Genomic DNA, 55,411 nt, shown 5'->3' with positions numbered 1-55,411 from the left:
CCGTTTCGGTTGTTTATCCCGATTTATCGTCAAGAGGGGGGGAGAGATCTCATTAATTAAAAAAATCTAGGATAAAAGTGTGTATATAAAGAAAAAAATAAGAAAAGTCCTTGCGAAAGATAAATTTATATAAAAAAGGATATTTCAAAATACTTTATACTTTGAAATATCCTTTTTAAATTTAAGATTTTGCATGATTTAAATTTCCTTGGCATACTTGCCAGGCTGGAATTTCCATTTTTAATTCGAATTGTCCTATCAAAAATGATGAGATAATTGTTGTCAAAAATGAATATATTAGGTGGTTCATTGGGATGTATATTAAAGAAAGGGCAAGAACTACGTAATCTGTAAACAAGTAGGCTCTTGATATTGGCCATTTTGTTTTTTTGGAAATTGTCATTGCCAAGGCGTCGTCGCCTCCTGCACATCCGCCAGCTGTAACTGCTATTCCGCAGCCACATCCTATAAATATTCCACCAAATATTGCTGCCATTAATGGCATATCGTAAAGACTTGGAATTATTGGTCCAATAAAATCAAATATCCAATAAAATACTGCAAACATTATTGTTGCCACAATGGATTTTTTTAAAAATATTCTTCCAAGCATTGAAAAGCCTAAAAGATAGCATAAGCCATCCAAAATCGGCGTGGTGTAGGCAAGATTCATATTTAATGCTTTTTTCAAAAATAAGCCAAGTCCCAAAACTCCCCCTTCGGTTATTTGTGCTTGTTCGTGGACATTTATTACTCCAAATGCCATAATTAAACAACCAAGGGAAATAATCAAAAATTCTTTTTTCGTAACTTCTAAACTTCTCAGAAATTTTCTGAGCATAAATTTTCACTCCTAATCTGGCGATTAGCAAAACAAAAAAGACTGCTGTCTTAGTTAAAACTAATCGCGCAATCTTCGGCTGGTGTTGATGCTTTTTTGTTTAGATTATTTTTTCTTGTAAAAACTCTGAGCTTATAGAAGAATTTAAGGTCAAATAAATCCCACATCAGGCACTTATTTGGCAAGGTTCAACTTCCACGAATCAGATAAAAACTACCGACAAAAAATCGGCAACCACCGTTTTACAACAGTTTTTCATATATTATAATACCTTCTTTTTGCAAATTGTAAAGTTTTAGGTTTTTGCTTAGAATTTAAAATAAAATAATAAACAAAATGATATAATAATTTTGTTATCGTACCCAAACTGGTAACAGTTGGGAGGTGAGGTTATGGAAAAATTCGGTACCATTTTAATATCTGTCGCAGGTAATGTAATAGCTCATTATATTATCAAGTGGCTAGACAGATATATAAAAAACGATAATTAGCACAAAAAAGACAGGAGTGGCTGCTCCTGTCTTTTTGTTTGGTCATGGATATAACTCGGTACCATGCTCAATATTATTATATAAGTTTTTATAATATTTTCAATTTAATAGTTTAAGAATTTTCAAAATGATATAATAAAAATGCTATCGTACCCAAACTGGTAACAGTTGGGAGGTGAGGTTATGAAAAAATTCGACTCTATGATTATATCTATCGTAGCAGGTATAATAGCAAATTATATCAGCAAGCGGCTAGATAGGTATATTAAAAACGATAATTAGCACATAAAAAGACAGGAGCCGTCACTCCTGTCTTTTTAATTGGTCATGGTATATTCGACTCCATGTTTAATATTATTTTACATCTTTTAATTTTATTTTCAATATGCTTTCATTATATATTTGAAAATCTGATTTATTTAATTTGATTTTTCACTATTACATTAAATCATTTAAAAAATATTTTACGCCCAATTCCCATCAACAAATACGTCAAATTCTTCCCCGTCTTTGTAGGCTTTTATATTTAAATCTTTTGCTCCTACCATAAAATCTTCGTGGATTAGGGAATCATTTAGACCGATTTTGTGAAGGTCCTTGTCTTCAACTTCTGTTCCGCCTTTTATAGTTGTTGGGTAGGCTTTTCCAAGGGCGAAGTGGCATGATGCGTTTTCGTCAAATAGGGTGTTAAAAAATAGGATATTTGATTTTGAAATTGGAGATTCGTAAGGAACTAGGGCAATTTCTCCTAAATATTTTGCATTTTCGTCTGATTCTAGCATTTCTTTTAGGGTATCGTAGCCTTCTTCTGCCTTAAAATCTACAACTTTTCCATTTTCAAATGTAAATTCAAAATTATTTATTATAACTCCATTGTAAACAAGGGGTTTTACTGCAACGAGCCTTCCGTCAACTCCGTCAAATTGAGGGGAAGTGAAAACTTCTTCTGTTGGAATGTTTGGCAAAAACAAGTCGCCTTTTTCATTTTTTGATGAAGCTGACATCCAAATGTGATTTTTTGGCAATTTTACTCTCAAATCTGTTCCATTTTTTGATGAGTAATGAACTTCATCAAATTGGTGAGAATTTAAAAACTCTGCCTTTTCATTTAATAAACTAACATGATCATTCCAATTTTTCTTTGTTTTTTCCCAATCTTCATCAACACGGCTCACATCAAAAATTACTTCCCATAATTTGTCGATTGCTTTTTTTTCATCAAGGTCTGGGAAAATTTTCTTTGCCCATTTTTTTGTTGGATAGGCAATTACAAGCCATGAAACCATATCGTTCATGGTATATTTTACAAAATCTTTTAATTTCAAAGAATTTTCTCTAACAGCTTCTGCTATCTTTTTTTGGTCCAAATCTTTTAATAAATCTGGGTCATCGCCAATTATTGAAATCCTATTTGACCTGTGTTTTTCAAGTTGGTAGATATTTTTTTCTATTATATAATCAGGAACTTCATTCAATGTTTCTTGATCTTCGTAGGTGTATTTTAATTTTGTTAGCTCTTCGTCCTTCCAATTGATACTTACAAGTCTTGCACCTTTTTCGTAGGCATATTTTGCAATAAGTCTTGCAAGAGTAGGATCTTCCAAGGAAGAATTAATTAAAACATCTTCATTTTTTTGTACATTTACACCAAATTCTACTGCAAGTTTGGCATAATTTTCTAATTTATTTTTGTTTACTGTCATATTTTCCTCCGTTTTTTTCATTATACTATATTGTGATGGTATAATAAAATTTAGAAATGGAGGATATTATGGTAAAAAGAAATGAAGTTGATATAAAAGAAACATGGAAATTAGAAGATTTATTTGAAAATGATGAGAAATTTTATGAGGAACTTGATAAAACAGTCAAAAAAAGTGAGAATTTCAAAAAAACTTACAGTCAAATAGATTCTTCCGATAAATTATATAAGGGATTAAAAGATTTGTCAGAAATTTATGGGGCCATGCACAGGTTGGGATCTTTTGCAGGAATTTCTACAGAAGTTGATGCCAATGACCCATATCCACAAAAAAGATATGCAAATTTTGGGGCAAAGGCAAGTGGAATTTATGCAAATTTAGCTTTTTTTGATGGGTTTTTGACAAAAATTGATGAAAAAATCATAAATGAAGTGAGAGAAAACCACAAAGATTATGATTATTTTCTAAAAAGAGCCTTGGACAAAAAAGATCATATTTTGGATGATGCAGCTGAAGAAGTGATTTCAAAATTATCTCCGACTTTTGATGCACCATACGGCGAATATGCTTCTTTGCGTTACGGGGATATAAAAGTTGATGATATTAAAATTGATGGGAAAAATATTCCATTAAATCACAATACTTTTGAAGAATATTACGAAACTGATAAAAATACAGAAATTAGAAGAGAAGCTTTTAAAAATTATCACAAGGCACTTGGTAACTACGAATCAGGAAACGGGGCAATTTATAATACCCACATAAATAATGAAAAAATCCTTGCAAATTTAAGAGGGTTTGATTCAGTAATTGATATGCTTTTGTCCTACCAAGATATTCCAAGAGAAATTTATGACAATCATATCAATACAATAATGGAAAAACTTCCAAAGCACATGAGAAAATATGCAAATATTTTGAAAAAAGTTTACAAACTTGACGAGATGACCTATGCTGATTTGAAACTTTCAATTGATTCTGGTTTTTCAAAAGAAATTGAAATCGAAGAGGCTAGAGATTATATAATCGATGGGCTTAAAGTTTTGGGAGACGATTATGTAGAAATGCTCAAAAAAGCCTTCAGCGATAGGTGGATTGACTATGCACAAAACGAGGGAAAAAGAACCGGAGCATTTTGCGATACACCTTACGGCTGCCATTCATATATAATGACGACTTATAACAAGGATATGAGCCAAGTTATGACCCTTGCTCACGAATTGGGACACGCTGGACATTTTGAAAATACAAACAAAAATCAAGATGCAATAAACACAGATGTTTCAATGTATTTTGTAGAAAGTCCATCAACAGCAAATGAAATAACTATGGAAAGATATTTACTAAAAAATGCCAAGAATGACAGGGAAAAATTGTGGGTGCTTGACACAATGATTTCAAAAACCTACTATCATAATTTCGTAACCCATTTTCTAGAGGCAGCTTTCCAAAGAGAAGTTTATGAAAGAATCGATAAGGGAGAAAGCCTTACAGCAGGAGATTTCAAGGAAATTTTTAATAAAAAATTAAAAGAATTTTGGGGAGAAGACGTAAAACTTGTAGAAGGAGCTGATCTAACATGGATGCGCCAACCACATTATTACATGGGACTTTATCCATACACCTATTCAGCAGGACTTACAATAGGAACAAAAGTTTCTGACAAAATAATAAATGGAAATGAAGAAGACATCAAAAATTGGAGAGAAGTTTTAAACCTAGGCTCAACCCTAAGCCCAATGGATCTTGCAAAAAAAGCTGGAGTAGATATGACAAATACAAAAGCCTTAGAAGAAACCATTGAATTTATAGGAGAAATAATTGACCAAATAGATGAGCTTTGTGAGAAGCTTGGTTTGTATAAATAAAATAATTTAAAAATAAAAAGTATTAAAAAACAAAGGAAGGAGATAATTCTTCCTTTTTTTGATTTTTTGGGGTAGAAATAGAATAAGAAAAAATTGGAGGGAATTATGGAAAATAAAGACATAAATGATATTTTAAATGATAGTTTAACAAATTTTTCAGAGACTAAGCTTGATAAGAAGAATCCTTATAAAAAAATAAAATTAGAAGAAGTTTTCGATGAATTTTTTGAAAGCTTAGAAAAAAATGATTCTGATTTTTCTTGGGTAGAAAAATTAAATGTTATAGATAAAAAGAAAAATGTTGAAGATAAGGATAAAATTGCTAATATCCATTACGGATTACCTTCTCATGTTCATGGAAATTACAAAGATGGCTCTATATATTTATGTTTATTTAATCCAAATGTTATAGGTATAACGGATAATAATTTGATTTATAAAAGTGAATCTTCAAAAAAGGAAAGTGCTAAAATATGTAGCTTAGAAGATTATTATACAAAACCACCACTATTAGAAGATAAAAAAGACCCTATAGATGATGAATTTTGGAGAATTATCAATTCTTATAAAGAGTGGAAAAATGATGATAAAAAAAGAAAAATTAATATAGAAAAACTTAAAAACTTAATAATAAGTAATGAATCTACATTAACAAAAGAATTGAAAAATCCTGGATTAGGGACATACTATATTGATAATTATTTTGATAAATTAATTGATAAGACAGTTAAAAATAAATTAGAATATACCGATAAAATTGTAAATATGGAATTATGTCCATTTAGATCTAAAAATGCTAGCACAATAAGTAATGATATTTTAAAATCAGAAATTTCTTTATTTGCTTGTTATATCATATGGTACAGAATAGGAAAATATAAAAATAATAAAAATTCCAATAAACCTATTTTTATATTTAGAAGCTATAGTAATTGGGAAAAAAGATTAATTTATTCTTTATATGAATTAAACAATAAGAAGATAACACAGGAAGCCATTGGAGAATACATGACAACAATTAGAAATGAGTTTTTCTATCATTTTCCAAATCAAAGTGGAATGATAAGTTCAAAAAATTTAAGAAAATTTGTGAGTGAAGAAGAATTTGATCATATAAGGAAAAATATAAAAAAGTCTGAAAATAAGTAAAATTTAAGGATTCAGCAATTAAATAAAACAGCTATTCCCCATCCCGACCAAAGTGGAGGGATCTCTTTAGATTGGTACGCATAGAGAAATATTTCTCACTTGATGGGTTTTTATTTCTTCCTTATTGTTAATTTTAAATTCTTATTATTTTTGGGTAAAAATATTCATATATCGAAAAAGAAAGGAATTTTATGAAATATTTATCTAAAAGATTTACTGGAAATTATGGGATAATTAAATTTGTTTTTTTGTTATTATTGACTTTGTTTGGAGCTTTGCCTGCAAGTTATAGTATTTTGATTAGGGGCGTGGACAAGTCTTTGCTTTATATTATGACTGGGGCTTATCTTCTTGTGGCTTTTTTATTTTTTCTTATTTTTTATAGGAAATTTGAATTGTCTGGGGGATTTTTTGCAAATTTAAAAGTGATTTTAATTTCTCTTGTGGCAATTTATGCTTTGTCTTTTTTGATTGAATTAGCTTTTGGGGAAAATATTTCAAATCCTCAAAATCAAGAGGCGATTGAGTCTATGCTTAGGAGAAATTTTTCTCCGGCTCTTCTTGCTCATATAGTTTTTTTGGGACCTCTTGTTGAAGAATATACTTTTAGGGAATATCTTCCTGGTGTTTTTAGAAATATTTTCAAAAGACGTGATCAGGATTTTAAGGATTTTTTCGCTCTTATTTTGGCGAATGTTTGTTTTTCTCTTGCCCATCTTCCAACTGATATTTATAGTTTTTTGGTATATTTTTCAATTGGTTTTGTCCTTGTTATGGTAAGATTTTTGACAAATAATTTGAAGTTATCGGCTTTTGTTCATATTTGTTGGAATTTATTGTCAAGTGTGATTTTATATTATGCAATTTAATTTTTAAAATATTAAATAAAAAAGGCTGTTGCAAGATTGAATGATTTTTCCATTGTGCAACAGTCCTTTTTTGTAAATTTTTATTTATTATTTTCTTGTGGATTTTCTTGTTTTTATTCTTCGATATTATTTTTTTTGAAACCAGAAGAAAAATCGTAAGCGCCACGTTTGATTATTATGTCATCATTTTTTGATTTTGTATTTTTGTCTTTGTCTTCTTTTTCTTTTGTGGATTTATTTTTTACTTCTTTTTTATTTTCTTTATATTTTGCATCTTCGGCTAAATCAGATTTTTCAGAAATTTTTTCTTTTTTATTCTCATTTTCTTTTTCTTCTTTTATATTTTCGTTTGTTTTTTCACATTTAACTTCTGCTTTTAATTCTTCGCTTGGTTTTGTTTGGTTTTGTTCGTCATTTTCTAAAGAATTTTCAGGTGCATTTTTTGCGTCTGTATTTAAATCTGAAAGATTATCATATTCTTTATTTTTAATTGCAAGAGCAAAGGATACTATTGAAATAACAAATAAAATTATTGCCAAAATTACCAAAAATTTAGCAAATTTTGCTTTTTGTGGTCCAAAATCATTGGCTAAATTTTGTAAAGCTTGACTAATATTTGCAAAGCTTCCTTCGATTGCTCCCAAGTCTGGATTTGAAAAATTAATTGCCATAATATTTGCTTTAACTACTTTAACAAATTCCATCAATGGAGAAATTGTAATAAAAGATATTAATAAAACACAAGTTCCAGCAGCTGAGAAAATATATTTTTTAATTTGTTCTTTAAAAATAAAAATTCCAGCAATTAACAAAACTAGATTTACAAAAAATAAAAATTTGATAAATCCTATGTATTGAATGATATTTTTGAATTTTCCAAGATATTCAAAAATAGCAAATTCCATTTGGCTTAAAAAATCTTCAATATTACCTGCGCCGTTTTCAATGGATTTGTAAATATCTGAAAATGATTTCATCTTTGCCAAAATCATTCCCAAATAAAGTACCAATAATGAATTAGTAATAATTTGTCCAATATAGACAGCAAGTTTTCCCTGTTTTTTTGTCATAACTTCCTCCTTAATAATAAAATATAACGGGAAAATATCCACATAATTTATACAAAATATTATATCATATTTCAATAAAATTTTCTGGATTTTTTATCTTGTAATTTATTGAAAGAAATTCTTGCTTAAAACAATCAAATAATCATATAAAATAAATATTGGAATTTAAAAGAAAAATGAGGTAAAATAAATTTCGGAAAATTTAAAATAATTTTGAAAAATTTTAAATTGTTTGAAATGAGCGATTTTAAAATAATTTTCAAAGCTTAAATAATTCTATAATAATTGTGAATATTTATATTGATATTTGCAAGAATTTTCTATATAATAGTAATGAGTGAAATTATTACAAATTAACGTGATAATATTTAAAAGTTAGGAGATCTTATGAAAATTGCATCGATGGAATACAAAAATGGGATTTCTAACTTGCTCAACTCTAAATTTGATGAGAATGAAGTTGTTGTAAAAAAATATGAGAATTTTGAAGACATTATTCTTGAAGATGATTTGTCGGAATTTGATTTAATTTTAGTGGATATGACTCATACTAGGTGTATTGAGCTTATCCAGTACATAAAACAAACTACAAATATTCCGGTAATTTATCTTACAGATAGGTACAAAAAAAGTCCCTATGAAGCAAAAATTGACGACAAGGATTTTGTAATTCATTCTTATTCAAGAGATGAATTTATAAAATATACTTTGAAAAAGGTCGAAGAAATTAACAATTCCAAAATTATTTCTTTTGGTTTTTGTTCAATTGAAGTGGACAATGGGATTTTTAGGATAGGAAATGAAATTTTAGATCTTACAAAATCTGAAATTAGTCTTTGTACAATCCTAATAAAAAATATGAACAGACCAGTTTCAAAAGAAATTATTGTAAAAGAAATGTCAAAAATGGGAATTGAAACAACAGACAGATCAGTTAGAGAGCATGTTAGAAAAATCAGAAAAGAATTTAAAAAAGCAAAACTTGAACCAATTAAAACAGTAAGAGGACAAGGATACGAATGGATTTTAGAATCTTGTGAAATAGGAAATTAGCCCGATTTATACAATGATTTTTATAATATAGAATATGAATAATTTAAATAACCCAAATCTAACTAGCGGGAGAGGTATAAAAATTTTAAAATTAGAAAATTTAAATTTTGAAATTTTTATACTTTGTTAGATGGGTTATTTTTTTGAAAAAATTTAGAGATTTTCAAATGCAAATAAAAAAATAAAATTGATATTGATTATCTTGTGCCACAAATTATTTTGTGATATTATATAAATATCTTCAGGGTGAGGTTGGATTCCTAACCGGCAGTTAAAGTCTGCGAGTTTTTTACTGAATGGGCGAAATTCCCATACCGACAGTTATAGTCTGGATGAGAGAAGATATTCTTTTTTATGAGAAATTATTTAGCCCTGAAAGGGCATTTTTTTATGCCAAATTTTAGGAGGATTTTATGAGTCATGATCAAAAAAAATTAAGAAATTTAGTAAAAGTTGGAATACTTTCAGCCATGAGTTTTATACTTATGTTTATTCAATTTCCAATTCCAGTTGCACCACCTTTTATGAAAGTTGACCTTGCAGATGTGCCAGCTCTTATTGGTGGATTTTCCATGGGGCCTTTGTATGGAGTCTTAATTCAACTTATCAAAAATATTTTGAATTTGAGCAAAACAAGCACAGGTGGCGTTGGAGAAATTTCCAATTTTATAGTTGGAGGACTTTTTGTATTTGTATCAGCAAGTATATATAAAAGGAAAAAAACTAAAAAAAATGCAACTATAGCTATGATTTGCGGAATGTTAATTATGACACTTACAGCAACCTTATCAAATGCTTTTGTAATTTTTCCACTTTACGGAAAAGCAATGGGAGTAGAAATGAGCGCCTTTGTAGCTATGGCACACAAAACAAATACTTTAGTAAATTCTTATTTTACTATGATGCTTTTCGCTATTGTTCCATTTAATTTGATAAAAGGTTCAATAGAAATTTTGGTAACAAAATTATTATACAAACACGTTTCAGGAATTTTGCACGATAGAAAATAATATTTTAAATTTTAAAAACAGACTTTGTGGTCTGTTTTTTGTTTTTTTCTGGAAGCTGAAATTTATTACTTTATAAATTTAATAAAAGAGATCTCTATTATTATTTTTGGAGATAGATAGAATTTTATTTTTACCTTAAAAATCATTGGAATTTTTTTATTTTAGACTATAATATATCTTACAAAAAGCTTCAAATTAAACTTTTGTAGTATAATAGATTAGAAGGAGTTTTTATGAGAATTAATTCTTTAAAGGAAATGGAAGATTTTGCTTTTGATTTTTCTAAAAAATTGAAAAAGGGCCAAGTTATAAATTTGATTGGAGAAATGGGTAGTGGGAAGACTACTTTTACTTCTTTTGTTTGCAAATATTTTGGGATTTCTAATACTTCATCTCCAACTTTTGCTCTTGTAAATATTTATAATGGAGAAAAGCAAGGGGAAGATTTTCCGATTTATCATCTAGACCTTTACAGGTTTGAAAGTCCTGATGAAATTTTAGACATAGATTTTGAAAATTATCTTTACCCAGAGGATGCTGTAACATTTTTAGAATGGGCAGAAAAGGCAGAAGGCTATCTTCCAGATGATATGATTGAAGTTAATATAGAAAAAATTGATGAAAACGCTAGGGAAATTAGCGTGAAATTTATAGATTAGGAGATTTTAATGAGAGTTTTAGGAATTGATACATCAACTATGATTTCTACTGTAACTGTTGTAGAAGATGAAAAAATCATTGGGGATTTTAATGTAAATCAAGAAAAAACTCATTCGGAATCGCTTGTGCCAATGATTGAAACTTTATTAAATCTATTGGGACTAAAGCTTTCTGATATTGATATTTTTGCCATTAGCCAAGGACCGGGATCTTTTACGGGTTTAAGAATTGGAATGACAATTGCAAAGACTTTTGCCCAAGTTGGAAATAAAAAATTAATTCCAGTTTCAACTTTAAAGGCTCTTGCCTTAAATTCTTCTTCGAATTCTTTTAAGGCTTCTATGCTTGATGCAAGGGGAAAAAGAGTTTATGGGGCAATGTATGATGAAAATATGAATGAAATTGTTAAGGAAGATTTATATAATATAGATGATTTTTCAAAACTCTGTAATGAAAAAAATGTAGATTTTGATTTAGTTTCGGAAGTTGGTGAAAAATATAAGGACAAATTTCCTAGGGCAAGAATTTTGGATTTTTCTTATAATTCTTGTATTGGAAAAAATTTGTGTAAGCTTGCTCTTTTGAAAAAAGATGAGGACTATGATCTTTATAAGCTTGTGCCAAATTATTTGAGAAAATCGCAAGCGGAAAGGGATAGAGAAAAGAAAAATGATTAGGACAATGACTGTAGGAGATACGGATAAGGTTTATAAAATCGAATCTAGTGCTTTTTATAGACCCATGCCTAAAAAGGATCTTATAAATGATATTGAAAAAAATAAGCACAAAGAGTGTTTTGTATATGAAAAAAATGGAGAAACTCTAGGATTTTATATAATTTCAAAAATTTTGGATGAAATTGAAATTTATACAATAGCAGTTGATGAATTGTATCGTGGGCAAAATATCGGCTCATTTATGCTTGAACACATGATAAATTTTGCAAAGAGTTTAAAAGTTTCAAAAATTTGGCTAGAAGTTTCTACAAAAAATTTTCCAGCTATAAATCTTTACCAAAAATTTGGTTTTGAAAAAATTAGACTTAGGGAAAATTATTATGCCAGAGTTCACGAAGATGCTTATATAATGTTAAAGGAATTGGATTAGATGAAAGATTTTTATACAATGGGAATAGAAACTTCCTGTGACGATTCTTCAGTTGCTATTTTGAAAAACGACAGGGAAGTTTTGATTAATTTAATATCATCACAAATTGATATACATAAAATATTTGGAGGAGTTGTGCCAGAAATCGCATCAAGAAAACACCTTGAGGCAATCAATCCTTTGATTGAAAAGGCGCTTTTGGATACAAATTTATCTTATAGCGATATTGATTTAATTTCTGTTACCAAAGGTCCTGGACTTATTGGCTCACTTTTGGTAGGAATTTCTGCGGCAAAAGCTCTTTCTTTGTCAGCAAATATTCCAATGATTGGAACAAATCACATGCAAGGCCATATTTGTGCAAATTATTTGTCAAATAAAGACCTAGAGCCACCATTTATTTCTTTGGTTGTAAGTGGAGGTCATACTTATCTTGTAAAAGTAAATGATTATACAGATTATGAAATAATTGGAACAACAAGAGATGATGCTGCTGGCGAATCTTACGATAAAATTGCAAGATCAATCGGACTTGGCTATCCAGGTGGACCAAAAATTGATAAACTTTCAAAAGAAGGAAGAAAGGATGCCATAGATTTTCCAAGAATTATGCTTGAAAAAGATTCTTACGATTTTTCATTTTCAGGTTTAAAAACTTCAGTTTTAAATTATATGAACCACCAAAACCAAAAAAATTTAGAAATAAACAAGGCAGATTTGGCAGCAAGTTTTCAAGAAGCCGTTGTAGATGTTTTGGTGGAAAAATCTATGCGATTGATAGATGAAACAGGATTAAATACATTTGCAGTATCAGGAGGAGTTGCTGCAAATTCTAGATTAAAAGAAAGATTAAAAGAAGAATGTGAAAAAAGGGGAGTCAAATTTTATTATCCAGATATAATTTTGTGCACAGATAATGCGGCAATGATTGCTATGGCAGGATATTTAAATTACAAAGCTGGAGCAAGGTCTGATAATTATTTGAAAGTGTATCCAAATTTAGGACTTTAATTTGATATAATAGACTTATGAGTAGAGAAATTACAAAATTAAAAACATACAATACAAAAAATAAAATAGCATACTTTCTTTACTTTTTGTCTGCAATTTGCGTTTTCGCTTTTGGCATATACTATAAAGAAGGTTTTGAAATTGCTGGTGGAATATTTTTGCTTTTAAGAGGAATATATTTAATAAAAACCAACAACAAAAGCACAGCTTCTATTTTGAGAAATGAAAAAAAAGGACTTTACTTTAAACTTTTGATGATAATGGCTTTTTCATTAATAAATCCAATAGGAATTCTTCCCTTTTTATACGAAATAAAAAAAAGAGATTGGGTTATAAATGGAGGACTTGATGAAGAAAAAAAGTAAAATAAGTATTTTATTTTTGGCGATTATTATTTTATTTTCATCATGCGCTCAAAGAAGAATTAACTATCTAGAAAAAAGAAGAGATAGTTTGATTTCAGAAAAAAAGCCAAAAGAGAAGAAAATAATAAAAATAAACCCAGATAAAATTGATGAATTTAAATCAATAGAAGCCTATATGGCATGGTATAAAAAATTAGATGGGCCATGCAAATTAGTTTTTGAAAATAAGGTAGAAAAAAAACAATTAAGCCAAGAAGAAATGGTAGAAGATTTCAATTATCTTTTTAATGAAATTAGAGATAATTATCCATTTTTTGGAGTTTTGAAAAGGCAATACGGAGTTGACTTTTTGGCAAATTATTCAAAATATTTAAGCGAAATAAAATTTTGCAAAAACGACCAAGAATTTACAAACACCATGGAAAAAATAATGGAAGATTTGCACAATGACCACGCAACAATTGCACAAAAAGATTACGTAGAAGAAACCTTAGAATATTATTCACATTTTTGGACAGATCCGTCAATGTATTATGAATTTTTAACACTGAACAAAGAAAGCGTAAGAGATAGATACGGAGTTGATGGAGTCCAATCAAATAAAGCTGATAGGAAAAAAATCAGGAGAAGATCTCTATACACAGAAAATTCCGGCGAAAATATGGAAGTAAAAAAGCTAGCACCAAGTTTGGGACTAATAAAAATAAAAGAAATGCTAGCAGAATATGAACTTTCAGAAGATATGAAAAAATTAGACAAATTTTTAGAAGAAAATCAAGATTTAAAAACAATAATAATAGACATCAGAGAAAATTCCGGTGGGAATATAGAATATTGGCAAGAATATCTTTTGCCAAGACTCATAGACAAAAAAATTTCCGTAAACAACCACATGTTTTTTAAAGATGGAATGAGAACAAAACTATTATTAGAAAGCGAAGAGCTTGGCTTTGAAGATATTTCAAATGTAAATATAGAAAAAATGGATCTTGAACACAAAGAAGATTTAAAAGATTTTTCATATTATAGCAAAGACAAAATAGAAATCACTCCAATGAAAAAAAATAAATTTAAAGGAGATTTGTATTTATTAGTTGACGAAGGAGTATATTCAGCAGCCGAAGGAATGGCAAATTTTTGCAAAAACGCAAAAATTGCAAAATTAGTAGGCAAAAAAACCGGAGGCGATGGAGTAACACTTGGCTTAATAAATGACGTATGCCCAAATTCCGGCTTAGTTTTCACCTACACAAACACCCTAGGTTACGCCCCAGACGGCATGATAAACGAAGAAGAAAAAACAAACCCAGACATAAACACAGAAAGTTTAAACGAATCAATAGATACAATAAAAAAATTGGAAAAAATTGAGGAATAAATAAAAAATAGATAAAATAAAGTAAACCCCAAAGTCCAAAAATGGATAGAGGGGTTTTTGCGTTTAGATATAAAATAATAGATAGATTTTTATGAAGAAGAAATGATTAAAAATATGCTTGTATTTATATATTAACGGCAATTAAATCTTTGGCTGTTTTGGTATTTTTAAAAGCCTAATTTAGATTATATCCATATTTATGAAAAATATCTTTTGTATCTTTCACGGATTCACTTATCTTATCAAAATCTTTCAAAGCTAGGGAAAGAAAAATTGTTTCTATAATTAAATTTTGAACAATAAATGATGCTTGAGTTGCAAGTCTTAGATTATTTTCTATTGCGGAAGTATATATAACTATATCTGATGACTTATTTATTTTATTTACTCCAAATTGAGTAATAAGAATTACCTTTACTCCTTTGTCTTTAGCTAAATTTATAAAATCATGATTTTCTTTAGATTTTCCAAGGGTAGTAAAGCATATTAGTAAATCATCTTTTTTTAAGTTTGAGCAAGCTTCTAATCTTAAATGGATATCTGAATAAAATATTGAATCTATATCTAATCTCATTAATTTTATTTGTAAAGATTCTGCCAATATCGATGAAACCCCCATCCCAGTTAAAAAAATTTTTTTGTTATTTTTATGAGTGTTGTAAATCAAATCTATTGCTTTTTCAAATGATTTTTTATCTAAGGTATTATGCCACGTGCTTCTAATAGATTTTATTGTGTATTCTGATAATGATCTATAAATTTCGTAAGCATCATCGCCTTTATTTAATTTTATATCTAAATTTTTTAATTCTTTACTATCGTTTATTGAATTATTTATAGACAATTTTAATTTTAAATCTGAGTATCCGTTTAGCCCGATTGATCTTGAAAATCTTATTATTGTTGGTTCACTAACTTTTATTTTTTTTGCAAGTGTAGATAGACTACAGTTAATTGTATTATTAGAATTTAAAATATATTCTGCTACTTTTAGTTCTGATTTAGTAAAATAAGGTAGCATAGCTTCAATTTTATCCAAAATTAATTCATCAGACATAATATCACCTCTGCTTTTATCTTACTATATATAAATATAAGTAGCAAAACTACATAAAAAAAATAAATATTGTAATTTTAATAAAATTATGTTACAATACTTTTAAAGAATGGAACATCAATATAAATCATTTTTATATTAAAGGAAAGGAAAAAAATTATGGAGAAACTAAATGTAGCAGTAATTGGTGCGGGCATTTATGGTATTCATCATGTGGATGTATATTATCAAAATCCTTATGTTAATTTAATTGCTGTTTGCGATCAAAGTGAAAAAATAAGAGAAAACATTGAAAAAAATTATGGCTTAAAAACTTACAATAATGTAGAAGATATGTTAGAAAATGAAAAAATTGATGCTGCATCTATTGTAACGCCTGATCATCTTCATGTAGAGCCTGCTTTGGCTTGTATTGAAAAGGGCGTAGATTTACTTATTGAAAAGCCTCTTGCAACAAGCGTGGCTGATTGTAAAAAAATATATGAGGCTGCTAAGAAAAATAAAGTTAGAGTTGCTGTAGATTTTCACAAGAGGTGGGATCCTGCTGCTATATTTATTTATAACAAATTAAAATCAAGCAAAGGTTATCCGATAAGAGCCTATATGAATATGGATGATATTATAGATGTGCCGACTGAATGGTTTAAATGGGGAGGCTCTTCTGATCCTGTAGATTTTTTGGGCGTTCATTGTGTAGATTTGATGAGATGGTATATGGATTGTGAAGCAGTTGATGTGTATGCTGTTGGTTCAAAAAAACTTTTACCTAGCATGGGAGTAGATACTTATGATAGTGTAACTTCAATTATAAAGTTTGAAAATGGATGTATATGTACTTTAGAAAATTCGTGGATTCTGCCAAAAGGTTTTGCGAAAAATAATGATGGAAAAACATCGATAATAACGAGTGAAGAATTGATTAGAATTGATAATCAAAACAGGGGTGTTGAAATTTTTGATAAAAATAAATTGCATACACCTAATGTTTTTTTCTTTAATGATTTTCATGGAAAAGTTATAGGCTTTGGTGCAGATCCGATTAATTTTTTTGTAGATGCTTTAATTAATAATAAAGAATTCGTAGCTGATGTTTATGATGGTCTCCAAGCTGCTAAACTAACAGAAGCTATCCATAGAAGCTTAGAGTCTGGTAAAATTGAAAAAATATAAGGAGTATTTATGGCGAAAATAAAAATGACGCGTATTGATTATAGACTCATACACGGTCAAGTTGTTGCTAAGTGGATAAAATATAATCCTGTAGACAGAATAATTCTTGCTGATGATGAACTTGTTGATGATGAGTTTATGGCAGATATATACAAAATGGCAGCAGCTGACAAAAAAGTTGATATTGTATCTATAAAAAATCTAAATAAATGTTTAGAATCTAGTGACGATAATGTAATGCTTATTTTTAAAAATGTAGATAATTGCTATAAAGCTGTTGAAAATGGATTAATATTGGAAGAAATAAATGTTGGTGCTTCTGAAAGTACATCAGAAAGAAAGCAAATTATTCAAGGAGTTTCTTTATCTGAAAAAGAAATTGAAAAACTTGATATTTTAGGAAAAAAGGAAATAGATGTTTATTCTCAATCTATACCTGAAAATTCTAAAATAAGTTTAGAAAATATGAAGAAAAAAATATAAGGAGAATCGTATGGAAAATGCTTTAATAATGGCTATTGCTATGGGTCTAATTTATTGGATTTCAAGAAGTATGTTGGGTGGATATTTTGCTTTATTTTTTATAGGAAATGCTATATTCGTAGGGGTTGTCGCCGGTATAATAAGCGGAAATTTAACTCAAGGTTTGATTTTAGGAGGAGGTATTTCTGCTGTTTTTGCTGGAATTATTGCTCCTGGTGGTAATATGCCAACTGATCAAACTATGGCGGCAACCACTATGATTCCTTTAGCTTTATCAGCTAATTTAAATGTTGATCAAGCGATTGCTCTCGCAGTTCCTTTGGGATTACTTGGAGCACAATTAATGAGTTTAAGAAAAATTATTAATGTACGTTTTGCACACGGAGCAGATAAGGCGGTAGAAGAAGTAGATACTAAAAAATTAGAAAAAAATGCGATTTTGTATCCAGCTTTATTAGCTTTTCCTTTATTGTTTTTGCCAGTTTTTTTAGTGGTTTTATTAGGACAAAATGTAATGCTAGATTTGTTAGCTTTTATACCAGAATGGATGCTTCATGGATTAGAAGTTGCAGGAAATGTTATGCCTGCTGTAGGATTTGCTCTTATAATGAATTCTATTGGTAAGCCAAAATTAATTCCTTATACAATAATTGGCTTTATTTTGGTAAAAGCTCTAGGATTAAATAATTTAGTTGCTGGTGCAATTTTAATAAGTGTTGCTTTTATACTAGTCTATAATAAAAAGGAAGTAGATGAAAAATTGGAGGCTAAAAATGAGTGAAAATAAAGAAATAAGTATAAGTCAAAAAGATATAAATAGGGTTATGAGAAGGTGGTATTTTGCTACTGAATTATCTCTTAATTTTGAGAGAATGCAAGCTTTAGCTTTTACCTATGCTTTTTTGCCGATATTAAAAAAATTGTATACAGAAAAAAGTGAATTAAAAGAAGCGCTTGTTCGTCATATGAAGTTATTTAATACAAATGCTACAGCTGGTGGATTGATTGTAGGATTGACAATTGCCATGGAGGAAGAAAAAGCTAGAACAGGAAAAATTTCAAGTGATGCAATAGTGGCTATTAAAACTGGTCTTATGGGACCGGTTGCTGCTTTCGGAGATTCCTTTAGTGCTGGAACATTTCAAACACTTTGCATATTAGCTGCAAGTACTATGGCTGTAAAAGGTTCCTTTTTTGCTCTACCAATGTTATTTTTGGGAAATGCTATTTTGATGGCAGAGTTGGTTATTACAACAAATTTAACTTATAAAAAAGGTCGTGATGCCATAAAAGATGTTTTATCTTCAAAGCAAATGAGATATGTATTGTATGGAGCAAATATTCTTGGTATGGGAATGATGGGGGCTTTATCAGCTAATATGGTTAATTTACAAAGCAAATTAAATTTTGGATTTGGGAAGGCTGCTATAAACGTTCAAGAAAATTTAGATAAAATTTTTCCAGGAATATTAACAATCTTGGTTTTATTCTTATTTTACTATTTGATAGGCAAGAAAAACTTCAGCATAAGTAAACTAATTTTTTCAACAATAGCTGTAAGTCTTGTCTTGTCATTTTTTGGAATATTTTAGGATGTAAGAATATGAGAGGAATTATAATTGCAAGTCATGGGAAATTTGCAGAAGGAATGTATGATGCTATAAAAATGTTTTCTGGAGAGCTGGAAAATTTTTCATACATTTCACTACTACCAGATCAAGACTTAAAGAGTTTTATTGAAGAATTAAAAAATAAAATTGACAAAGTGGACACTGGTGATGGTGTAGTTGTTTTTTGTGACTTACTATATGGAACTCCTAGCAACATAGTTTCAAGTTTACTAAAGGAAGAGATTTATAAAGGAAAATTAGAAATAATATCTGGAATAAATCTTGCTACTGTTTTGGAATATACAAACACAAGAAATGAAATATTTGATAGAAATAAACTTTTGGAGGTTGGGAAATCAAGTATTGCATCTGTGAATGATATAATTGAAAAATAAATTACCTTTTAAGATTATAAAAATTGAGAATGAAATTTTAATAAATAAAAATCCTAGTATAAATTTCTTTATTTCTAGGATTTTTATTATTCTAATTATAAAAATACGCCATAAAACATTTCGGGAAAAATCGTTTCCGCTTGCTTTTTCGATTTGCTGAGGTATAATTTTTTACAAGAAGTAATACTACTTTTGTAAATTTTATAAAGTTGAACTTTGTTTAATCCCGGACTTATTTATTTTATACCGTATAACGTTCTTCTTTATTTTCCCAGCTTAGGCTGGGTTTTTTATTTGTATTAAGCCCAGCTTTGTAAATTTATTTTTCAAAGATTTTATTTTATATTTTTTAGCATTTTATACATCGGGTCAAACTCATCATAATAGATTTTTTCCTTATCAAAGGCAGACAAAACTTTTTTGGTTAAATATTTTTTGTCGACTATTAACTCGAAAGTATTTTCCCTAAACCATTTGTCAGTCATAGAAAAATATCCGTCGTGTCCATTATCTTCTCCCCATGAATTTTCAATTTTCCAAAATTTTACGTCTTTATCTTTTTTGTCAAATCCTGTAAGATTCATGGCGTGGCAGGCTGAAGAATATCTAGAATCAATTCTTTGTGCTTTTGTCATTTTGTCAAAATTGGTAAAAGTTTGGTCAAAATTAAATAAATTCTCATCCATAACTCCGCTTTCTCTGTCTTTATCTATGTCAACATCGCAAGCAAACCACATTGTTTCATTGTTTTTTATGGATTTTTGAGCGGATTTACTCATTGTATCCATGTCAACATTAATTCCAACAAGATCTGGCAAATCTACTGCATTTTTTGCGTTTTTATCAACCAAAATCCTATTGTAAGGATGTCTTGGATCATTTAATAATTTTATTTTTCCATCAAAAAAATCCCCAACGTACTTATCAAAAAATTTCTTTGGCGTCATATCTTTTTCGATTTTGTAATTGTTGTCCTTGTCATAATATTTAAAATCAAAATTTTCAACAGGTTTTCCAATGGATTTTACAAAAATATTGTAGGCATAGGATAGACCTTTTTTTCTTAAAATTTCAATTTCTTTTTCGTCATCCGTCGCTCTAATATCCATAGCGATTTTTTTGAGGGCATTTTCCAAAGTATAAAACATAAAAGTAGATTCCTCTGTATGGAAAAGTTCGCCCATATTTGTTTTTGGCACAATTCCATATTTTTTTATCAAATAATAGAAAAATTCAAAATATCCCCCGTCTTCTGGTGTTGAATAAAAAACATCTTCAACTTTTCTATCTTTAATATCCAAATTTTTTGTATCAATAACTCTTTGCAAAAACAAATTTGCCTTTTCCATATTGTCATAAAAATAAAGAAAAGACTCAGAAAGCTCAAATTTTTCCATATTAAGTTTTTTGGCAATATGCATTCTAATCATATTAAGCCCCGCAAACATCCAACATCTGCCAGTCTTTTTTTGATTAGTTACATCTTTAGTTTCAACTTCATTAGAAAAAATAAAATCATGTTTGTTGATAATATTTTTATTTAAAGAAGCCTCCATTATCCCCATATTTGAAATGGCATTTTCAATAACTTTATTTTTAGGATCTTTTTCATAATTTTTTTCTAATTCTTTAAATATTCTTTCATCTAATATCATAGGTCACCTCTTTCTTTGGAAATATTATACTTTCAACAAAGCAAAAAACGATAATAACTTGTTTTTTATATTATAGTAAGAAGTTTTATTTGTTTATTTAAAAATTATAAAAGAAATTTTAAAAATCAATTTTAAAAGTTGTGAAAATCGCAAAATTTAAATGTTTGAAGTGCTTTATTATTGACAAATTATACAAGTTGTTATATCATTGTTTGAGAATAATTACAAATTTTAAATGTAAGGAGAATTTTCCGAAGATATGTTTAAAAACTTAATATCTAAAATTTCGATTTTTTTATCAACTATTGTATACATAATATTTTTTTATTTTTTAAATAAATATAGCATTTTGCCAGTGAAATATAGGTTTATAGTTTTGGGACTTATATTTTTACTTATTTTTGGATTTTCTTTATTGATTTTCAAAAGAAAAAAGGCTGGCAAACCGATTAAAGCCTTTTTTATAATTGTGCTTTTGTTTGTAAGTGCAGTGGAAGGCTTATTTATTTCTTACGCAAGTACTTCAATACAAACTGTTCAAAAAATCAATCAAAAAAAAGAAGTGAATAAAACAAAAATGTCTTTCGTTGTTTTGAAAGAATCTCCAATTGAAACATTGGATGATTTGAATGAAAATCAGGTTGCCATAGCTAAGCAAGTGGACAAAGAAAATGTTAAACAAGCTTTAGAAAAATTCAAAAAAGAAAAAGGCGATGATTTAAATGTTGAGGATTTGGGAGATTATTTAACTTTGGGTAATAGCTTAATTAATGGAAATGTTCAAGCTGTTTTATTAAATGAAGGCTTTAGGGAGATGTTAGACGATAATATTGAAGGATTTAGCCAAAAAACTAGAGTTTTAAAATCTTATTCTGTTAAGGGAGATCAAAAATTAAATCAAAACAATGAAGTTGAAAAAGATCAAAGTTTTAATGTATATATTTCAGGAATAGACACTTATGGAGATCTTGCAACTGTATCAAGATCTGACGTGAATTTAATAGTAAGTGTAAATCCTAAAAAAGGAAAAATTTTAATAACAACAATTCCAAGGGATACTTATGTAAATATAGCTGGAATGGGAGATTATGCAAATGATAAATTAACTCACGCAGGTTTATTTGGAGTAAACACTTCTATAAAAACTTTGGAAAATTTCCTTGATATAAATATAGACTATTATGCAAAAGTAAATTTCACAACTCTTATACAACTTATAGATTTATTGGGTGGAGTAGATGTTGAAAATCCTGTTGCTTTTGAAACCAATGGTGGCAAATATTTCCCACAAGGAACAATTCACATGAATGGAGATATGGCTTTGGCATATTCAAGAGAAAGGTACCACCTTGCAGAGGGAGATTTTGATAGAGGAAAAAATCAAGTGAGAGTAATGACAGGAATTATAAGAAAATTATTGTCAACAGAAACACTTTTGAATTTCAATTCGATTGCAGAAGTTGCACTTGATTCAGTAAATACAAATATGCCTTATGATAAAATGATAGAATTAGTAAATGGGCAAATAGATGATGCCAAAGACTGGAAAATAAAAAGCCAAGCCGTAACAGGAACAAGCGAACCAGGACTACCATCATACCTAATGCCTGGAAGTAATTTATACATGATGAGAGCGGATGAAGAATCTATTGACCAAGTTCATGATGGGATTTTGAAAAATAATAAAAATAAGTAGTAATAAATAGAGAGTTATTCTCTATTTATTAGATTGGGGAAATAAATGGGTCAAACAACCATATTAATAATGATTTTAACTTTAATATCTAAAATATTTGGTTTTGCAAGGGAAGCTGTCATGGCGGCTTTCATTGGCGCTGGAGATTTAAAATCAATTTATACAACTGCAACAACAATACCAACTGTAATATTTAGTATAGTTGCCTCTGGAATACTTTCTGTATATATTCCTACATTTAATAAAGCTAAAAATGAAGGAGGAGAAGAAGAGGCTAACAAATTTACTAATGATTTGGTAAATGTTTTAATGTTTTATGGACTAATTTCTTTCCTTATAATAATTGTTTTAGCTAAGCCAGTATCAAAAATTTTATCTCCAGATTTGAGTGGTGAATGGCTAGATATGGCTGCGAATTTCACTATTATTATGATGTTTTCAACTTTTGCTTATCTCTATGGTGGAGTTATAAGGGGATATTTGAACATAAATAATAATTTTGTAGATCCAGTTTTAATAGCTATAATTATGAATGTTTTTATAATTGCAGCAACAGTATTGACAGGGATATTTGGTAATCCGTATATTCTAATTGTTGGTGCCTTGTTGGGAAATGTTTTACAATTTGCAAGATTCCCATTTGCTGCAAAAAAATTAGGATTCAAATATAAATTAGGATTAAATTTCAAAAATAAATATGTAAAATATTTTATGGTTTTATTATTGCCTATAATATTATCAAATGCTGCAAGCCAAGTTTCTTTAATAGTAGATAATTCTATGGCTTCAGCAATTTTTGGAAAAGTAAGTATATCTAAATTGTTTTATGCTAAAACTATGCTTGGATTTATAACAGGTGTAGTTACTACAACTATTGCTACTATGTCTTTTCCTGAAATAGCTAGACTTGCTCAAAAGGGACAAATGTTAGAAATGAATAATAAAATAAAGTCAGCTATTATTTTTACTTTGATTTTAATATTGCCAGCTACATTTGGAATGATAAGCCTTTCAAATCCAATTATTAAATTGGTTTTTGAAAGAAATGCTTTTACAAGTGAGGATACAAAAATAGTTGCATCACTTTTAGTATCCTATGCTCCTTTTGTGATTTTTGCTGCGATTACAGAAATTGTTTCTAAAGGATTTTATTCTTTAGGAGATTCAAAAACCCCTGTAATAATAATTTTATTACAACAATTAATTAATATTTTTCTAAATGTGGTCCTATCAAAATTAATAGGATTAAATGGATTAGCATTATCAACCACAATTTCTACTGCTATTGGAAGTATAATTATCATATATATTTTTGAAAGAAAATATGGGAATAATGATAGTAAATATAATATAGGTTCTATAATTAAATTAATAATAATCTCAATTATTATGAGTGTAATTGCAAGATTGGCTTATAATGTGTCTATAAAAGTATTGCCTTTAATTTTAAGCGTTGGCTTATCAGTTTTACTTGGTGGTTTAGTTTATTTTATAGGTATAATAATAATTAAAGTTCCTGAATTCGAAGAAATTATCAATTCTTTTAAAAATAGAAAATTGAAGAAATAGTTTATAAAAGAGGTTAAAATGAGTTTTGAAAAACTATTGAATAAAAAAACCGTAACGTTATTAATATTTGACATTGCTATAATAAATTTATCTTATCTTTTTGCATTAATTTTTAGATTTGATGCAAGTATTACAAATATTCCTTTAGAATATTTAAAAAATTTTGAAAATTATGCAATTATTAATACACTAATCACAATTGCGATTTATTCATTTTTTAGGATGTACAAATCCATTCTAGAATATATATCATATAATGAATTAATTAGAATTACTCAAGCTGTTATCCTATCAGGACTAATCCATATTTTAGGAATCACTAAATTATTTGGAAGAATGCCTATATCATATTTTGTTTTTGGATTATTAATTCAATACACAATGACAGTGGCATTAAGATTTTCAAAAAAAATGTTCATACAAGGAAAATATAATCTATTAGACAAAAATCCAGAATTTAAAAAAGCAATAATAATTGGGGCAGGATCAGCTGGTCAGACAATAAAAGAAGATATAAACAAATCAAACAGACAGGAAAATACAAGCATAAAAGTAGTTGCATTTATTGACGATAATCCAGAAAAAAAAGGTCAATACATTGACGGAACGGTTATTTATGGGGGAAGAGAGTCAATAAATGAATTAGTAAATAAGGAAGACATAGATCTAATATTAGTAGCACTTCCATCAGCCCAAGAAAACCAAAAAAGAGAAATTTTACAAATATGCAATGACACAAAGTGCGAAGTAAAAGTTCTACCTGGAATATACCAATTAGTTTCAGGAAGTGTTTCTATGTCAGGAATGAAAGATGTCCAAATAGAAGATTTATTAGGACGTGATCCAGTAAAAATATTTTCAAACGAAACTTTTGATTACCTAAATGACAAGGTTGTTCTTGTTACAGGCGGTGGAGGTTCAATTGGATCAGAGCTTTGTAGACAAATCGCCCAATACGGACCAAAACTTTTGATAATATTTGATATATACGAAAACAACGCCTATGAAATTGAACAAGAGCTAAAAAGAAATAATAAAGATTTAAAATTCATTACCCTAATAGGATCAGTAAGAGACTATGCAAGAGTAAAAAAAGTATTCGAAACCTACAAACCAGAAATAATATTTCACGCAGCAGCTCATAAACACGTACCATTAATGGAGGTAAGTCCAGTAGAAGCAATAAAAAATAACGTAAGAGGAACCTACATAGTAGCTCTACTTTCATTAATCTACGATGCAAAAAGATTTGTTCTAATCTCAACAGACAAGGCAGTAAATCCAACATCAGTAATGGGAGCAACAAAAAGAGTTTGCGAGAAAATAATCCAAGGAATAAATGACATTAGAGCAAACAAAGAATATGAAAAACTTGCAAAAGTAACAATAAACGATGGAGATAGAATAATCACCATAAATCCAAAAGATTACTTACAAGAAAAAAATCCGAAAACAGAATTTGTAGCAGTAAGATTTGGAAATGTCCTAGGTTCAAACGGATCAGTAATTCCACTTTTCAAAGAACAAATAGCATCAGGTGGACCAGTAACAGTAACCCACCCAGAAATAATCCGCTATTTCATGACCATAAAAGAAGCAGTAAAATTAGTATTACAAGCAGGCTCAATGGCACAAGGCGGAGAAATATTTGTACTAGATATGGGAGAGCCAGTAAAAATAGATTACTTGGCAAGACAATTAATAAAACTATCAGGATATAAACCAGATATAGATATGCCAATAGTATACACAGGCCTAAGACCAGGAGAAAAATTATACGAAGAAAGACTAATGGACGAAGAACTTTTATCAGATACAAAAGTAGAAGGAATATCCGTAGGAAGACCATTAGAATTTTCAAGAGAAGAATTTTTCCAAAAATTGGATAAAGTAATAAACCAAGAAAATATAGACGAATTAGACATAGTTGTTACGATAAATAATTTAATAAGTACGTTTATAGGAAAGGGTAATAAATAATGACAAAAAAAATGAACATACCATTCTCACCACCAGACATTAGCGAAGAAGAAATTAATGAAGTAATAGATGCTTTAAAATCTGGTTGGATAACAACAGGACCAAAAACCAAAAAATTAGAAAAAGATTTGCTAGAATTTACAGGAACAAATATAGGAGTTTGCCTAAATTCTCAAACAGCAGCGGCAGAAATGACTCTTAGAGTTTTAGGAATTGGAGAAGGCGATGAAGTGATAACAAGCGCCTACACTTACACAGCGACAGCCTCAGTAGTAGAGCACGTTGGAGCAAAATTGGTTTTAGTAGATACCCAAGAAGAAAATTTAGAAATGGACTACGAAAAATTAAAAGAAGCCATAAACGAAAAAACAAAAGTAATAATTCCTATAGATTTGGGAGGAGTTCCTTGCGATTACGATAAAATATTTGAAATTGTAGAAGAAAAGAAAAATTTATTTAAAGCAAACAACGAAATTCAAGAAGCCTACAACAGAATAATAGTAATGTCAGATGCAGCTCATGCTTTGGGAGCAGAGTATAAAGAAAAAAAAGTAGGATCAGTAGCAGATTTTTCAAATTTTTCCTTCCATGCAGTAAAAAATTTCACAACAGCAGAAGGTGGATATGCAACATGGAAAGACAAAGAAGGAATAGACAACGAAAAACTCTACAAAAAATATCAATTATTATCCCTTCATGGTCAATCAAAAGATGCCCTAAGCAAAACAAAGCTTGGATCATGGGAATATGATATAGTAGGACCCTGGTACAAATGCAATATGACAGACGTATTAGCAGGAATAGGACTTGCCCAAGTAAAAAGGTATCCAACACTTTTAAAAAGAAGAAAAGAAATAATAGAAAAATACGACAAAGCCTTTAGACCGTTAGGAATAAAAACTCTAAACCACTTTGACCAAAATCATAAATCATCAGGACATCTTTATATAACACAAGTTCCAGGAATAGATACAGAACAAAGAAACAAAATAATAGAAGAAATGGCAGAAAAAGGAATAGCATGTAATGTTCACTACAAGCCACTTCCATTACTAACAGCCTACAAAAATCTAGGATTTGATATAAAAGATTATCCAAACGCCTATAACCACTACAAAAACGAAATAACCTTACCTCTTCATACAAAACTTACTGATGAGGAAGTTGATTATATAATTGAAAATTATAGATTTATAACAAATAAATATATAAAAAGGTAAAATGATGTTGAAAAAATGGGATGATTTGCCTTTAGAAATGCGAAAAGATGAAATTCTATCATATTATAAAATTCTCAAAAAGAAACAAGTTAGTTTATTCTTGAAAAGAATATTTGATATAATTATGTCTTTAATATTGATAATAATACTATTTCCATTACTAATAATACTAGCTATTTTAATAAAAAAAGATTCTAAAGGAGAAATTATATATAAGTCTACTAGAATAACTCAGTATAATAAAGAATTTCAGATTTATAAATTTAGAACTATGGTAAAAGATGCAGATAAAATAGGTAGTCAAGTAACTGTAGGTAATGATAATAGGATAACAAAAATAGGAAAGACACTCAGGAAGTATCGACTTGATGAAATTCCTCAACTTTTTAATATTTTAAAAGGAGACATGAGTTTTGTAGGCACAAGACCTGAAAGTCCATATTATGTAAAGCATTATACAAATGAAATGTATGCAACCCTATTGCTAAAAGCAGGAGTAACATCAGAAACAAGCATAGAATATAAGGATGAAGCAAATTTGCTTAGAGATGAAACTGACACAGATAAAATATATATAGAAAAAATATTGCCAGAAAAAATGAAATATAATTTAAAAAGTGTTAGAGACTTTTCTCTTGCAAAAGATATAAAAACTATGATAAAAACAGTTATAGCTGTATCAAAATAGAAAAGGTAAAGCGAATGGAAAATTCAAAAGAAAATAAAAAATATAAAATATGGTTTTTTCATCATTATGCAACTCCACCAACGTCTACAGGACTTGCAAGACCATATTATTTTTCTAAATATTTAATAAGAGAAGGTCACGATCCTACAGTTTTTGCATCCTCATATCTTCACTATTCTAATGAACAGATTATTAATGATGGTAGTTTATACAAGAAAGACCAATCAAGCGGAGTGCCTTTTATTTATGTAAGAACTCACTCTGCCACAGGAAATGGCATAAATAGAGTTATAAATATGTTTGACTTCGCTAAGAATTTGTATAAGGTTGCTAAAAAAGAAGCTAGAGAAAAAGGTAAACCTGATGTAATAATTGCTTCCTCACCACATCCTTTAACAATGATTGTAGGAAACTATTTATCGAAAAAATTAAATGTACCGTGTATTTGTGAAGTCAGAGATTTATGGCCAGAAAGTTTAATAGAATATGGATATGTTAAAAGAAATTCTTTGTTAGAAAAAATTTTATACAAAGGAGAAAGATGGATATATAAAAAATCATCTGCTTTAATATTCACAATGCCAGGCGGTCCAAAATATATCGAAGATATGGGGTGGATTGATTATATTGGTTCTGAAAAAATTCATTATGTTAATAATGGAGTTGAGCTGGAAAAATTTGATGTAAGTGCAAAAAAAGATATTCTCAATGACAAAATACTAGAAGATAAGAATTTTATAAATATAGTATATACAGGCTCAATTAGAAAAGTTAATGATTTAGATTTCATTTTGGAAACTGCTAAAATTATAAAAAATAATAAAATTAGATTTATAATATATGGAGATGGAAATGAAAAGGAAAATCTAGAGAAAAAGTGCAAAAATGAGAATATAAATAATGTTAAATTTATGGGAAGAGTAGAAAAAAAATACATACCTTATATTTTAACAAAATCTACATTTAATTTATTGCATTATAAATCGTCAGGTATAATGAAATATGGTGGAAGTCAAAATAAATTATTTGAGTATCTAGCATCTGGTAAGCCTACAATTCAAACTTTTCCAGGTAAATTTTTAATAATAGAAAAATATGATTGTGGTTATGTTCTCAATGAGCAAAAGCCAGATGAATTAGCAAAACTAATAGAAAAAATTTCTGATAATGAGGATATACGTATCAAAAAAGGTTTAAATGCAAGAAAAGCTTCAATAAATTATGATTATGTTAATTTAACAAATAAATTATTAGGTGTAATTGGAAATGTAACAAAAAAGGAGAATAAAAATGGACAAAAACAAAATTTTAGAAAAAATTAAAGACAAATCATTAAAAATAGGCGTAGTAGGATTAGGATATGTTGGTTTGCCACTTGCTGTAGAAAAAGCAGGGGCTGGATTTGAAACAACAGGATTTGATGTTCAAGCTGAAAAGGTAGAAAAAGTAAATAATGGAATTAATTATATAGGCGATGTAATTCCTGAAAAAATGAAACAATTAGTTGATGAAGGCAAATTAAAGGCGACAACAGATTATTCATTTATAAAAGATATGGATTTTATAGCTATCTGCGTACCTACTCCTTTAAATGCGCATCAAGCACCAGAGTTAGATTATGTTAAATCAAGTGCTACAGAGATCGGAAAACACATGAGCAAAGATACAATGATTGTATTAGAATCAACAACTTATCCAGGTACAACAGAAGAATTAATTAAACCAATTCTTGAAAAAGAATCAGGATTAAAATGTGAAGAAGATTTCTATCTAGGTTTTTCACCTGAAAGAGTAGATCCAGGTAATGCGGTTTATAAAACTAAGAATACTCCAAAAGTAGTTGGTGCTATAGGCCAAGATGCACTAGATTCAATAGCGGCAGTATATAATGAAGTACTAGAGGGAGACGTTTATAAAGTTACAAGTCCTGCAGTTGCAGAGATGGAAAAAATTCTTGAAAACACATTTAGAAATGTAAATATAGGACTTGTAAATGAGTTAGCAATTTTATGTCATGAAATGGATATAGATATATGGGAAGTTATTAAAGCAGCATCAACAAAACCATACGGCTTTATGCCATTTTATCCAGGTCCTGGTCTAGGTGGACATTGTATACCTTTAGATCCATATTATTTAACATGGAAAGCAAAAGAATATAAATTCCACACATCTATGATTGAAAGTTCTATGATTATAAATGATAAAATGCCACAATATGTAATTGATAGAAGTATGGAAATACTAAATAAAGATAAAAAATCTCTCAATGGAGCTAATGTTTTAGTTTTAGGAATTGCATATAAAGCAGATATTGATGATTATAGAGAAAGCCCATCATTAGAAGTAATCGACAAATTAAAAGCTTATGGAGCTAATGTAAAATTCTATGATCCATATATTACAGAATATAAGTACAAAGGAAAACTATATTCAGATGGACTTAAAGAATTAAGCGATGAAACAATCAAAGAATCAGATCTAATTGTAGTAACAACAAATCACTCAAAAGTAGATTACGAAAGAATTTGTAAGTTATCTAAACGTGTATTTGATACAAAAAATGCTTTAGTAAATGTAAAAAATAGAGATAAAATAGATGTCCTTTAGAAATAATAGGGAGATAATATGAAAATATTAACTGTTGTTGGAGCAAGGCCTCAATTTATAAAAGCTGCAGTAGTATCACATGAGCTTAGAAAAAAATATACAGAAATTCTTGTCCATACTGGTCAACATTATGACTACAATATGTCAGAAAAATTTTTTGAAGAATTAGATATACCTAAGCCAAATTATAATTTAGGAATATCTGGTGGGAGTCATGCTGAAATGACAGGAAAAATGATGATCGAAATTGAAAAAGTATTGGAAAAAGAATCTCCTGATTATCTATTGGTTTATGGAGATACAAATTCTACTCTTGCAGCAGCATTATCAGCAGCAAAACTTCATATTCCAGTTTGTCATGTTGAAGCAGGTGCAAGAACTCATTCTATGACAAATCCAGAAGAAATAAATAGGATATGTACAGATCATGTATCAAGTCTTTTGCTTGCTAGTACAAAAAGTGGATACGATGAATTAAAAAAAGAGGGACTATCCAATAATAGTTTCTTAGTAGGGGATCCAATGTATGATGCATTTGATAAATATAGTAAGATTTTAAATGTTAAAGATATTAAATTAAATACATTATTTGGAGAAGAAATAGATGTACCTAAGAAATTTTACTATCTAACTTGTCATAGAGAAGAAAATACGAAAGATGATCAAACTCTACTAGAAATATTTAAGGCAATGAATGATTTAGATTTCCCTACTATCTATCCGGTTCATCCTAGAAATAAAAAAAGAGCATTAAGACTTAACAATTTATACAATTTCAAAAATATAATATTGTGTGAACCAGTAGGATATTTAGAAAGCACTTGTTTAGTAAAAAATGCAGAAAAAATTGTAACAGATTCTGGTGGTCTACAAAGAGAAGCTTTCTTTGCAAATAAAAAATGTGTAACACTTCTTGACTTTGAGTGTTGGCCAGAAACAATGGTTGAAAATAGGAATAATTTATCAAAGCCTATTAAAAGTGAGATTTTAAATAATTTAAATAAAATTCAAAAAATAAATGATAATTATAGACCATTTGGAGATGGCAACTCAGCAATGAAAATAGTTGATTTATTATATAAATCATATTCAGAAAGGAAATAATAAATGAAATATGCACTAATTGGATGTGGACGTATAGCAGTAAATCATATCAAAGCAGTTGTAGAAAACAATATAGATATGGTTGCAGCTTGTGATATAAAACTTGAAAAAATTGATCAGCTAGTAGAAAAAACAAAATACAATAAAGACTTCAAAAAATATAGTGATTACAAAAAAATGATAGATGAAAATCTAGATTTAGATTTTGTAAGCATTGCAACAGAAAGCGGAATTCATGCAGAAATAGCTTTATATTGTATTGAAAATGGAATTAATGTAATAATTGAAAAACCAATGGCAATGTCAATGGAAGATGCAAATAAAATTATAAATTTAAGTAAAGAAAAAAATGTAAAAGTATCAGTTTGTCATCAAAATAGATTTAACATAGCTGTTCATAAAACAAGACAAGCAATGGATGAAGGAAGATTTGGGAGATTATCTCATGGATCAATTCATGTTAGATGGAATAGAAATAAAAACTATTATGATCAAGCACCTTGGAGAGGAAAATGGGAATCTGATGGTGGTTGCTTAATGAACCAATGCATCCATGGAATAGATTTGTTAAGATGGATGCTTGGAGAAGAAGTTGAAGAAGTATATGGAGTAACAAAGCAACAATTTCATGACTACTTAGAATGTGAAGATATAGGAATGGCTGTACTCAAATTTAAAAACGGAGCCGTAGCTACAGTTGAAGGAACAGTTAATGTATATCCTCAAAATTTGGAAGAAACTTTATATTTATTTGGAGAAGACGGAACTGTAAAAATTGGTGGAAAATCTACAAATAATATTGACGTTTGGAATTTTAAAGATGAGGATGCTGATGATCAAAACAATATAGGCTTAAAAGAAGAAACAGAAAATGTGTATGGAAATGGACATACATCTTTATTTAAAGATATGATAGAAGCAATACAAGATGATAGAGATCCATATATAACAGCTGTAGATGGAAAAAATGCTTTGGAAATAGTATTGGCTATATATAAATCATCATTTACAGGAAAATCTGTGAAATTGCCATTAGAAAATTGTGCATCAACTGACTTTGAAGGAGAATTTTAGTGACTTATTATGTTCATGAAAGCTCTATAGTAGACGATGGTGTTGAAATAGGAGAAAATACTAAAATTTGGCATTTTTGTCATGTTTCTAAAGGGGCAAAAATTGGAAAAAATTGCTCCTTAGGTCAAAATGTTTTTATTGGAGAAAATGTAGTAATTGGGGATAATTGTAAAATACAAAATAATGTATCTATATATTCAGCAGTTACTTTAGAAGATGGTGTTTTTTGTGGACCATCTTGTGTTTTCACAAATGATTTGACACCAAGAGCAAGATATCCAAAGGGAAAAGATAATTATAAAAAAACTCTAGTGAAAGAGGGAGCAAGCATAGGTGCAAATGCAACTGTAGTTTGTGGAAATACGTTAGGTAAAAATTCTATGGTTGCAGCAGGTGCATTAGTAACTCGTGATATTGATGATTATGAACTTGTGATGGGAATTCCTGCAAGATTTTATGCAAAAGTTGATGAGTATGGAAATATTTTAAAAAAAGGGGACGAGTAAATGGAGTTTAGAGATTTAAAAACTCAATATTTAAATCATAAAGAAAATATAGATAAATCAATAGAAAAAGTATTATTATCTTCTCAATTTATAGGTGGTAATCCAGTAAAAGAATTAGAAAAAAATCTAGCTGATTATGTAGGCAGAAAATATTGTATAACATGTGCAAATGGTACAGATGCATTGGAACTAGTTTTGTTAGCATGGGGAATAAAAGAAGGCGATGCAGTTTTTGTTCCTGATTTTACATTTTTTTCTACAGCAGAAGTTGTATCGAGGGTAGGAGCAACACCTGTTTTTGTAGATGTTAATACAGATACTTTTAATATTGATACATCATCATTAGAACAAGCAATTGAAAAAGTAATTGAAGATGGAAAATTATCAGCTAAAGCTATAATTCCTGTTGATTTATTTGGTCTACCAGCAGATTATCCAAAAATTTTACCTATAGCTAAAAAATATAATTTAAAAGTGTTAGAAGATGGAGCTCAAGGATTTGGTGGTCATATAGAAATTGATGGAAAAATAAATAGAGCTTGCTCTTTTGGAGATGCTTCAACAACATCATTTTTCCCTGCTAAACCTCTAGGATGTTATGGAGATGGTGGAGCTATATTTGTGGATGATGAAGATTTGAAAAATTTACTAGAATCTCTAAAAGTGCATGGAAAAGGAGATCATAAATATAACAATGTAAGAGTAGGTATGAACTCAAGATTAGATACAGTTCAAGCAGCAATTTTAAATGAAAAATTTAAATTTTTTGTAAGTGATGAACTTGACTTAGTAAATGAAGTTTATGATTATTATTCTAAACACTTAAAAGAAATTATTGAGGAAAATAATATAAATATTAAATTGCCAAAAATACCAAAAAACTTTTATTCTAGTTTTGCTCAATATACAGTAATCGCTGAGAATGAAGAGCAAAAAGATAAATTAAGGGAAGACTTATCCAAAAAAGAAATTCCTACAAATATTTATTATCCAAGAGGATTAAGTCAACAAAAAGCATTTGAAAATAATAAGCTTACACCAGTATCACTTAAAAATTCAGAAAATCTTTGTAAGAGTGTATTTTCACTACCTATGCATCCATATTTGAGCAAAGAAGATTTAGATATAATCATTAAGTCATTCAAATAAAATTATTTTATAAGGAGATAATATGAAAATCTTAGTTTTAGTGCAAGGTTATCCGGATAATAATGGAAATGTAGCATCTATGTTCGTGCATAATAGAAATTTAACGTATATAAAAAATGGATATGATGTTACTGTTTTGAATTTTGCAACTAAAAATAAATATAAAAAAGATGGAATTGAGGTTTTAAGCGAAACTGATTATTATTCATCAGATAAAAAATTTGATTTGTTAATTATTCATGCATCCAATGTTAGAAATCATTATAGATTTCTACGAAAAAATAGCGATAAATTTAAAAAGATAATATTTTTCTATCATGGTCATGAGGTTTTAAAATTAAACGAAGCTTATCCTGATCCTTTTCCTTATATCAAAAGAAATAAAATTAAAGAAAATCTTCAAAATGCATACGATAATTTTAAACTTAAAATTTGGAGGAATTACTTACCAAAAATCAAAGATAAATCAAGCTTCGTTTTTGTAAGTAATTGGATAAAAGATGAATTTTTTAAAAACACAAAACTTAATCGTGATGAATTTGAAGATTCTTGTTATGTGATAAATAACTGTGTTGGAGAAGTTTTTGAAAGAGAAACATTTGATGATAAATGTGAAAAGAAATATGATTTTATAACAATAAGGTCGAATTTAGATGGTTCTAAATATTGTGTAGACCTTGTTAATGAACTTGCTAAAAATACTTCAGATGCAAAATTTCTTTTGGTTGGTAAGGGAGAGTATTTTAACCACTATAAAAAATCTGAAAATATTGAGTGGATAAATAATACTCTTAGTCATAATGATATGATAAATTACTTACAAAACTCCAAATTTGCTTTAATGCCTACAAGGGAAGATACACAAGGTTTAATGACTTGTGAGATGGCGGCATTTGGTATGCCAGTAATAACTTCTGATATAAAAGTGTGTAGGGAAATATTTGATGGGTTTAACAATGCTTATTTAATTGATAATGATAATATTGATACATTGGATAAATTTAAAGATTACGATTATCATACAGTTAAAGATACAAGATATTATAAAGAAAAAACTATGAAAAAAGAGTTGGATTTGATAGCAAAAAATATTAAATAGTAAGTTTGATATAAAGAAGGTGAGAATTTGGAAAATAAAAAAAGATGTATATTTCATATTCCTAATAAACTTGATGAAAAGTCATTGTCAGGTTCACAAGTTAGACCTAGGATGATGATACAAGCATTTAAAGATATTGGTTATGATGTTGATGTTGTAATGGGATATGGAAAAGAAAGAAAAGAATCTATAAATAAAATTAAGAATAATATAAAAAACGGAATTAAATATGATTTTTTATATTCAGAAAGCTCAACTATGCCAACATTATTGACAGAAAAAAATCACCTTCCTTTATATCCAAATTTAGATTTTGGTTTCTTTAAATTTTGCAAAAATCATGGAATAAAAATAGGTTTATTTTATAGAGATATGCATTGGAAATTTCCAGTTTATAATAAACAAGTTAATGGAATTAAGAAATTTTTTGCAAAAATATCTTATAGATATGATTTATTAAAATATAAAAGTCTTGTAGATAAGTTTTATCTTCCAAGCAATAAATTATCTAAATACATAAATAGTAAAAAATTAGAAAGTTTAACAGATATTTTACTTCCAGGTTCTTCCTATAGTGAAAATTTTATTATTTCAAAACAAAATTTTTATAAGAATCGTCTTGATAATTATGATGGGAAATTAAGAGTATTTTATGTGGGTGGAATTTTTGGAAATTATAATTTTATAGATTTTGTTAAAATGGTTTCTAAATTTGACAATATTTTATTAACAATATGTTGTAGAAAATCAGAATGGGAAAAATATAGCTATCTTTATAGAGATTATTTAAATGATAACATAAAAGTAATTCATAAGTCTGGTATTGAACTTGAGGATTATTATATGAAAACAGATTTATGTTTGGCATATTTTAAAGATAATGATTATATGAAATTAGCTGTGCCTATAAAGGTATTTGAATATATTGGGCATGTTTGCCCAATTATTTGTTCGGATAATATTGCTATAAGTGAAAGTATAAAAGAAAGTAACATAGGATGGGTTATTGATTATAATGATATAAATCTAAACAATTTATTAAAAGATTTATTACTAAATTATAAGGATATTTATAATAAGCATATAAATTGTATTGATTTTTTAAAAGAAAATACTTGGAGTAGTAGAGCAAGTAAAGTTGCGAAAGATTTAAGTAGGTAAATCTATGATTATATTTAGAATAATCTTGGTGATTATATTATTTTTATTTTTTATTTCATTATTTAAGATATCATCAGGATCTTTGTCTATAACAAAATTAAATATGAGTAGTTTATCATTTTATACGATACTAATGTATTGCTTTATTGGATCTTGCATGATATTTTTGGGGTTTAGAGATCATTATTTAGTAAAAAAAGCTTCTGAAGATGCAATTTCTAAGACATCAATTGCTCTATTTTATTCTTACTTAGCTTTGCCGTTAGGAATGATAATAATTAATAGATTGATGGGAATAAAAAAATACAATAAATTTTATAATGATTACCTAGAAAGAGATATTGTAGATATAAAAACTCATCAAAAGAGTATATACAGTATTATTGTGACCTTATCTTTTGTTGGATTTTTAGGATTGATTTATACTTTTTATAAAATAGGTTATATACCTATTATAAAAGTGATTACTGAAAAGGCTGATACAAGTGTATTGAGAATACAAATAGGTAGAGGTTTTAAAGGTAACCAATATATTAGAAATCTTTTGGTTTTAAATATGATTCCAAATTTATCTTATATATCCTATGTTTATTATCGAATATTACATACAAAAAGATGGAAATATCAATTTATATTTTTACTATTATTATCCATAATATGCAAGACCTTATCTTTTGAGAAATCACCAGTTGTTATATATTTATTTCAATTTTATTTGCTTGAGATATTTCTTGGTAATATTAAATCAATAAAAAAACCTTTATTCTATATGTGTATTTTGGGAACGGGATTTTTATTTGTTTATTATGCGACTACTAATTATAGTGGTGGATTATTTACATTAAAATCAGGACCTATACCTAGACTTATTTTAACACAAATTGCTACTTGTTATTTACACTTCCAGGCTTTTCCTAATATTCATTCTTATCTAAATGGAGCTAGTTTTCCTACTGCAATATCTTGGATTTTTAATACAGATCAATCTTGGATAAGATCAGGAAGAGTAGTTATGGAAATTTTTAATAATTCTGGAGTTAAAGAAGGAACAGCGGGTGTAATGAATTCAATTTATTTGGCAGAAGCCTATGCTAATTTTGGAATTATAGGAATTTTAATATCTCCTTGGTTAGTGGCTTTTATTATGAGTATTGTTAGCAACTTTATACTAAAACAAAGAAAGACACCTATGAATATAGTCTTATATTTAATAGTTACATATACTTTTAGCAATCTTTTGATAGGAGGATTTGTTGACTTTTTTTATAATATAGGATTAGTTTTTTCATTTATTCTTATAATAGGAATTGATTTGATTTATAGAAAGGGCAAAATATATGTTACTATTTGATAGTAATGGAGGTTTAAATGGGACTGTTTATAGGATTAAATATTAAAAAATTAAAAGAAACAAATAAGAAAAAAAATATAAATTGTATAAATCTAGATGAAAAATATTTTTGCCTAGCAAGTAATGGCAAGTTTTATAATGATAAATTTATAACAAGAATTGATGGAACAATTATCTTGGTTGATGGTGTAATTTTAAATAAAGAAAAAATCATTAATGAATATAATAAAAATGATTTTAAAGATTGTATAATATCAGAGTATAACAACGGAAAACTAGATGAATTTATAAATAAATTAAGAGGAAATTTTGTCATAGTATTATATGATTTAAAAAAAGATAAATTAGTAGCATATACTGACCACTGGTCTAACATTCCTTTGTTATATTACAAGAACAATGATGTTTTTTTGATTAGTACAAGGTTAAATGAATTAGTTGAAAATTTAAAACTTAATAATATTGATTATAAATTAAATATGGACGGAGCATATTCTTTAATATCTTATGCTTATATGTTAGAAGATAATACTTTGGTGGAAGATGTAAAGAGACTAGAAGCAGGTTCAAAGCTGGTTTATTCTAATAATATAGAAATAAGTTCATATCATGATTGGGTTTTTGAAGAGAAGAAAATTAATAAAGATGAAGCTATAAAAAAATTAGATTCTTTGTTTTTGAATGCTGTTGAAATGCAAGTTAATAAAAACGAAGAATATGGATATAGGAATATTGTACCATTAAGTGCAGGTTTAGATTGCAGAATAGTTGCTTATTCTTTAAGAAGATTGGGTGTAGAAAATGTATTGACATACACTTATTCTGATAGTAAATCAAATGATTATAAGTATTGTCCAAAAATGGCAAGTGATTTAAAATATGAGTGGTTATATAAAAATTTAGATAATGGATTGGATTTATTTAACCTTGATAGTTCTATAAAAATTGCAGATGGTTTAATTTATTATCCATGGGCATCACAATTTAATACTTTTTTAAATGCTATTAATACAAGTGAAATTGGAATAATACATACAGGTGTTATAGGTGATGTAATTCCAGGTAGCTTTAATAAATCTTTAGATTATAAAAATAAAAAATATGCTTTAGGCGATGGAGCTTATTCGACAAAATTACTTAACAGAATATCTTCTAATATAAAAGATACAAGTTATGAAGAAGGGATGTTTAGGAATAGAGCAATAAATGGTGCATGTTTAGGATATTCAACATCTATAAAAGAATATGGGGAAGGAATGTCTCCTTTCATGGATGTAGATTTTGCCGAATTTTGTTTTTCACTTCCTTTTGAATTTAGGTTTAAGCATAATATTTATTACTCTTGGGTAATAAGTAAATTTAAAGATGCAACCAAATATCCACACAATGGAGTAAAAATTTCATCTATGCGTGGAATAAAAATAAATGGGAAAGAATATAAGTTAGATACTATAAAAGGTTTGCTTATGAACAAAATGAAATCTAAGTATAGTAAAAGAAATGATATGAATCCATTTGACTATTGGTATGATAATAATCAAAAGCTAAAAGGGTTTATGGATGATTATTTTCAATCAAATAAAGAGTGTTTGAAAAATTATGAGCAATTATATAAAGATATTAATTTTTTGTATAATTCGGGAAATACAATAGAAAAAACATTAGTTCTTAGTTTGATAGGTTCGTACAAATACCTATTTTAAATGTAAATCTTATTTTTTATAAAGTATTATAAAAAGTTATTAGTATAGAAAGGAAAAATAAAATGAATGAAAAAGAAATAGATATTATAGAATTATGTAAGGAGATTATAAAAAATATTCATATAATATTTTTGGCTTGTCTAATTTTTGGTGCTTCTTTTTTTGGAATAACTAAATTTATGTCAACTCCAACTTATGAAACATCAACTATGATTATGATATCAAAAGCAACTGATAGCAATTTAAATGCAACTTATGCAAATCTTACAAAATCTAATGTTTTTGTATCTGATATTATAAAAAAATTAGATTTAGACATGACTTATGATGAATATTTGAATAAGGTTGTTGTTGAACCAGATCCTAGCTCTAGAATGATAAATATAAAAGTTAAAGATACAGTTCCAGAAAGAGCAGCTGATATTGCTAATCAAACTGCTATTGAATTAAAAAACACAATTGGAAAACTTAATAAAAATAAAATTTTAATTTCTGATAAGGCTAGAGTTCCTAAAAACCCTATTTCATCAAACATTAAAAAAAATACAGCTATTGGTATTTTTCTTGGATTTTTTATTAGTGTAATTTATGTAATAGTAAAAGATATAACTGATACAAGAATTAAAAGTGCTGATGAAATGAAAGAATATTATGATATTCCTTTGATAGGAATAATTCCAGATAAGGCAAAAGGAGAATAAGATGATAGAAAATAATGGATATTTAAATAATTCATCTTTATATGATGAGTCTATTTATTCTATAAAAACTGCTATAAAATATAACAAGAATTATAGCAAATGTAAGGTTATTGGCATGACGTCTTCAAATCCAAATGAGGAAAATATTGAAATTTTATATGATCTTGCTAAAACTTTTGCCAAAGATTGTCTAAAAGTTGCTATTTTAGATTTTGATTTGAGAATGCCAAAATTAGGAAATATTATAAAAGCTGATAAAAATTTTGGGCTAACAGATTATTTTAATGATGAAATTGCTGTTGAAAAATTATTGTTAAAAGATAAAACAGAAGAAAATTTATTTATTTTATTGGCAGGTCAAAGACCAACAAATCCAACTCAAATACTAGATTCAAAAAAAATAAAAGAATTGATAGAAAATTTATCAAAAGAATTTGATTATATATTTATAAATTTGCCTCCGGTTGATTTATTGGCAGATGGATCAATAATTTCAACTTATTGTGATGGTATTATTGTGGCAGTAAAATACAATGATACAAAAAAAGAAGACCTTGACAAGGCAATTAAAAATTTACAAGAAGTTGATGCAAATATAATAGGTTTATTGATGACCCATGCGCAGGTAGATAAAAATCTATATAAGAGCTATCTTAATAAATAGTTTTTATTTATAGAAAAATAGCTATTAGAAACTTTGGAGGAAAAGATGAAAATCAAAAAAATTATATGTCTTCTTGTTCTTCTAATTAGTTTGAGTTCATGTAAAGAAGAAAAAGAAAATTATCAAAGTAAAAATGTAGATGTAAATACAATTTTTGATAGTGATTTTTCTTATGATTATTCAGATGATGAAGATGAAGAACTTGAAAAATTAACAAAATTGATTAAAAAAAGTGCAAATGAGCTATCAAGTACTGAAGATATAAAAGAAAAAGAAGATAGCAATTTAGGAATAGGAAAAGAATTTGTAATATCATCAAAAACTGATTTTAGAAAAGAACCTTTTGAAGATGAAGATAATATTATAGAAAAAATCCCAAAGAATTCAAAGGTAAATTTAATCAAAAACGTAAAAGTTGATGGACAAAAATGGTCTAAAATTTCTTTTAATGGAAATATTGGTTATGTTAGAAGAAATGCTTTGAAAAATGAGAAGTAAATAGTGTTTTAAATTAAGATTTATAAATACTCTCTTTGTAGATTAAATCTGCAAAGGGGGTATTTTTTTGATTAATTTATTAATTTTTAAAGTGTTTTAAATTTATGATATAATTTTAAATTTTAATGCTCAATATTTTGTATTAAAAATTTAAAATGATTAATGGAATATTTTTAAATTGTGAAATAATATATCAAAAGTGTTTATGCAATGTTAAATGAAACAAATTGGCGTTTGTATTTGGCTAATAATTTTCTTGTTTTATTGATGAGAAATATTGTAATTACTTGTTATATTTTTTTATAATTATTTTAAAAAACAAATCTGTATTGAAGCTAAAAAAACATTTTCTTTTTTAGAAAATTATGATATACTTTAAAAAAACATATTTCTGGATAGAAAATAATTGAATATAATTTTAGCATTACTATTACATATTAAATTTTTTATTGATTGATGTTAGCATTTACACGTTTTGTTTGTTAATTTTGATAAGTATATTTTTATTTGATTATTTTTCTTGTCCTTAATTTATATTATTATTTATTATAAACCCAAACAGTTTAATATTGGTTAAATACCCCGGCAATCGATATCAAGAGTTTGGATTTTTTTAATTTTATTTTTGTTGCGGTGAAATTATATGGATCCTATAATTTTAATATTTTTGCGACAAATTACACATAAGCTATTTTTTTATATTAAACAATAGTTTTAGCTGTTGTTTATGGAAGGAAGTGGGAGTTTAAAAAGATATTTGGTAGTAAAAAAATATATATTTAGTTTATATATTTGTGCTTAGAGTTTATAGGGCTTTTAAAAGAAAAATGTATTTTTAGGAGATTTTATGAAATATGTTAAAGAATTTTGTTATTTGATTTTTTTCTTGCTACTAGGTTTTGTAGCTAAGAAATTAACTGGGCTACCAATACCTGAACCAGTTTTTGGTATGATTTTTTTGTTTGTTGCTTTGCTATTTAAGATTGTAAAGGTTGAGGATGTTGGAGAAACATCAGATTTTCTAACTTCTATTCTAGCTTTTACTTTTACTCCTCTTGGTGTTGGTCTTATGGTGCAATTTGATGTAATTAAAGATAATGCAATACAAATACTTGTGGTTATGACTATATCTTGCTTAATAACTATGGCAATAACTGCTAAAATTGTAGAAATAGTACAAAAAGTGAGGAAGTAATATGAGCGAATTTTTGAATACTTATATAGCTGATAATGATTTTTTTGGAATTGTTTTGAGCATAGTTATGTTTAGAATAGGAATGATGGTTAGTAAAAAAACTAAAATAGCGTTTTTTAATCCGTTATTGCTTGCTATAATATTTTGTATAGCTTTTTTGAAAATTACTGGTATTAGTTATGATAATTTTAATAAGGGTGGAAAGTACATATCATTTATGATAGCACCAATTACTGTTGCTTTAGTTGTAAGTTTGTATAGAAATATAGATAGATTAAAGGCAAATCTTGTTCCTATTTTAATAGGGGTAATAGTAGGGTCTATTGTTGCTATTTTGTCTGCTTATTTCCTATCAAAGATTTTTAAATTTGATAAGAATTTGACTTTGTCAATGATGCCTCAATCAGTAACTACTCCTATTGCAAAATCGTTGACTGAGGAATATATCGGTAAATTTGGGGCAGATGAAGTGACCATTAAGACTTATGCAGCAATTACTGCAATAACAGTTATACTTAGAGGAACTGTTGGAGCTATATTTGCACCTACAGTTATGAAAATCATGAGAGTAAAAGATTCTGTAGCTATTGGTATTGGTATCGGTACGGCAAGCCACGCGATGGGAACATCAAAAGCTATAGAAATGGGAGAAGTTGAAGGAGCTATGAGTGGATTATCTATTGCTATAGCTGGTATTTGTACAGTTATTTTGATGCCACTTTTTGTAATGCTTTTTATAAGTTAGATTTTTTTGAATTTTGAAATTAAATGAATAAAAAAATTTTTATGTACACAGGAAAAGGCGGTGTTGGCAAGTCTACTATATCAAGCGCTACTGCTATTATTTCTGCAAAAAAAAATATAAATACAATTTTAATCAGTATAGACCAAGCTCATAGTTTATCAGATATTTTTGGAATAAAAATAGGCGGAGAGATTACTAAAATCTGTGAGAATTTGTCTGTTCTTGAAATTGATAGTTCAAAAATTTTAGAGGAAAGATTTCCTGATATAAAGGCTGGTTTTGCAGATAGGTTTAGAAAAATAGATTTTTCAAAAGTATCTTATAATTCAAGTGTTGATATGCCATTTATTGCTAATATATTGTCATTGCTTAAAATATTGGATATATACGAACAGTTTGATTTTGAAAATATAATAGTGGACTGTCCAGCATCGGCATCTACATTTGCTTATCTAAAAATACCAGAAATGCTTTCGTGGTATTTGGAGAAATTTTTTGGAATAGGTAAGGGAATAATTAGAACTTTAAGGCCTGTATCTAAATACAAATATAAAATCAACTTGCCAGATAATCAATCTTTGGATGAAATTGAAATTATTTATAAAAGGCTTATAAAATTAGAGGAAATTTTAAAAGATAGTAGGATTTCAACGGTTAGATTGGTTGGATTGGCTGAGAAGATGGTTTTAGAAGAAAGTAAAAGAGATTTATCTTACCTAAATCTTTTTGATTATAATGTAGATGGATTTTTTGTTAATAGACTTTTTGATGACGATAAGAGTGATTTTGTAAGAAAGAGAATAGAAATACAGTCAAAGCATTTAAAAGAGATTGAAGATTGTTTTTATAATATGCCAGTCTATAAAATAAAATTGATGAAAAAAGATTTAATAACTCTAGAGGATATAGAAAAATTTGCAGAGGAATTATCTTTTAAAGATTCAATTTTAGATATAAAACCTATTTGTGAAAGTTATAGTTATGAAAAAATCGATGATGGATATATATTGAGGATAAATATTTCAAAAATTCATGATTATGATATCTATAAAAAAGGGACAGATATAAATATTAGAGTGGATGATATGAAAAGAATTATTAGCTTGCCCAATATTTTGATTGATTCTTATATTCACAAATGTGTCCGAAATAACGATGAGCTTTATATATATTTAAAAGTAAAACAGGATAAGATATGAGAATTATTATAAATACTGGCAAGGGTGGAGTTGGAAAAACTACAATTTCAGCACTAACAGCTATAAATATTTCCAAAAGATATAAAACTTTAGTTATAAGTAGTGATCTTGCTCATAGTTTAAGTGATTTGTTTGAAGAAAAATTAAATGATAGTCCCAAGCAGATAGCAAATAATCTTTACGGACTTGAGATTAATCCCATCAAAGAAAGTAAAAAAGCGTGGGGAAATATAAGCTCTTATATGAGAGAGCTTGTAAAAGAAAGTGTAACAACAGAAATACAGCTAGATGAGTTGTCACTTCTTCCTGGATTTGATGATGTATTTTCTCTACTTAAAATTTTAGAAATTTATAAAGAAGGAAAGTTTGATGTTTTGATTGTTGATTGTGGGCCTAGTGGTGAAACAATATCCCTGCTATCAACTGGAGAAAAGTTTAATAATTTGTCGGATTCATTAGTACCATTAGTTAAGAAGTTTAATAGTATTTTTGGAAGCTTTATTGAAAAAAGAACAGACGTTAAAAAACCAAAAGATATAGTATTTGATGAGTTTATAAGTTTATCAAAAAAATTATACGAACTTGAACGTATATTACAAAATCCAAATATAACAACAATCAGATTTATAAGTAAAGCAAATAAAGTTATAGCAAATGAAACTTTTAGATCTTATAGCCTTATAAATATGTATGGATTTTTATCGGATTGCGTGTTTATTAATATGATATATCCAGAAGAAATTCAACAATCTTCTTATGGAAATCTATTAGATGAAGATAAAACAAATATTATAAAAATAGAAGAATTTTTCAAAGAAAAAAAAGTTTTTAAGATTCACTTACAAGATTATGAAGTTATCGGGTTAAAAGCCTTAAATAAGTTGCATGATAAGATATTTAAAAATCTTAAACTAGAAGATATTTTCGTTAATGATAAAGCATTTTATATCATAGAAGAAAAAGCTAGTAAGATTATTGTAATAGATTTGAAATATGCTAAAGAAGAGGAGGTAGAAGTTAGAAAAATAGGAAATGATTTAGAAGTTTCTTACTTAAATTATAAAAGAAGATTTAAGTTGGCAGATAATATATCTTCAAGGAAAATAAGCTCATTTTCTTTGCGAGATAACAAGCTTAGAGTTGTAATGGACTATGACTAGAATATGTAAAAAATAAAAATGAGAGGTCGTAAATGATAGAAAATAAAATAGAATTATTTGACACTTTTGCAAAAAATTTAGAAAGTGTTAATGGTACTTGTTATAAAACAAGTAAGAATGATTTAGCAGAGACACTTGTAAATATTTACAAGGACAATGGAATAGAATCAACTTGTATGTTGGAAACAGAGCTTGCAAAAGAAACAGGAGTAGTTGAAGCTTTTAGAAAAAATGATATTACAGTTTATACTGATCATATTAGACTAAACAGCGAAACAGCTAAAGGCGGAATAACAGAAGTTGCTTATGGCGTGGCTGAGCTTGGTTCTGTTGTACAAGCAAGTGATGAAGTAGATGCTAGGCTTATGGCTATTATGCCAGATTATTATATAGGAATAGTTAAAGGCTCAACAATTGTGGAAAGTTATGATGATATGTTTGACAAACTATCCGAATTAAAACCTTTCCCAAAATATGTAGGTTTTATAACAGGCCCTTCAAGGACAGCAGATATAGAGTGCGTAAGTACAGTTGGTGTTCATGGTCCTTTGCAAATGAGCATAGTGATAGTTACAGATCTATAGGTTTAAGATTATAAGAGGAGATTAATATGGTTGATAATATTAGTTTAAAAGAAGAGATAAAAGATGCGTTAGACAATGCAACTTTAGGTAGAACCCTCGGAAATTTTTGTAAGACTTATCCAAAAAGAAGACTAAATTCTTATCAAGGAATTGATTTTAAAGAAACTCAACAAGCTATAAAAAGAGTAAAAACATTTGCTGCTGAGCATGTTGATGAAATGATAAGTGAATTCAAAAAGAATTGCGAGGCAAGAGGAGGACACGTTGTTGTAGTAAAAAGCAAAGAAGAAGCTGCAAAATGGGTTGAAAACTTTTTAAAAGAAAAAGACATAAAAACAGCCGTAAAATCTAAATCAATGTGTTCTGAAGAAATTCATTTTAATAAGATACTAAAAGATAATGGTGTAGATTGCCAAGAAACTGATTTGGGAGAATTTATTATTTCACTTGAAGGAAATAGCCCAGTACATATGGTTATGCCAGCCTTGCATTTAAATAAGGAACAAGTTGCAGACTATTTTTCAGAATACACTAAAACTAAACACGAACCTATAATATCTGAAGAAGTAAAAACTTCAAGAAGAGTTATGAGAGATAAGTTTAAAAATGCAGATTTAGGAGTTTCAGGAGCAAATGTTGCCGTTGCTGAAACTGGAACAGTATTTACAATGACAAATGAAGGTAATGGTAGAATGGTAGGAACTCTTCCAAAAAATCATTTGTATATATTTGGAATAGAAAAATTTGTAAATTCAATTTCTGATGCTAGATGGATTTTTAAAGCTCTCCCTCGTAATGGTACTGCTCAAAGAATTACAGCTTACTTATCATTGTATACAGGTGCTTGTGAAGTAACTACTGACAAAGAAAGTGATACAAAAGAAGAAAAAGGATTCTATTGTTTGATTATAGATGATCCAGGCAGAAGAGAAATATTGGCTCAAGAGGGTTATAGAGAAATATTTAACTGTATTAGATGTGGAGCTTGTCTTGATGTATGTCCAGCCTTTGCTTTAGTAGGAGGACACGTATACGGTTCTAATGTTTATACTGGAGGAATAGGAACGCTTTTAACTCACTTCTTAATTGATAAAGATAGAGCAAATGAAATAGAAAGTGTATGTCTACAATGTGGCAGATGTAATGAAGTTTGTGGTGGTGGACTTCCAATAGCTGAAATGATAATGAAAGTTAGAGAAGAACACGTTAAGGAAAATCCAGATCCAATAAAGAAATTTGCATTAGATGCAGTAACAGATAGGAAACTTTTCCATTCATTATTAAGAATTGCATCTATTGCTCAAGAGCCATTTACTAAGGGCGACACAATGATTAGACATCTTCCAGATTTCGTATCAGGAATGACTGGAGGAAAAGTTTTACCATCAATAGCAAAAGTTCCGCTTAGAGATATTTTTGATGAAATTGAACAAAATGTAGAAAATCAAAAAGGAACAGTGGCTTTATTTGCTGGTTGTTTACTTGATTTTGTATATGTTGATACAGCTAAATCTTTGATTAAAAATATGAACTCAATAGGATACAAAGTAGAGTTTCCTCTAGGTCAAGCTTGTTGTGGTTGTCCTGCAAGCAATATGGGTGATGTTGAAAATGCTAGAAAAGAAGCGGAAATAAATATAAAAGCCATGGATGCAGAGAAATATGATTATATTCTTCTTGCTTGCCCATCATGTACTCATCAACTTCAATCTTACAAAGATTTCTTTGAACAAGGAAGTGAAATGTATGAAAGAGCAAAAGTTTTGGGAGAAAAATGCGTAGATTTTTGTAAATTATTCCATGAAAAAGATGACAAAGTAAATGCAGGAGATGGAAAAGAAGTAAAAGTTACTTACCATGATTCATGCCATTTAAAGAGAACTTTGGGAGTTTATGAAGAACCTAGAGATTTACTTAAAAATACAGAAGGCGTAGAATTTGTTGAGATGGAAGATAGCGATAACTGCTGTGGATTTGCAGGCTCTTATAATGTTTTATATCCAGATATTTCATCAAAAATATTAAAAAACAAAATAGAAAATATCAAAAATTCTGGAGCAGATGTGGTTGCTGTGGATTGTCCAGGTTGTATGATGCAAATTAGAGGAGGACTTGAAGCAGAAGGTCTTGATATTAAGGTAAAACACACTTCAGAAATAATATCTGAAAAGAGAGGATTAATCTAAAAATGAATTTTGCAATAAGTGAATGTTTAGCAAAAGAATCAAAGCAAACTATTCTAGATGATTTAATTGATAAAACACTTGTAGAAATGAGAGAAATCTTAGGAGATTACAAGCAAAGCCAAAAGCTCTATAATATTATTGAGAATACTTTGATTTCTAGCGGAAAGATGATTAGAACAAAGCTTTTGATTTGTATAAGTCTGATGGGAGAAAACCAAATTCCAGATAAAATAATTAGCCAATGCGCTGCAGTAGAAATAACTCATCTTGCATCACTTATTCATGATGATATAATAGACGATTCGCTAATTAGAAGATCACATAGGTCAATCCAATCAAAATATGGCAAAGATGTAGCCGTATTTGCAGGCGACTATATGATATCTAAAGTATTTAATTACTTGGCAAAAAAAGGACTTGTCGAAGAAATTTCTATAATATCTGACACTATTAGAGATATGTGCAATGGTGAAGTTGGTCAAAATCTAATAAAATACAGACTAGATATTAGTGAAAAAGAATATTTTGAAAATATTTGCGGAAAAACTGCTTCATTTTTTAAAACAGTTTGTTATTTTGGAGCGAAAAATGCTGGATTCAATCAAATTGATATTAATAAAATGGTTGAATTTGGAAAAAACTTAGGCTTGATGTTTCAATTGAGAGATGACATTTTAGATTTATTCTCAAGTAAAGATGAAACAGGAAAGGGAGAGTTTGTTGATGTAAAAGAAGGAGTATACACATATCCTTTATTATCCAGCATGAATGATGACAAGTATGGAGATGAAATATATAAGCTGCTCAATAAAAACAAAGAAGTAAGTCTTAATTATGACGAATTACTTACATTAAGGCAATTACTCATAGAATCAAAAGCTTGTATTTTAAGCTCAAAAAAAATCAAGGAGTTTGCCGATAAAAATAGGTTGATACTAGCAAGTCTTCCAATTAGAGAATCTGATTACTTATATAAGATTTTAGATAAGATAGAGAAAAACTAATGAAAACTTATCAAAAGATGACATTAAAAAACATAATTAATTTTGCAAATCCAAAATCATTTGTAGCATCTATTATTCCTTCGATTTTTGGGATTTTGATGCTGATAAAATCAGGATATTCCATAAGTTTATTAAGGTCTTTGGGTTTGGTTTTATCGTGTGTTTTCCTACAATCATCCGTAAATACTATAAATGATTATAGTGATTTCATAAATGGAGTAGATAGTAAGGAAGATAACTTAAAAGAATCTGATAATATTATGTTCTATAATTGTATTAGACCAGAAAGCGTTAGAAATTTAGGGCTATTTTTTCTAACGATTGGAATTGTGTTTGGACTTTTAACTTTAGAAAGTATAAATTATAAAAGTATCATCATAGGGATAATTGGAGTAATAACGGTTTTAAATTATTCAATGGGACCTTTCCCTATTTCATATCTTCCAGTAGGAGAAGTATTTAGTGGAATAGTAATGGGAGGATTAATACCTATCGGTGTATTTAGCGTGATTTCAGAAAAAATTGATTTTACAATTATGGGATATGCAATGCCTTTTATAATAGGGATTTCATTAATTATGATGAGTAACAATTCAAGTGACATAGAGAAAGATAAAAAAGCAAATAGAAATACACTTGCTGTTGTTATGGGTAGGAAAAATATTAGAATTTTATATAAAATATTAATTATAGTGTGGTTTATATCACAATTCTATCTAGTTCTTTATTTTGGAGGGTATAAAGCTTTAATCATAGATTTAATCATATTCTTTCTAAAAAGAAAGTTTATATTTAGAATTTTTACAGCAAGCCTAATTCCCCAAGATAGAGTTAGGCAAATGATGGATATAGGACTTACAAATATTTTATTAAATTTCAGTTATTTAGTAATAATAGTCATAAGTTTAATAGGAGAATAATATGGAGAAAAGCAAAAAAGTTTATGAAATATTTCAAAAAATTTCGCCATATTATGACAAGGCTAATGATAGGATAAGCCTAGGATTACAAAAAAGTTGGAAAGAAACATTAGTAAAGGATATTTTGAAAAATATCAAAAATGATGAAAAAGTATTGGATGTTTGCTGCGGAACAGGAGATATAGCAATAGAAATAGCTAAAAAGAGTGATGCAAAAGTTGTTGGTGTAGATTTTTCAGAAAATATGCTTAGGATATCAAAAGAAAAATCAAAAAAAATAAATAACATAACTTTATTAAAGGCAGATGCAAAAAATATTCCATACGAAAATTCAACATTTGATTATGTAACGATATCTTTTGGTTTAAGAAATACAGATGATTATGAAAAAGTAATAAACGAAATGGTTAGAGTAGGAAAGAAAGGAATATATATATTAGATTCCTTTCCAGTAGAAAATAAAATTATAAAACCATTTTATAAATTATTTTTTAAATATCTAATGCCAGTCCTTGGTGGAGGTATTAGAAGATATAAAGATTATATGTGGCTATATGAATCAACGAAGAATTTTATCAGTCCAAATGAAATAATAAAAATCTGTGAAAGATTTGGAGTTGAGAATATTGAAGTAAAAAAAATGCTCTTTGGAGCTTGCGTAATGATCAAAGGGCAAAAATTATAATTCAACACATGGGGGAAACAATGAGTGAAGATAAATTTGATGTTATAATTGTAGGAGGCGGTGTTGCAGGATTATCTGCAGCTATAGTTTTAGCAGAAAATGATTTAGAAGTTATGTTGGTTGAAAGAGGAGACTATTGTGGAGCAAAAAATGTGACAGGAGGCAGGCTATATGGTCATAGTTTAGAAAAAATAATACCAAATTTTGCCGAAGAAGCTCCGATAGAAAGAAAAGTAGTAAAAGAAAAAATATCAATGATGAGTGAAAAATCATCTTTTGATATAGGATTTTCATCAAAAGCTCTTGGCAAAGATAAAGATTCATCCTATGTAGTATTACATAGTAAGTTTGACCAATACCTAGCAGATAAAGCAGAAGAAGCAGGAGTTTCAATAATAAGTGGAGTTTTAGTAGAAAAATTACTTGTAGAAGATGGAAAAGTAGTAGGTATTGATGCTACAGGAGAAGAAGTATTTGCTGATGTAGTAATAATAGCTGATGGAGTAAACTCATTACTTTCTCAACAATTAGGAATAAAAAAAGAACTAGAACCTCATCAAGTAGCAGTTGGAGCTAAAGAAGTTATTGAATTATCAGAAGAAATAATCAATGAAAGATTTAATCTAGAAAGCGATGAAGGTATGAGCTGGCTTTCATGTGGCGATCCAACTATAGGAGGATTTGGAGGAGGCTTTATTTATACAAATAAAGATTCTATATCTATCGGAGTAGTTGCAACATTATCAGATATAGGTTATGCAAATACAAAAATAAACGATTTGTTAGAAAGATTCAAAGAACACGATAATGTAGCACCATTTATAAAAGGTGGAAAAACAATAGAATATTCAGCACACCTTGTTCCAGAAGAAGGCATTCATATGATTCCAGAATTATATGGAGATGGTTTCCTTGTAGTAGGAGACGCAGCAGGTTTTTGCGTAAACCTAGGTTATACAGTAAGAGGAATGGATTTTGCAATTGAAAGTGGTAGACTTGCAGCACTATCAATAATAGCTAGCAAAGAAAAAGAAGATTTCAGTAAAGAAAGCTTATCAATTTATAAAAAACTTTTAGAAGACAGCTTCATAATGAAAGATTTAAATACTTTCAAGGCATTCCCAACAATATTAAGCAGAAGAGAAATTTTTAAAGACTTCCCAGAAATTATTAACGATGTAGCAGAAAGAGCTTTCAAAGTAAATGGCGAAGATTCCAAAGGATTTATAATGGGAACAGTAAACGACCTTGCAAGTAGAATGAGCGCAACACAATTATCAAACTTTATTTCCGAAGTAATGGAGGCACTATAAATGAAAAGAATGAGCATAGAAGATAAATTAGGTCTTGATATATACCATACAGATGAGCATAATTCACACATCGATGTAGATACAGACTACAAAGATGAAGAAGAAATAAATAAACTTTTAATGGCATGTCCAGCAGGTTGCTACACCTATGTAGATGGAGTTTTTGGTTTCAGTCACCTTGGATGCCTAGAATGTGGAACCTGTAGAATCCTATCACATGGAAAAATTGTAAAAGATTGGAAACATCCACAAGGAGAAGTAGGAGTAACTTTTAGACAAGGCTAAAGATAAGAAAATAAGAAAAAATTAGAAAATAATTAATCCACTAATCATAAAATTCGATATAAGACTAAAAATAAAAAACAGCATTGTAAAAAAATCTGATATGTACCCTCTTTACTGGACAAACCAGTAAGGAGGGTATTTTTATTAAATTTATAAAAGAATACATAATAAAGAAAAATTCCAAAAGATAAAAGATACTAGACAAGATAATAAAAAAATCATTTTGATGAAAAATTGCTTAGGCTAGAAAAATATTTTGCAAAATAAAAAGTAAATAGTTTTTCAAATAAAATTTTGTTTTGGATTTAGGTTTTTAAAATAAATGAAAAATCCTCATCAAAATAAATGAGGATTTAATATAAATTTATAATATAGATTTAAATATTGGAAAATTTTTGATTAATTTAACAATTATACAAGATAAGAATAAGTTTGTTATTACCAAAACTGGGACTGTAAGTAAGATTGAATTACCTATAATTAGATTTTTTATTGTATCTATGCTTGTAAATATCCTAATTATAATGATATGGATTAAATATATCCCAAAAGAAAGGCTATCGATTTTTAAAAGAATACTAGAAAAAATATTTTCAGTACTTTTATAAGACTTTTTATTTTCTGATGAAACTTTTTCTATGGCTTGCCATTTTTGGCTATTACTAATTCCCATAACAAAACTAAAGAAACCAATACTTTGAACAATAACAATTATTGAAGAATAACTCCAAAAAATTTCAAAATTTTCATTGTTATTTATCCATCTGTAATATGTTAATATTGATATTAGTATGCTTGAAACTATAAATAAAATAGCTCCTTTATTTTTATCAATTTTTATTATTCCTTTGTGTAATGAGTAACCCATAAACAAATAAAAAGGGTATATTGTTAGCTCATGAATATAAAATCCACTTTTAAATTTAAATGTTCCTATAGCAGGAATTATTGAAATAAAAATAATATAGACTAACATAATAAATTTTATTTCATTTTCTTTAGAAACTTTAACAAAAGCCCTATACATTGGCATCAATAAATATAAACCAATGAGCATATATAAATACCACATTGGGCTATAAGTATTATCCGTATATAAATTTTTTAAATAAGTTAAAAATTCATTTAAATGTAAAGATCTCTTATCAATTATAATGTCAACGATTTGATATATAGCTACAAAAATTACTATTGAAAGAAGTATTCTTCCAATATATTTTTTAATTAGCTTTTTAAGAGTTAAATTTTTATTTTTATCTAAATTTAAAACTCCAGTTACCATCAAAAAAATTGGAACTGCCCACATAGAGCAGTTCACAAATAATCTCAGAATAATATTATCTTCTATATTAAAATGAAAATTTGTACTTAAAACAAATCCTGTGTGCAGAATGATTATTGCAATAGTAGCAATAGCACGACAATAGGATAGACCAAAATTTATTTTAGTTGAAGATTGCATCGCCATTTGTGCATCCTTCCTGATTTCCCCCTTGATCAGGTGTTTGTTGAGGAGCTGGGGCAGGTTCTGGTTGAGGTGCAGGTTGAGGGGCTGGAGCTGGTTTTGGTTGAGGAGCTGGTTGAGCTTTAGGAGCTGATTGTTGAGTGTTATTTTGAACAGGAGCTTGTTGATTTGTATTTTGTTGAGCAGCCGGTTCAGTTTTTTCAGCTTCTGTTTGAGGAGTGGTTTGTTCCTTTTCCTTATCTTCATTAGAAAGATTATCTTTATTTTTTGATTCTTCCTCATCATTTTTTTCTTCGCTTGATTTGCTTTCAAGTGATATATTGCTTTTTTCTATTTTATTATCTTCTTCATCTTTTTTACCACATGATATTAGTGAAAATGACAAAATGCATGTAATTAAAAGAAAAGAAAATTTTTTAAAATTAATTTTTAAATTATTCATTAATAATCTCCTTTATAGGTGCATATATACATTTCTAGACACTGCGTATTTCAATGAGCCTTTTTGACCATATTTCATTCCAAAAATTACGCTACGATCTTCTTGATATATGTTTGGATCATATACATAGATATTTCCATTATTATGGATTTCACACCATGAATGTGGCCATGATCTACTGTATCCTTGATTATATCCTGAAATTTGGTAAACATCATAACCTAAAGAACGTGCCATGTAATAGAAAGTTGCAGCCATTGTATAGCAATTTCCATTTCTTTGATTAAATCCAATATTTGCAAAATAAGATATACCATTATTTGCATTAGTAGTCATTTTTCGATAATTTATAGCAGATCCTGACCATTTGAAGGCTTCCCATAATGAATTTCCAACTTTTTTTAATATTGAATTAGCATATTTCATAGCGTCAATATGTGGTTTATTAGCATTGTATTCTGATATGCTTATTAACCCATCAGAATCAGGATGGAAAGTAGCAATTTTCAT

The 55,411-nt window shown here is 28.2% G+C and carries 53 protein-coding genes and 1 riboswitch; of the genes, 45 read left to right on the top strand and 8 right to left on the bottom strand.

Annotated elements, in window-relative coordinates; genetic code table 11:
* Positions 1 to 181 precede the first annotated feature (181 nt).
* On the bottom strand, positions 182 to 841 hold the full coding sequence (locus HMPREF3045_RS01075) for a DUF6198 family protein (protein WP_070736786.1): 660 nt from the start codon (positions 839 to 841) through the stop codon (positions 182 to 184).
* A 955-nt stretch (positions 842 to 1,796) separates the two neighbouring features.
* Positions 1,797 to 3,035, bottom strand: a complete 1,239-nt coding sequence (locus tag HMPREF3045_RS01070; RefSeq protein WP_070736785.1) for an aminopeptidase — start codon at positions 3,033 to 3,035, stop codon at positions 1,797 to 1,799.
* A gap of 68 nt (positions 3,036 to 3,103) precedes the next feature.
* Between HMPREF3045_RS01070 and pepF the strand changes: the two genes are divergently transcribed.
* From pepF to HMPREF3045_RS01055, 3 genes are all read left to right on the top strand, one after another.
* Positions 3,104 to 4,903 (top strand): oligoendopeptidase F, encoded by a 1,800-nt coding sequence (gene pepF, locus HMPREF3045_RS01065; protein WP_070736784.1) that lies wholly within the window; start codon positions 3,104 to 3,106, stop codon positions 4,901 to 4,903.
* 105 nt (positions 4,904 to 5,008) lie between these two features.
* Positions 5,009 to 6,052, top strand: a complete 1,044-nt coding sequence (locus tag HMPREF3045_RS01060; protein WP_070736783.1) for a hypothetical protein — start codon at positions 5,009 to 5,011, stop codon at positions 6,050 to 6,052.
* A 191-nt stretch (positions 6,053 to 6,243) separates the two neighbouring features.
* Positions 6,244 to 6,921: a CPBP family intramembrane glutamic endopeptidase gene (locus HMPREF3045_RS01055; RefSeq protein WP_070736782.1), complete on the top strand. Its 678-nt coding sequence runs from the start codon at positions 6,244 to 6,246 to the stop codon at positions 6,919 to 6,921.
* Between the two features lie 113 nt (positions 6,922 to 7,034).
* On the opposite strand, the gene HMPREF3045_RS09190 is transcribed toward HMPREF3045_RS01055, so the two are convergent.
* A complete protein-coding gene (locus tag HMPREF3045_RS09190; RefSeq protein ID WP_070736781.1) occupies positions 7,035 to 7,991 on the bottom strand; it encodes a hypothetical protein in 957 nt (318 codons plus the stop codon).
* 387 nt (positions 7,992 to 8,378) lie between these two features.
* On the opposite strand from HMPREF3045_RS09190, the gene HMPREF3045_RS01045 reads away from it, so the two are divergent.
* From HMPREF3045_RS01045 to HMPREF3045_RS01010, 8 genes are all read left to right on the top strand, one after another.
* On the top strand, positions 8,379 to 9,044 hold the full coding sequence (locus HMPREF3045_RS01045; protein ID WP_004839493.1) for a winged helix-turn-helix domain-containing protein: 666 nt from the start codon (positions 8,379 to 8,381) through the stop codon (positions 9,042 to 9,044).
* A 233-nt stretch (positions 9,045 to 9,277) separates the two neighbouring features.
* Positions 9,278 to 9,392: riboswitch (FMN riboswitch) on the top strand.
* Positions 9,393 to 9,457: 65 nt separating this feature from the next.
* Positions 9,458 to 10,054, top strand: a complete 597-nt coding sequence (locus tag HMPREF3045_RS01040; protein WP_070736780.1) for an ECF transporter S component — start codon at positions 9,458 to 9,460, stop codon at positions 10,052 to 10,054.
* Between the two features lie 233 nt (positions 10,055 to 10,287).
* Entirely contained in the window at positions 10,288 to 10,713 is a 426-nt protein-coding gene (gene tsaE, locus HMPREF3045_RS01035; protein WP_070605775.1) for a tRNA (adenosine(37)-N6)-threonylcarbamoyltransferase complex ATPase subunit type 1 TsaE, read from the top strand.
* Between the two features lie 9 nt (positions 10,714 to 10,722).
* Entirely contained in the window at positions 10,723 to 11,391 is a 669-nt protein-coding gene (gene tsaB, locus HMPREF3045_RS01030; RefSeq protein ID WP_070605773.1) for a tRNA (adenosine(37)-N6)-threonylcarbamoyltransferase complex dimerization subunit type 1 TsaB, read from the top strand.
* Positions 11,384 to 11,821: a ribosomal protein S18-alanine N-acetyltransferase gene (rimI, locus tag HMPREF3045_RS09410; RefSeq protein WP_019118748.1), complete on the top strand. Its 438-nt coding sequence runs from the start codon at positions 11,384 to 11,386 to the stop codon at positions 11,819 to 11,821. The genes tsaB and rimI overlap by 8 nt, the downstream gene beginning before the upstream one ends.
* A complete protein-coding gene (gene tsaD, locus HMPREF3045_RS01020; protein ID WP_070736779.1) occupies positions 11,822 to 12,832 on the top strand; it encodes a tRNA (adenosine(37)-N6)-threonylcarbamoyltransferase complex transferase subunit TsaD in 1,011 nt (336 codons plus the stop codon). It begins immediately after the preceding gene.
* Positions 12,833 to 12,849: 17 nt separating this feature from the next.
* Complete coding sequence (locus HMPREF3045_RS01015; RefSeq protein ID WP_004839487.1) at positions 12,850 to 13,197, top strand: hypothetical protein; 348 nt, start codon at positions 12,850 to 12,852, stop codon at positions 13,195 to 13,197.
* Positions 13,181 to 14,575, top strand: a complete 1,395-nt coding sequence (locus tag HMPREF3045_RS01010; RefSeq protein ID WP_070736778.1) for a S41 family peptidase — start codon at positions 13,181 to 13,183, stop codon at positions 14,573 to 14,575. The genes HMPREF3045_RS01015 and HMPREF3045_RS01010 overlap by 17 nt, the downstream gene beginning before the upstream one ends.
* Positions 14,576 to 14,750: 175 nt before the next feature.
* Here the strand turns inward: HMPREF3045_RS01010 and HMPREF3045_RS01005 are convergent, their stop codons facing one another.
* Entirely contained in the window at positions 14,751 to 15,632 is an 882-nt protein-coding gene (locus tag HMPREF3045_RS01005; protein ID WP_070736777.1) for a MurR/RpiR family transcriptional regulator, read from the bottom strand.
* A gap of 159 nt (positions 15,633 to 15,791) precedes the next feature.
* Here HMPREF3045_RS01005 and HMPREF3045_RS01000 point away from each other — a divergent pair, with 159 nt between their 5' ends.
* From HMPREF3045_RS01000 to HMPREF3045_RS00980, 5 genes are read left to right on the top strand one after another with little or no spacing between them, the layout of a single operon-like run.
* A complete protein-coding gene (locus HMPREF3045_RS01000; RefSeq protein WP_070736776.1) occupies positions 15,792 to 16,802 on the top strand; it encodes a Gfo/Idh/MocA family protein in 1,011 nt (336 codons plus the stop codon).
* 9 nt (positions 16,803 to 16,811) lie between these two features.
* A complete protein-coding gene (locus tag HMPREF3045_RS00995) occupies positions 16,812 to 17,285 on the top strand; it encodes a PTS sugar transporter subunit IIB (protein WP_070736775.1) in 474 nt (157 codons plus the stop codon).
* A 10-nt stretch (positions 17,286 to 17,295) separates the two neighbouring features.
* On the top strand, positions 17,296 to 18,066 hold the full coding sequence (locus tag HMPREF3045_RS00990) for a PTS mannose/fructose/sorbose/N-acetylgalactosamine transporter subunit IIC (protein WP_070642001.1): 771 nt from the start codon (positions 17,296 to 17,298) through the stop codon (positions 18,064 to 18,066).
* Positions 18,059 to 18,877, top strand: a complete 819-nt coding sequence (locus tag HMPREF3045_RS00985; RefSeq protein WP_040401686.1) for a PTS system mannose/fructose/sorbose family transporter subunit IID — start codon at positions 18,059 to 18,061, stop codon at positions 18,875 to 18,877. Before HMPREF3045_RS00990 ends, HMPREF3045_RS00985 begins: the two co-directional genes overlap by 8 nt.
* Before the next feature lie 11 nt (positions 18,878 to 18,888).
* Complete coding sequence (locus HMPREF3045_RS00980) at positions 18,889 to 19,290, top strand: PTS sugar transporter subunit IIA (protein ID WP_070736774.1); 402 nt, start codon at positions 18,889 to 18,891, stop codon at positions 19,288 to 19,290.
* A 335-nt stretch (positions 19,291 to 19,625) separates the two neighbouring features.
* On the opposite strand, the gene HMPREF3045_RS00975 is transcribed toward HMPREF3045_RS00980, so the two are convergent.
* Positions 19,626 to 20,945 carry a C1 family peptidase gene (locus HMPREF3045_RS00975; RefSeq protein ID WP_070736773.1) on the bottom strand — a complete coding sequence of 440 codons (1,320 nt, stop codon included), beginning with the start codon at positions 20,943 to 20,945 and terminating at the stop codon, positions 19,626 to 19,628.
* Between the two features lie 259 nt (positions 20,946 to 21,204).
* Here HMPREF3045_RS00975 and HMPREF3045_RS00970 point away from each other — a divergent pair, with 259 nt between their 5' ends.
* The 29 genes from HMPREF3045_RS00970 to HMPREF3045_RS00830 all read left to right on the top strand — a co-directional run bounded on the left by HMPREF3045_RS00970 (position 21,205) and on the right by HMPREF3045_RS00830 (position 52,994).
* Positions 21,205 to 22,641 (top strand): LCP family protein, encoded by a 1,437-nt coding sequence (locus HMPREF3045_RS00970; protein WP_070736772.1) that lies wholly within the window; start codon positions 21,205 to 21,207, stop codon positions 22,639 to 22,641.
* Positions 22,642 to 22,686: 45 nt separating this feature from the next.
* Positions 22,687 to 24,210: a murein biosynthesis integral membrane protein MurJ gene (gene murJ, locus HMPREF3045_RS00965; RefSeq protein ID WP_070736771.1), complete on the top strand. Its 1,524-nt coding sequence runs from the start codon at positions 22,687 to 22,689 to the stop codon at positions 24,208 to 24,210.
* A gap of 18 nt (positions 24,211 to 24,228) precedes the next feature.
* Positions 24,229 to 26,190: a polysaccharide biosynthesis protein gene (locus HMPREF3045_RS00960; RefSeq protein WP_070736770.1), complete on the top strand. Its 1,962-nt coding sequence runs from the start codon at positions 24,229 to 24,231 to the stop codon at positions 26,188 to 26,190.
* Positions 26,190 to 27,410 carry a DegT/DnrJ/EryC1/StrS family aminotransferase gene (locus HMPREF3045_RS00955; RefSeq protein WP_180362993.1) on the top strand — a complete coding sequence of 407 codons (1,221 nt, stop codon included), beginning with the start codon at positions 26,190 to 26,192 and terminating at the stop codon, positions 27,408 to 27,410. The genes HMPREF3045_RS00960 and HMPREF3045_RS00955 overlap by 1 nt, the downstream gene beginning before the upstream one ends.
* Positions 27,411 to 27,417: 7 nt before the next feature.
* Positions 27,418 to 28,098 (top strand): sugar transferase, encoded by a 681-nt coding sequence (locus tag HMPREF3045_RS00950; protein WP_341465021.1) that lies wholly within the window; start codon positions 27,418 to 27,420, stop codon positions 28,096 to 28,098.
* Between the two features lie 14 nt (positions 28,099 to 28,112).
* Positions 28,113 to 29,420 (top strand): glycosyltransferase family 4 protein, encoded by a 1,308-nt coding sequence (locus HMPREF3045_RS00945; RefSeq protein WP_070736768.1) that lies wholly within the window; start codon positions 28,113 to 28,115, stop codon positions 29,418 to 29,420.
* Positions 29,389 to 30,708, top strand: a complete 1,320-nt coding sequence (locus HMPREF3045_RS00940; protein ID WP_070736767.1) for a nucleotide sugar dehydrogenase — start codon at positions 29,389 to 29,391, stop codon at positions 30,706 to 30,708. Before HMPREF3045_RS00945 ends, HMPREF3045_RS00940 begins: the two co-directional genes overlap by 32 nt.
* Positions 30,709 to 30,726: 18 nt before the next feature.
* Positions 30,727 to 31,812, top strand: a complete 1,086-nt coding sequence (wecB, locus tag HMPREF3045_RS00935; RefSeq protein ID WP_070736766.1) for a non-hydrolyzing UDP-N-acetylglucosamine 2-epimerase — start codon at positions 30,727 to 30,729, stop codon at positions 31,810 to 31,812.
* A gap of 3 nt (positions 31,813 to 31,815) precedes the next feature.
* Positions 31,816 to 32,886, top strand: a complete 1,071-nt coding sequence (locus HMPREF3045_RS00930; protein WP_019118731.1) for a Gfo/Idh/MocA family protein — start codon at positions 31,816 to 31,818, stop codon at positions 32,884 to 32,886.
* Positions 32,886 to 33,392: an N-acetyltransferase gene (locus HMPREF3045_RS00925; protein ID WP_070736765.1), complete on the top strand. Its 507-nt coding sequence runs from the start codon at positions 32,886 to 32,888 to the stop codon at positions 33,390 to 33,392. The genes HMPREF3045_RS00930 and HMPREF3045_RS00925 overlap by 1 nt, the downstream gene beginning before the upstream one ends.
* The gene (locus HMPREF3045_RS00920) at positions 33,393 to 34,541 is read left to right on the top strand and encodes a DegT/DnrJ/EryC1/StrS family aminotransferase (protein ID WP_070736764.1); all 1,149 of its coding nucleotides are present in this window, start codon (positions 33,393 to 33,395) and stop codon (positions 34,539 to 34,541) included.
* 22 nt (positions 34,542 to 34,563) lie between these two features.
* Positions 34,564 to 35,640 carry a glycosyltransferase family 4 protein gene (locus HMPREF3045_RS00915; RefSeq protein ID WP_070736763.1) on the top strand — a complete coding sequence of 359 codons (1,077 nt, stop codon included), beginning with the start codon at positions 34,564 to 34,566 and terminating at the stop codon, positions 35,638 to 35,640.
* Positions 35,641 to 35,667: 27 nt separating this feature from the next.
* Positions 35,668 to 36,801 carry a glycosyltransferase family protein gene (locus HMPREF3045_RS00910; RefSeq protein WP_070736762.1) on the top strand — a complete coding sequence of 378 codons (1,134 nt, stop codon included), beginning with the start codon at positions 35,668 to 35,670 and terminating at the stop codon, positions 36,799 to 36,801.
* Positions 36,802 to 36,958: 157 nt separating this feature from the next.
* A complete protein-coding gene (locus tag HMPREF3045_RS00905) occupies positions 36,959 to 38,152 on the top strand; it encodes an O-antigen polymerase (RefSeq protein WP_070736761.1) in 1,194 nt (397 codons plus the stop codon).
* 17 nt (positions 38,153 to 38,169) lie between these two features.
* Complete coding sequence (locus HMPREF3045_RS00900; protein WP_070736760.1) at positions 38,170 to 39,855, top strand: asparagine synthetase B family protein; 1,686 nt, start codon at positions 38,170 to 38,172, stop codon at positions 39,853 to 39,855.
* A 62-nt stretch (positions 39,856 to 39,917) separates the two neighbouring features.
* Positions 39,918 to 40,556 (top strand): YveK family protein, encoded by a 639-nt coding sequence (locus tag HMPREF3045_RS00895; RefSeq protein ID WP_070736759.1) that lies wholly within the window; start codon positions 39,918 to 39,920, stop codon positions 40,554 to 40,556.
* A 1-nt stretch (position 40,557) separates the two neighbouring features.
* A complete protein-coding gene (locus HMPREF3045_RS00890; protein ID WP_070736758.1) occupies positions 40,558 to 41,220 on the top strand; it encodes a CpsD/CapB family tyrosine-protein kinase in 663 nt (220 codons plus the stop codon).
* 45 nt (positions 41,221 to 41,265) lie between these two features.
* A complete protein-coding gene (locus HMPREF3045_RS00885) occupies positions 41,266 to 41,718 on the top strand; it encodes a peptidase M23 (RefSeq protein WP_070736757.1) in 453 nt (150 codons plus the stop codon).
* 847 nt (positions 41,719 to 42,565) lie between these two features.
* Positions 42,566 to 42,913 carry a CidA/LrgA family protein gene (locus tag HMPREF3045_RS00880; RefSeq protein WP_004839466.1) on the top strand — a complete coding sequence of 116 codons (348 nt, stop codon included), beginning with the start codon at positions 42,566 to 42,568 and terminating at the stop codon, positions 42,911 to 42,913.
* A 1-nt stretch (position 42,914) separates the two neighbouring features.
* A complete protein-coding gene (locus tag HMPREF3045_RS00875) occupies positions 42,915 to 43,658 on the top strand; it encodes an LrgB family protein (RefSeq protein WP_083306954.1) in 744 nt (247 codons plus the stop codon).
* A 23-nt stretch (positions 43,659 to 43,681) separates the two neighbouring features.
* Positions 43,682 to 44,857 (top strand): ArsA family ATPase, encoded by a 1,176-nt coding sequence (locus HMPREF3045_RS00870; RefSeq protein WP_070736756.1) that lies wholly within the window; start codon positions 43,682 to 43,684, stop codon positions 44,855 to 44,857.
* A complete protein-coding gene (locus HMPREF3045_RS00865; RefSeq protein WP_070736755.1) occupies positions 44,854 to 46,017 on the top strand; it encodes an ArsA family ATPase in 1,164 nt (387 codons plus the stop codon). The genes HMPREF3045_RS00870 and HMPREF3045_RS00865 overlap by 4 nt, the downstream gene beginning before the upstream one ends.
* A gap of 32 nt (positions 46,018 to 46,049) precedes the next feature.
* The gene (locus HMPREF3045_RS00860; protein ID WP_070736754.1) at positions 46,050 to 46,601 is read left to right on the top strand and encodes a LutC/YkgG family protein; all 552 of its coding nucleotides are present in this window, start codon (positions 46,050 to 46,052) and stop codon (positions 46,599 to 46,601) included.
* 26 nt (positions 46,602 to 46,627) lie between these two features.
* On the top strand, positions 46,628 to 48,787 hold the full coding sequence (gene ldhH, locus HMPREF3045_RS00855) for an L-lactate dehydrogenase (quinone) large subunit LdhH (RefSeq protein WP_070605736.1): 2,160 nt from the start codon (positions 46,628 to 46,630) through the stop codon (positions 48,785 to 48,787).
* Between the two features lie 2 nt (positions 48,788 to 48,789).
* A complete protein-coding gene (locus HMPREF3045_RS00850; RefSeq protein ID WP_070736753.1) occupies positions 48,790 to 49,791 on the top strand; it encodes a polyprenyl synthetase family protein in 1,002 nt (333 codons plus the stop codon).
* Positions 49,791 to 50,711 (top strand): prenyltransferase, encoded by a 921-nt coding sequence (locus HMPREF3045_RS00845; protein WP_070736752.1) that lies wholly within the window; start codon positions 49,791 to 49,793, stop codon positions 50,709 to 50,711. The genes HMPREF3045_RS00850 and HMPREF3045_RS00845 overlap by 1 nt, the downstream gene beginning before the upstream one ends.
* Position 50,712: 1 nt before the next feature.
* Positions 50,713 to 51,396: a ubiquinone/menaquinone biosynthesis methyltransferase gene (locus tag HMPREF3045_RS00840; protein WP_070736751.1), complete on the top strand. Its 684-nt coding sequence runs from the start codon at positions 50,713 to 50,715 to the stop codon at positions 51,394 to 51,396.
* Between the two features lie 20 nt (positions 51,397 to 51,416).
* Positions 51,417 to 52,709 carry an FAD-dependent oxidoreductase gene (locus HMPREF3045_RS00835; RefSeq protein WP_070736750.1) on the top strand — a complete coding sequence of 431 codons (1,293 nt, stop codon included), beginning with the start codon at positions 51,417 to 51,419 and terminating at the stop codon, positions 52,707 to 52,709.
* Positions 52,710 to 52,994, top strand: a complete 285-nt coding sequence (locus HMPREF3045_RS00830) for a ferredoxin family protein (protein ID WP_004839456.1) — start codon at positions 52,710 to 52,712, stop codon at positions 52,992 to 52,994.
* A 364-nt stretch (positions 52,995 to 53,358) separates the two neighbouring features.
* Here the strand turns inward: HMPREF3045_RS00830 and HMPREF3045_RS00825 are convergent, their stop codons facing one another.
* The 3 genes from HMPREF3045_RS00825 to HMPREF3045_RS00815 all read right to left on the bottom strand — a co-directional run.
* Complete coding sequence (locus HMPREF3045_RS00825; RefSeq protein ID WP_083316570.1) at positions 53,359 to 54,462, bottom strand: acyltransferase; 1,104 nt, start codon at positions 54,460 to 54,462, stop codon at positions 53,359 to 53,361.
* A complete protein-coding gene (locus HMPREF3045_RS00820; RefSeq protein WP_070736748.1) occupies positions 54,440 to 54,901 on the bottom strand; it encodes a hypothetical protein in 462 nt (153 codons plus the stop codon). The genes HMPREF3045_RS00825 and HMPREF3045_RS00820 overlap by 23 nt, the downstream gene beginning before the upstream one ends.
* A gap of 12 nt (positions 54,902 to 54,913) precedes the next feature.
* The coding region (locus tag HMPREF3045_RS00815; RefSeq protein ID WP_070736747.1) for a transglutaminase-like domain-containing protein at positions 54,914 to 55,411 on the bottom strand (498 nt) is incomplete at its 5' end.

The organism is Anaerococcus sp. HMSC075B03, from assembly GCF_001815585.1.
GTDB classification, from domain to species: domain Bacteria; phylum Bacillota; class Clostridia; order Tissierellales; family Peptoniphilaceae; genus Anaerococcus; species Anaerococcus vaginalis.
The sequence above is the reverse complement of the archived record's forward strand: the minus strand, read 5'-3'. Positions and strand labels throughout refer to the sequence as shown.

Excerpts from the sequence above, each read along its gene's own strand:
- HMPREF3045_RS01075 (WP_070736786.1), bottom strand. The coding sequence starts at position 841 with ATGCTCAGAAAATTTCTGAGAAGTTTAGAAGTTACGAAAAAAGAATTT.
- HMPREF3045_RS01040 (WP_070736780.1), top strand. The coding sequence starts at position 9,458 with ATGAGTCATGATCAAAAAAAATTAAGAAATTTAGTAAAAGTTGGAATA.
- murJ (WP_070736771.1), top strand. The coding sequence starts at position 22,687 with ATGGGTCAAACAACCATATTAATAATGATTTTAACTTTAATATCTAAA.
- HMPREF3045_RS00845 (WP_070736752.1), top strand. The coding sequence starts at position 49,791 with ATGAAAACTTATCAAAAGATGACATTAAAAAACATAATTAATTTTGCA.
- HMPREF3045_RS00860 (WP_070736754.1), top strand. The coding sequence starts at position 46,050 with ATGATAGAAAATAAAATAGAATTATTTGACACTTTTGCAAAAAATTTA.
- HMPREF3045_RS00900 (WP_070736760.1), top strand. The coding sequence starts at position 38,170 with ATGGGACTGTTTATAGGATTAAATATTAAAAAATTAAAAGAAACAAAT.
- HMPREF3045_RS00825 (WP_083316570.1), bottom strand. The coding sequence starts at position 54,462 with ATGGCGATGCAATCTTCAACTAAAATAAATTTTGGTCTATCCTATTGT.
- HMPREF3045_RS00870 (WP_070736756.1), top strand. The coding sequence starts at position 43,682 with ATGAATAAAAAAATTTTTATGTACACAGGAAAAGGCGGTGTTGGCAAG.
- pepF (WP_070736784.1), top strand. The coding sequence starts at position 3,104 with ATGGTAAAAAGAAATGAAGTTGATATAAAAGAAACATGGAAATTAGAA.
- HMPREF3045_RS00970 (WP_070736772.1), top strand. The coding sequence starts at position 21,205 with ATGTTTAAAAACTTAATATCTAAAATTTCGATTTTTTTATCAACTATT.
- HMPREF3045_RS00915 (WP_070736763.1), top strand. The coding sequence starts at position 34,564 with ATGAAAATCTTAGTTTTAGTGCAAGGTTATCCGGATAATAATGGAAAT.
- HMPREF3045_RS00895 (WP_070736759.1), top strand. The coding sequence starts at position 39,918 with ATGAATGAAAAAGAAATAGATATTATAGAATTATGTAAGGAGATTATA.
- HMPREF3045_RS00890 (WP_070736758.1), top strand. The coding sequence starts at position 40,558 with ATGATAGAAAATAATGGATATTTAAATAATTCATCTTTATATGATGAG.
- HMPREF3045_RS00985 (WP_040401686.1), top strand. The coding sequence starts at position 18,059 with ATGAGTGAAAATAAAGAAATAAGTATAAGTCAAAAAGATATAAATAGG.
- HMPREF3045_RS00850 (WP_070736753.1), top strand. The coding sequence starts at position 48,790 with ATGAATTTTGCAATAAGTGAATGTTTAGCAAAAGAATCAAAGCAAACT.
- HMPREF3045_RS09190 (WP_070736781.1), bottom strand. The coding sequence starts at position 7,991 with ATGACAAAAAAACAGGGAAAACTTGCTGTCTATATTGGACAAATTATT.
- rimI (WP_019118748.1), top strand. The coding sequence starts at position 11,384 with ATGATTAGGACAATGACTGTAGGAGATACGGATAAGGTTTATAAAATC.
- tsaB (WP_070605773.1), top strand. The coding sequence starts at position 10,723 with ATGAGAGTTTTAGGAATTGATACATCAACTATGATTTCTACTGTAACT.
- HMPREF3045_RS00835 (WP_070736750.1), top strand. The coding sequence starts at position 51,417 with ATGAGTGAAGATAAATTTGATGTTATAATTGTAGGAGGCGGTGTTGCA.
- HMPREF3045_RS00960 (WP_070736770.1), top strand. The coding sequence starts at position 24,229 with ATGAGTTTTGAAAAACTATTGAATAAAAAAACCGTAACGTTATTAATA.
- HMPREF3045_RS00820 (WP_070736748.1), bottom strand. The coding sequence starts at position 54,901 with ATGAATAATTTAAAAATTAATTTTAAAAAATTTTCTTTTCTTTTAATT.
- HMPREF3045_RS01055 (WP_070736782.1), top strand. The coding sequence starts at position 6,244 with ATGAAATATTTATCTAAAAGATTTACTGGAAATTATGGGATAATTAAA.
- HMPREF3045_RS00905 (WP_070736761.1), top strand. The coding sequence starts at position 36,959 with ATGATATTTTTGGGGTTTAGAGATCATTATTTAGTAAAAAAAGCTTCT.
- HMPREF3045_RS00980 (WP_070736774.1), top strand. The coding sequence starts at position 18,889 with ATGAGAGGAATTATAATTGCAAGTCATGGGAAATTTGCAGAAGGAATG.
- HMPREF3045_RS00940 (WP_070736767.1), top strand. The coding sequence starts at position 29,389 with ATGGACAAAAACAAAATTTTAGAAAAAATTAAAGACAAATCATTAAAA.
- HMPREF3045_RS00840 (WP_070736751.1), top strand. The coding sequence starts at position 50,713 with ATGGAGAAAAGCAAAAAAGTTTATGAAATATTTCAAAAAATTTCGCCA.
- HMPREF3045_RS00920 (WP_070736764.1), top strand. The coding sequence starts at position 33,393 with ATGGAGTTTAGAGATTTAAAAACTCAATATTTAAATCATAAAGAAAAT.
- tsaD (WP_070736779.1), top strand. The coding sequence starts at position 11,822 with ATGAAAGATTTTTATACAATGGGAATAGAAACTTCCTGTGACGATTCT.
- tsaE (WP_070605775.1), top strand. The coding sequence starts at position 10,288 with ATGAGAATTAATTCTTTAAAGGAAATGGAAGATTTTGCTTTTGATTTT.
- HMPREF3045_RS01005 (WP_070736777.1), bottom strand. The coding sequence starts at position 15,632 with ATGTCTGATGAATTAATTTTGGATAAAATTGAAGCTATGCTACCTTAT.
- HMPREF3045_RS01000 (WP_070736776.1), top strand. The coding sequence starts at position 15,792 with ATGGAGAAACTAAATGTAGCAGTAATTGGTGCGGGCATTTATGGTATT.
- HMPREF3045_RS01060 (WP_070736783.1), top strand. The coding sequence starts at position 5,009 with ATGGAAAATAAAGACATAAATGATATTTTAAATGATAGTTTAACAAAT.
- HMPREF3045_RS01070 (WP_070736785.1), bottom strand. The coding sequence starts at position 3,035 with ATGACAGTAAACAAAAATAAATTAGAAAATTATGCCAAACTTGCAGTA.
- ldhH (WP_070605736.1), top strand. The coding sequence starts at position 46,628 with ATGGTTGATAATATTAGTTTAAAAGAAGAGATAAAAGATGCGTTAGAC.
- HMPREF3045_RS00975 (WP_070736773.1), bottom strand. The coding sequence starts at position 20,945 with ATGATATTAGATGAAAGAATATTTAAAGAATTAGAAAAAAATTATGAA.
- wecB (WP_070736766.1), top strand. The coding sequence starts at position 30,727 with ATGAAAATATTAACTGTTGTTGGAGCAAGGCCTCAATTTATAAAAGCT.
- HMPREF3045_RS00875 (WP_083306954.1), top strand. The coding sequence starts at position 42,915 with ATGAGCGAATTTTTGAATACTTATATAGCTGATAATGATTTTTTTGGA.
- HMPREF3045_RS01045 (WP_004839493.1), top strand. The coding sequence starts at position 8,379 with ATGAAAATTGCATCGATGGAATACAAAAATGGGATTTCTAACTTGCTC.
- HMPREF3045_RS00885 (WP_070736757.1), top strand. The coding sequence starts at position 41,266 with ATGAAAATCAAAAAAATTATATGTCTTCTTGTTCTTCTAATTAGTTTG.
- HMPREF3045_RS01010 (WP_070736778.1), top strand. The coding sequence starts at position 13,181 with ATGAAGAAAAAAAGTAAAATAAGTATTTTATTTTTGGCGATTATTATT.
- HMPREF3045_RS00930 (WP_019118731.1), top strand. The coding sequence starts at position 31,816 with ATGAAATATGCACTAATTGGATGTGGACGTATAGCAGTAAATCATATC.
- HMPREF3045_RS00865 (WP_070736755.1), top strand. The coding sequence starts at position 44,854 with ATGAGAATTATTATAAATACTGGCAAGGGTGGAGTTGGAAAAACTACA.
- HMPREF3045_RS00880 (WP_004839466.1), top strand. The coding sequence starts at position 42,566 with ATGAAATATGTTAAAGAATTTTGTTATTTGATTTTTTTCTTGCTACTA.
- HMPREF3045_RS00990 (WP_070642001.1), top strand. The coding sequence starts at position 17,296 with ATGGAAAATGCTTTAATAATGGCTATTGCTATGGGTCTAATTTATTGG.
- HMPREF3045_RS00945 (WP_070736768.1), top strand. The coding sequence starts at position 28,113 with ATGGAAAATTCAAAAGAAAATAAAAAATATAAAATATGGTTTTTTCAT.
- HMPREF3045_RS01015 (WP_004839487.1), top strand. The coding sequence starts at position 12,850 with ATGAGTAGAGAAATTACAAAATTAAAAACATACAATACAAAAAATAAA.
- HMPREF3045_RS00830 (WP_004839456.1), top strand. The coding sequence starts at position 52,710 with ATGAAAAGAATGAGCATAGAAGATAAATTAGGTCTTGATATATACCAT.
- HMPREF3045_RS00955 (WP_180362993.1), top strand. The coding sequence starts at position 26,190 with ATGACAAAAAAAATGAACATACCATTCTCACCACCAGACATTAGCGAA.
- HMPREF3045_RS00995 (WP_070736775.1), top strand. The coding sequence starts at position 16,812 with ATGGCGAAAATAAAAATGACGCGTATTGATTATAGACTCATACACGGT.